The organism is Streptomyces sp. NPDC002580 (genome assembly GCF_042889485.1).
Taxonomy (GTDB): domain Bacteria; phylum Actinomycetota; class Actinomycetes; order Streptomycetales; family Streptomycetaceae; genus Streptomyces.
Genome location: NZ_JBIAQZ010000004.1, coordinates 351,006 through 407,727 on the forward strand (window position 1 = coordinate 351,006; position 56,722 = coordinate 407,727).

48 protein-coding genes and 2 pseudogenes (1 of these 50 running past the window's edge) are annotated in these 56,722 nt (G+C 71.9%); 21 read left to right on the plus strand and 29 right to left on the minus strand.

Translation table 11 applies throughout. From position 1 onward, the window contains the following. Positions 1-2,454: the 3' portion of an AAA family ATPase gene (locus ACFYW7_RS15635; protein WP_389502247.1), read on the plus strand. 393 nt of this gene lie to the left of the window's left edge; the window shows 2,454 of its 2,847 coding nt (coding positions 394-2,847); its start codon lies beyond the left edge, outside the window; it ends in the stop codon at positions 2,452-2,454. A gap of 399 nt (positions 2,455-2,853) precedes the next feature. Then, positions 2,854-3,645: a S1 family peptidase gene (locus ACFYW7_RS15640; protein WP_389502250.1), complete on the plus strand. Its 792-nt coding sequence runs from the start codon at positions 2,854-2,856 to the stop codon at positions 3,643-3,645. Between the two features lie 241 nt (positions 3,646-3,886). Here the strand turns inward: ACFYW7_RS15640 and ACFYW7_RS15645 are convergent, their stop codons facing one another. Further along, positions 3,887-4,993 carry a winged helix DNA-binding domain-containing protein gene (locus ACFYW7_RS15645; protein ID WP_389502253.1) on the minus strand — a complete coding sequence of 369 codons (1,107 nt, stop codon included), beginning with the start codon at positions 4,991-4,993 and terminating at the stop codon, positions 3,887-3,889. A 295-nt stretch (positions 4,994-5,288) separates the two neighbouring features. On the opposite strand from ACFYW7_RS15645, the gene ACFYW7_RS15650 reads away from it, so the two are divergent. Then, positions 5,289-6,407 carry a magnesium and cobalt transport protein CorA gene (locus ACFYW7_RS15650; protein WP_389502255.1) on the plus strand — a complete coding sequence of 373 codons (1,119 nt, stop codon included), beginning with the start codon at positions 5,289-5,291 and terminating at the stop codon, positions 6,405-6,407. A 159-nt stretch (positions 6,408-6,566) separates the two neighbouring features. Here the strand turns inward: ACFYW7_RS15650 and ACFYW7_RS15655 are convergent, their stop codons facing one another. The 3 genes from ACFYW7_RS15655 to ACFYW7_RS15665 form a co-directional block, all read right to left on the minus strand. Then, a complete protein-coding gene (locus tag ACFYW7_RS15655) occupies positions 6,567-8,021 on the minus strand; it encodes an RNB domain-containing ribonuclease (protein WP_389502257.1) in 1,455 nt (484 codons plus the stop codon). 123 nt (positions 8,022-8,144) lie between these two features. Beyond that, positions 8,145-8,984 (minus strand): RNA polymerase sigma factor SigF, encoded by an 840-nt coding sequence (locus ACFYW7_RS15660; RefSeq protein ID WP_389502259.1) that lies wholly within the window; start codon positions 8,982-8,984, stop codon positions 8,145-8,147. 128 nt (positions 8,985-9,112) lie between these two features. Continuing rightward, a complete protein-coding gene (locus tag ACFYW7_RS15665) occupies positions 9,113-9,589 on the minus strand; it encodes an ATP-binding protein (protein ID WP_389502261.1) in 477 nt (158 codons plus the stop codon). Between the two features lie 186 nt (positions 9,590-9,775). On the opposite strand from ACFYW7_RS15665, the gene ACFYW7_RS15670 reads away from it, so the two are divergent. The 4 genes from ACFYW7_RS15670 to ACFYW7_RS15685 all read left to right on the plus strand — a co-directional run bounded on the left by ACFYW7_RS15670 (position 9,776) and on the right by ACFYW7_RS15685 (position 12,698). Further along, entirely contained in the window at positions 9,776-9,937 is a 162-nt protein-coding gene (locus ACFYW7_RS15670) for a hydrophobic protein (protein WP_389502730.1), read from the plus strand. A 327-nt stretch (positions 9,938-10,264) separates the two neighbouring features. Then, on the plus strand, positions 10,265-11,074 hold the full coding sequence (locus tag ACFYW7_RS15675; protein WP_389502263.1) for an alpha/beta fold hydrolase: 810 nt from the start codon (positions 10,265-10,267) through the stop codon (positions 11,072-11,074). Continuing rightward, positions 11,071-12,345: a PP2C family protein-serine/threonine phosphatase gene (locus ACFYW7_RS15680; protein ID WP_389502265.1), complete on the plus strand. Its 1,275-nt coding sequence runs from the start codon at positions 11,071-11,073 to the stop codon at positions 12,343-12,345. The genes ACFYW7_RS15675 and ACFYW7_RS15680 overlap by 4 nt, the downstream gene beginning before the upstream one ends. After that, the gene (locus tag ACFYW7_RS15685; protein WP_389502267.1) at positions 12,342-12,698 is read left to right on the plus strand and encodes an STAS domain-containing protein; all 357 of its coding nucleotides are present in this window, start codon (positions 12,342-12,344) and stop codon (positions 12,696-12,698) included. Before ACFYW7_RS15680 ends, ACFYW7_RS15685 begins: the two co-directional genes overlap by 4 nt. 407 nt (positions 12,699-13,105) lie before the next feature. Here ACFYW7_RS15685 and ACFYW7_RS15690 read toward each other — a convergent pair whose 3' ends face one another. Next, positions 13,106-13,570 (minus strand): ArsI/CadI family heavy metal resistance metalloenzyme, encoded by a 465-nt coding sequence (locus ACFYW7_RS15690; protein ID WP_389502269.1) that lies wholly within the window; start codon positions 13,568-13,570, stop codon positions 13,106-13,108. Positions 13,571-13,620: 50 nt separating this feature from the next. Next, positions 13,621-14,994, minus strand: a complete 1,374-nt coding sequence (locus ACFYW7_RS15695) for an NAD(P)-binding domain-containing protein (RefSeq protein WP_389502271.1) — start codon at positions 14,992-14,994, stop codon at positions 13,621-13,623. Between the two features lie 172 nt (positions 14,995-15,166). On the opposite strand from ACFYW7_RS15695, the gene ACFYW7_RS15700 reads away from it, so the two are divergent. Continuing rightward, positions 15,167-15,541: an ArsR/SmtB family transcription factor gene (locus tag ACFYW7_RS15700; protein ID WP_389502273.1), complete on the plus strand. Its 375-nt coding sequence runs from the start codon at positions 15,167-15,169 to the stop codon at positions 15,539-15,541. Between the two features lie 240 nt (positions 15,542-15,781). Here the strand turns inward: ACFYW7_RS15700 and ACFYW7_RS15705 are convergent, their stop codons facing one another. Both ACFYW7_RS15705 and ACFYW7_RS15710 read right to left on the minus strand, forming a co-directional pair. Beyond that, positions 15,782-16,564 (minus strand): aquaporin, encoded by a 783-nt coding sequence (locus ACFYW7_RS15705; RefSeq protein ID WP_389502275.1) that lies wholly within the window; start codon positions 16,562-16,564, stop codon positions 15,782-15,784. Between the two features lie 37 nt (positions 16,565-16,601). Then, the gene (locus ACFYW7_RS15710; RefSeq protein ID WP_389502277.1) at positions 16,602-16,916 is read right to left on the minus strand and encodes an ArsR/SmtB family transcription factor; all 315 of its coding nucleotides are present in this window, start codon (positions 16,914-16,916) and stop codon (positions 16,602-16,604) included. Between the two features lie 126 nt (positions 16,917-17,042). Here ACFYW7_RS15710 and ACFYW7_RS15715 point away from each other — a divergent pair, with 126 nt between their 5' ends. Both ACFYW7_RS15715 and ACFYW7_RS15720 read left to right on the plus strand, forming a co-directional pair. Continuing rightward, positions 17,043-17,462, plus strand: coding sequence for an arsenate reductase ArsC (locus ACFYW7_RS15715; RefSeq protein ID WP_389502279.1), 420 nt, complete (start codon positions 17,043-17,045; stop codon positions 17,460-17,462). Positions 17,463-17,878: 416 nt separating this feature from the next. After that, a complete protein-coding gene (locus ACFYW7_RS15720) occupies positions 17,879-18,388 on the plus strand; it encodes a hypothetical protein (protein WP_389502281.1) in 510 nt (169 codons plus the stop codon). 199 nt (positions 18,389-18,587) lie between these two features. Here the strand turns inward: ACFYW7_RS15720 and ACFYW7_RS15725 are convergent, their stop codons facing one another. Next, entirely contained in the window at positions 18,588-18,728 is a 141-nt protein-coding gene (locus tag ACFYW7_RS15725) for a hypothetical protein (protein WP_389502283.1), read from the minus strand. A 410-nt stretch (positions 18,729-19,138) separates the two neighbouring features. On the opposite strand from ACFYW7_RS15725, the gene ACFYW7_RS15730 reads away from it, so the two are divergent. After that, a complete protein-coding gene (locus ACFYW7_RS15730) occupies positions 19,139-19,777 on the plus strand; it encodes a hypothetical protein (protein WP_389502285.1) in 639 nt (212 codons plus the stop codon). 252 nt (positions 19,778-20,029) lie between these two features. Here ACFYW7_RS15730 and ACFYW7_RS15735 read toward each other — a convergent pair whose 3' ends face one another. After that, entirely contained in the window at positions 20,030-23,533 is a 3,504-nt protein-coding gene (locus ACFYW7_RS15735; protein ID WP_389502287.1) for an NB-ARC domain-containing protein, read from the minus strand. A 138-nt stretch (positions 23,534-23,671) separates the two neighbouring features. Between ACFYW7_RS15735 and ACFYW7_RS15740 the strand changes: the two genes are divergently transcribed. Further along, positions 23,672-24,511, plus strand: a complete 840-nt coding sequence (locus ACFYW7_RS15740; protein WP_389502289.1) for a DUF429 domain-containing protein — start codon at positions 23,672-23,674, stop codon at positions 24,509-24,511. A gap of 198 nt (positions 24,512-24,709) precedes the next feature. Here the strand turns inward: ACFYW7_RS15740 and ACFYW7_RS15745 are convergent, their stop codons facing one another. The 8 genes and pseudogenes from ACFYW7_RS15745 to ACFYW7_RS15780 form a co-directional block, all read right to left on the minus strand. After that, positions 24,710-25,462: an alpha/beta hydrolase gene (locus tag ACFYW7_RS15745; RefSeq protein WP_389502291.1), complete on the minus strand. Its 753-nt coding sequence runs from the start codon at positions 25,460-25,462 to the stop codon at positions 24,710-24,712. Positions 25,463-25,721: 259 nt separating this feature from the next. Next, a pseudogene (locus tag ACFYW7_RS15750) lies at positions 25,722-26,467 on the minus strand (formate dehydrogenase); the annotation flags it as partial. 152 nt (positions 26,468-26,619) lie between these two features. Next, positions 26,620-26,697, minus strand: a complete 78-nt coding sequence (locus tag ACFYW7_RS15755; RefSeq protein ID WP_373296929.1) for a 50S ribosomal protein bL37 — start codon at positions 26,695-26,697, stop codon at positions 26,620-26,622. A gap of 306 nt (positions 26,698-27,003) precedes the next feature. Next, on the minus strand, positions 27,004-27,282 hold the full coding sequence (locus ACFYW7_RS15760) for a hypothetical protein (protein ID WP_389502293.1): 279 nt from the start codon (positions 27,280-27,282) through the stop codon (positions 27,004-27,006). Positions 27,283-27,554: 272 nt separating this feature from the next. After that, positions 27,555-27,722, minus strand: a pseudogene (locus tag ACFYW7_RS15765) (AAA family ATPase); the annotation flags it as partial. 563 nt (positions 27,723-28,285) lie between these two features. After that, positions 28,286-29,164: a family 1 encapsulin nanocompartment shell protein gene (locus ACFYW7_RS15770; protein WP_389502295.1), complete on the minus strand. Its 879-nt coding sequence runs from the start codon at positions 29,162-29,164 to the stop codon at positions 28,286-28,288. A gap of 2 nt (positions 29,165-29,166) precedes the next feature. Continuing rightward, positions 29,167-30,192, minus strand: a complete 1,026-nt coding sequence (locus ACFYW7_RS15775) for a Dyp-type peroxidase (protein WP_389502298.1) — start codon at positions 30,190-30,192, stop codon at positions 29,167-29,169. A 411-nt stretch (positions 30,193-30,603) separates the two neighbouring features. Further along, entirely contained in the window at positions 30,604-31,089 is a 486-nt protein-coding gene (locus ACFYW7_RS15780) for a PaaI family thioesterase (protein ID WP_389502300.1), read from the minus strand. Positions 31,090-31,184: 95 nt separating this feature from the next. Between ACFYW7_RS15780 and ACFYW7_RS15785 the strand changes: the two genes are divergently transcribed. The 4 genes from ACFYW7_RS15785 to ACFYW7_RS15800 all read left to right on the plus strand — a co-directional run bounded on the left by ACFYW7_RS15785 (position 31,185) and on the right by ACFYW7_RS15800 (position 36,479). Then, the gene (locus ACFYW7_RS15785; RefSeq protein WP_389502302.1) at positions 31,185-31,664 is read left to right on the plus strand and encodes a winged helix-turn-helix transcriptional regulator; all 480 of its coding nucleotides are present in this window, start codon (positions 31,185-31,187) and stop codon (positions 31,662-31,664) included. A gap of 319 nt (positions 31,665-31,983) precedes the next feature. Then, positions 31,984-33,357 (plus strand): diacylglycerol/lipid kinase family protein, encoded by a 1,374-nt coding sequence (locus ACFYW7_RS15790; protein ID WP_389502305.1) that lies wholly within the window; start codon positions 31,984-31,986, stop codon positions 33,355-33,357. Between the two features lie 190 nt (positions 33,358-33,547). Continuing rightward, complete coding sequence (locus ACFYW7_RS15795) at positions 33,548-35,014, plus strand: family 43 glycosylhydrolase (protein ID WP_389502307.1); 1,467 nt, start codon at positions 33,548-33,550, stop codon at positions 35,012-35,014. A gap of 19 nt (positions 35,015-35,033) precedes the next feature. Beyond that, positions 35,034-36,479 carry a family 43 glycosylhydrolase gene (locus ACFYW7_RS15800; protein ID WP_389502309.1) on the plus strand — a complete coding sequence of 482 codons (1,446 nt, stop codon included), beginning with the start codon at positions 35,034-35,036 and terminating at the stop codon, positions 36,477-36,479. Between the two features lie 102 nt (positions 36,480-36,581). Here the strand turns inward: ACFYW7_RS15800 and ACFYW7_RS15805 are convergent, their stop codons facing one another. Together ACFYW7_RS15805 and ACFYW7_RS15810 are read right to left on the minus strand one after the other, a co-directional pair. Further along, positions 36,582-37,826 (minus strand): cytochrome P450, encoded by a 1,245-nt coding sequence (locus ACFYW7_RS15805; protein ID WP_389502311.1) that lies wholly within the window; start codon positions 37,824-37,826, stop codon positions 36,582-36,584. Between the two features lie 262 nt (positions 37,827-38,088). Beyond that, complete coding sequence (locus tag ACFYW7_RS15810) at positions 38,089-39,117, minus strand: DUF2278 family protein (protein WP_389502313.1); 1,029 nt, start codon at positions 39,115-39,117, stop codon at positions 38,089-38,091. A gap of 135 nt (positions 39,118-39,252) precedes the next feature. On the opposite strand from ACFYW7_RS15810, the gene ACFYW7_RS15815 reads away from it, so the two are divergent. After that, positions 39,253-39,693, plus strand: coding sequence for an SRPBCC family protein (locus ACFYW7_RS15815; RefSeq protein ID WP_389502315.1), 441 nt, complete (start codon positions 39,253-39,255; stop codon positions 39,691-39,693). 232 nt (positions 39,694-39,925) lie between these two features. On the opposite strand, the gene ACFYW7_RS15820 is transcribed toward ACFYW7_RS15815, so the two are convergent. The 6 genes from ACFYW7_RS15820 to ACFYW7_RS15845 all read right to left on the minus strand — a co-directional run bounded on the left by ACFYW7_RS15820 (position 39,926) and on the right by ACFYW7_RS15845 (position 48,090). Continuing rightward, the gene (locus ACFYW7_RS15820) at positions 39,926-41,101 is read right to left on the minus strand and encodes a glycoside hydrolase family 6 protein (protein WP_389502316.1); all 1,176 of its coding nucleotides are present in this window, start codon (positions 41,099-41,101) and stop codon (positions 39,926-39,928) included. 112 nt (positions 41,102-41,213) lie between these two features. After that, positions 41,214-42,368: an XdhC family protein gene (locus ACFYW7_RS15825; protein WP_389502318.1), complete on the minus strand. Its 1,155-nt coding sequence runs from the start codon at positions 42,366-42,368 to the stop codon at positions 41,214-41,216. Between the two features lie 70 nt (positions 42,369-42,438). Next, positions 42,439-43,896, minus strand: coding sequence for an NCS2 family permease (locus ACFYW7_RS15830; protein WP_389502320.1), 1,458 nt, complete (start codon positions 43,894-43,896; stop codon positions 42,439-42,441). 302 nt (positions 43,897-44,198) lie between these two features. Beyond that, on the minus strand, positions 44,199-46,586 hold the full coding sequence (locus ACFYW7_RS15835) for a xanthine dehydrogenase family protein molybdopterin-binding subunit (RefSeq protein WP_389502322.1): 2,388 nt from the start codon (positions 46,584-46,586) through the stop codon (positions 44,199-44,201). Between the two features lie 2 nt (positions 46,587-46,588). Further along, positions 46,589-47,191, minus strand: coding sequence for a (2Fe-2S)-binding protein (locus ACFYW7_RS15840; protein WP_389502733.1), 603 nt, complete (start codon positions 47,189-47,191; stop codon positions 46,589-46,591). Beyond that, positions 47,191-48,090 (minus strand): FAD binding domain-containing protein, encoded by a 900-nt coding sequence (locus ACFYW7_RS15845; RefSeq protein WP_389502325.1) that lies wholly within the window; start codon positions 48,088-48,090, stop codon positions 47,191-47,193. Before ACFYW7_RS15845 ends, ACFYW7_RS15840 begins: the two co-directional genes overlap by 1 nt. Before the next feature lie 589 nt (positions 48,091-48,679). Between ACFYW7_RS15845 and ACFYW7_RS15850 the strand changes: the two genes are divergently transcribed. Both ACFYW7_RS15850 and ACFYW7_RS15855 read left to right on the plus strand, forming a co-directional pair. Next, the gene (locus ACFYW7_RS15850) at positions 48,680-50,353 is read left to right on the plus strand and encodes a PucR family transcriptional regulator (RefSeq protein WP_389502328.1); all 1,674 of its coding nucleotides are present in this window, start codon (positions 48,680-48,682) and stop codon (positions 50,351-50,353) included. Positions 50,354-50,488: 135 nt separating this feature from the next. Then, positions 50,489-51,262 (plus strand): hypothetical protein, encoded by a 774-nt coding sequence (locus tag ACFYW7_RS15855; RefSeq protein ID WP_389502330.1) that lies wholly within the window; start codon positions 50,489-50,491, stop codon positions 51,260-51,262. Positions 51,263-51,385: 123 nt separating this feature from the next. On the opposite strand, the gene ACFYW7_RS15860 is transcribed toward ACFYW7_RS15855, so the two are convergent. After that, entirely contained in the window at positions 51,386-52,483 is a 1,098-nt protein-coding gene (locus tag ACFYW7_RS15860) for a MerR family DNA-binding transcriptional regulator (protein WP_389502735.1), read from the minus strand. A 106-nt stretch (positions 52,484-52,589) separates the two neighbouring features. Further along, positions 52,590-53,642, minus strand: a complete 1,053-nt coding sequence (locus tag ACFYW7_RS15865) for an FCD domain-containing protein (protein WP_389502332.1) — start codon at positions 53,640-53,642, stop codon at positions 52,590-52,592. Positions 53,643-53,794: 152 nt separating this feature from the next. Between ACFYW7_RS15865 and ACFYW7_RS15870 the strand changes: the two genes are divergently transcribed. Together ACFYW7_RS15870 and ACFYW7_RS15875 are read left to right on the plus strand one after the other, a co-directional pair. Beyond that, on the plus strand, positions 53,795-54,691 hold the full coding sequence (locus ACFYW7_RS15870) for a (2Fe-2S)-binding protein (protein ID WP_389502334.1): 897 nt from the start codon (positions 53,795-53,797) through the stop codon (positions 54,689-54,691). 313 nt (positions 54,692-55,004) lie between these two features. Beyond that, positions 55,005-56,045, plus strand: coding sequence for a DUF2637 domain-containing protein (locus ACFYW7_RS15875; RefSeq protein ID WP_389502336.1), 1,041 nt, complete (start codon positions 55,005-55,007; stop codon positions 56,043-56,045). Between the two features lie 91 nt (positions 56,046-56,136). Here ACFYW7_RS15875 and ACFYW7_RS15880 read toward each other — a convergent pair whose 3' ends face one another. After that, positions 56,137-56,535 (minus strand): ATP-binding protein, encoded by a 399-nt coding sequence (locus ACFYW7_RS15880; RefSeq protein WP_389502737.1) that lies wholly within the window; start codon positions 56,533-56,535, stop codon positions 56,137-56,139. Positions 56,536-56,722 lie beyond the last annotated feature (187 nt).

Genomic DNA, 56,722 nt, shown 5'->3' on the forward strand with positions numbered 1-56,722 from the left:
GCCTTCCGCGCGCTGGCCGCCCGGGGGCCGGTGCTGATCGTCGCCGACGACCTCCAGTGGCTCGACCCCGCCAGCGCCGAACTGCTCGGCTTCGCCGCCCGCAGGCTGGGCGGGACACCGGTGCGCATGCTGTACGCCGTACGCACCGGACCCGAGCCGCAGGATCAGGACCAGGACCGCTATCTACGCGCGTCCCCGCCGGAGACCCTGGCCCTGCGGCTCACCCCGCTGGCCCGCGCCCAGGTCGCCGAGCTCCTCGGCCAGCGCGGCTACACCGGCCTGCCCCGCTCCACCGTGCGTGACATCCACCGCACCAGCGGCGGCAACCCGCTCTTCGCCCTGGAGCTGGGCCGCGCCCTCGCCGAGTCCCCGACCCCACCGAGCCCGGGCGAGCCGCTCCCCGTGCCGACGTCGCTGCGCGCGCTCGTCCTGAGCCGCCTGGACATGCTGTCCGCCGAGGCCCGCCGCACCCTGCTGGTGGTGAGCGCGGGCGCCCGTCCGACGCTGGCCCTGCTGCACGCCGCGGGCCGGGAGAACGCCGAGGCGGAGACGGCCTCGGCCGCCGCCCTGGGACTCCTCGCCACGGAACGCGAGACACCCGGGATCCGGTTCGCGCACCCCCTCGTCTCGGCCGCCCTCTACGCCGAGGCCGACGCCCAGGAGCGGCGCGCGGCGCACGCGGCCCTGTCCCGCGCGGCCTCCGATCCCATCGAGCGGGCCCGCCACCTCGCGCTGGCCACCACCGGCACGGACCCCGCGGTCGCCGCCCGGCTCGGCGAGGCCGCGACCGCCGCCCGCGACCGCGGCGCTCCGTCCGTCGCGGTGGGGCTCGGGCTGCTCGCCGCCCGGCACACCCCGGCCGACGCCCGGCCGGGCGCGGACGAACGGCGCCTCCAGGCCGCCGTGGACGCGCTCACCGCCGGGGAGACCGACCTCGCGCGGGACATAGCGCGCCAGGTGCTGTCCCGGGCCACCGCCCCCGACGACCGGGTCCGGGCCTGGATGGTCGTCATCGAGGCCGCCGGACAGGCCATGGCCGAGATCGACGCTGTCTTCCCGCAGGCGCTCGCGGACGCGGGCGACGACCCCGGCCTGCTCGCCCTCGTCCGCTACCAGCTCGCCTGGCGGGCCCTGCTCATGGACGGCGAGATGGCCAAGGCCCGCGAGGAGGCCGCCCGGGCCGCCCGGCTCGCCGCCCGCGCCGGGGACCGGCGCACCGAACTCCTCGCCCTGGGCTTCCAGGCGCAGATGGAGACCCTGATGGGGCACCCGGACGCGCCGTCGACCATCCAGCGGGCGATGCGCGAACCGCAGGACCCCCGGGTCGCCTGCGACCACAACGGCGCCGGTGCCGCCCGCTTCCGCTGGCTGATCATGGGCGACCGGCTCGCCGAGGCCCGTTCGGCCATCACCGCGCTGCTGCGCGAGGCCCAGCGGCGCGGCATGGTCGAGAGCGAGCTGCACTTCCTGCGCGGCCTCGCCGAGACCGAACTGCGTTCCGGGCACTGCGGGCGCGCCCTCGACCTGGCCCGGGAGAGCCTGCGGCTGGCCCGCGACACCGGCATCGGCGAGGCGGCCACCGCCATGTTCACCTCGCTCGCCGAGGCGGCGGGCGGCGACCTGGAGCGGGCGCTCGCCCTCGCCCACGAGGCCGTGGACCGTGCCGAGGAGGACGGCGACCTGGTCTACCTCTCGCGTGCCCTGGGCGCTCTCGGACACGCCCAGCTGGTCGCCGGTGACGCGTCGGCCGCGGTCCGTTCCCTGCGCCGGGTCAGGGAGTTGGAGGAGGGACTCGGTGTCGTCGACCCCGCCCGCGGCCGCTGGCACGGGGACCTCGCCGAGGCGCTGGTCCGGATCGGCGAGACGGCGGAGGCGCAGGACGTCATCGACGTGACGCGCCGACGCGCGCTGCGGCTGGAGCGCGAGAGCGTGCTCGCCGTACTCGACCGCGCCGAGGCCCTCGTCCGGGCCACCCGCGGCGAACAGGGCCCGGCAGAACGCCAGTTGGCGTCGGCGCAGGACCGCCTCGCCAAACTGGGCTACGGCCTGGAGGAGGCCCGCGCCGCGTACGCCCTCGCCGGTCTGCGCACCCTCCCGCACGCTCTCGGCCCCGCTCGCGGTGGGACCGCGTCGCCCGGCCCCACCTCCTACGACGAGGCGGCCCGCCTCTTCCGCCGGTGCCGTGCGCTGCCCTGGCTCCGTCAGGTCGAGGCGGCCGCCACGCTCCCGCCGGTCGCGCCGCGCGTGGCCTCCGCCGCCCTGGACACCCTCGCGGCGACCGAGCGTCAGGTCGCCGCCCTGGTCATGGAGGGCGCCACCAACCGCGAGATCGCCGCCCGCCTGTTCATCAGCGTCAAGACCGTGGAGGCGACCCTCACCCGGGTCTACCGGAAGCTGGGGATACGGTCGCGGGTGGACATCGTGCGGCTGGCTGCGGAGCGCCGGCCCGACTGAACGCGCTTTGCGCGCCGCCCTCCGGGACCCGCCAGGCCGGTACCGCGCGGGTCGGCTCCGGGTGCGTCCCCTCGGTTCCGCCCGGTTCCGCCCGGATCCATGCCGAGCCGGTGAGGCTCCTCAACTGGCCCTGTCCCGACTTGGGCTGAATGGGCGTCAGCCGAAGCGGTCGCCGAGCCGGGGTCGACCGGGCTGTTGCCCGCGTCAAACACGGATCGTCCCCGACAAGGGTTTTCCCTCCCCCACGCCCACTAGGGGGTTCCCTCATTGGTGAGAGCGGTCTCACGCCCTAGCGTGTGGGAGTGCCGCTCGCTCGGGCACACGGCGCCCCACCCGCGGACGTCGTGCCTCACCCCCCACACCCGCGCGTCCCCCCACCGGCAACCTCCAAGGAGACCCATGTTCGGGCTCAACCGCGCCAAGAAGACAGTCGCGGTCTGCGCGGCGACCGCTGCCGCCGCCGCCACCGCCCTGCTCGGCGCCCCCTCCGCCGCAGCCGCGCCCCAGCCCATCGTCGGCGGCACGACGACCACGACGACCGCGTACCCGTTCATGATGCAGATCACCGACGCCTCGCAGAACCAGTTCTGCGGCGGCACCCTGGTCGCCGCCAACAAGGTCGTGACCGCCGCCCACTGCATGGTCGGCGAAACCACCGGCAGCGTCCGCGTCGTGGGCGGCAGAACGTACCTCAACGGCACGAACGGCACCGTCAGCAAGGTCAGCAAGATCTGGATCAACCCCGGCTACACGGACGCCACCAACGGCGACGACGTGGCCGTACTGACCCTGTCGACCTCGATGGCGTACACCACGGCGAAGTACGTCGCGTCCTCGGACACCGCCGTGTACGCGACCGGCGCCACGGCCCGGATCATCGGCTGGGGCACCACCTCGGAGAGCGGCGGCTCCTCCAACCAGCTGCGGACCGCGACCGTCCCGCTCGTGTCCAACTCCAGCTGCGCCGGCTCGTACGGCTCCGACTTCGTGGCCACCGACATGGTCTGCGCCGGCTACACCTCCGGCGGAGTCGACACCTGCCAGGGCGACAGCGGCGGCCCGCTGCTCATCGGCGGCGTGCTGGCCGGCATCACGTCCTGGGGCGAGGGCTGCGCGGAGGCCGGCTACCCGGGCGTCTACACCCGCCTGACGACGTTCTCCAGCCTGGTGACCGCACAGGTCAACTCGTAGCAACCCATGATCTCCTGAGTACCCCTCAGGTAACAGCCGGGGGGCGTTGCGAGCCTCCACGAGCGGCCCGCAACGCCCCTCATCCACCTCCGGCCCTCACCACTTCCCCGACCTCCGCCCCGGCCCCCCACGCGCCGGCCTCTCACTTGCCGGCGGACGGCTGCTTCCCCGCAGCGCCCCAACCGTCCGCCGGCACCTCAGGCTCCTGGGGCCTCGCCGACACCCACGCCAGCGCGAGGCCTCAGGGCCGGGCCACGGGGCCGAACCGGAGCTCGTACCCCTCGCCCTCGTGCATCGCCGCGAGCATCCGCTCCCCCTCCGCCGTGACCTCGTCCCGCCGCGCCTTCGTGAGTCTCCCGAAGGGTTCGACGACGAGTGCGCCGTCCTCCAGTTTCCACAGGCCGGCCAGGAATCCGTCGACGAGCAGGGTGCGGTAGGCCTGATTGCCCTGCCAGGTACGCCCCTTGAGATCGGTGGGGACGACCCGGGAGCGGTCGGCGTGGGACAGGAGCAGATTGTCGAACTCGGGCAGGAAGCGGGGCGGGGCCGGGGTCTCCGCGTCCGGGCGGGGCGCGTCGGGGAGGTCGAAGAGTTCGGCCCCGTTCTCGTCGCGGAACACGACCAGCTCCTTCCGGAGCCGCTCGAAGACCTCGCGGAGCCGGGTCAGGCCCGCCCAGGTCTGCATGTCCTTGACCGAAGCGGGGCCGAAGGCCGCCAGATAGCGGGGCACGATCGCGTCGGGGGCCGGGGCCGGCTCGGCCGGACGCCCCAGCCAGTGCTCGGCGGTGGTCAGGGCGACCTGGCCGCTCCGGCCCCACAGGCCGCGCGGGGTGACCTGGACGAGTGGCAGGGTGCAGCGGGCCGCGATGGAGAGGGCGAACGGGTCGGCGTCCGGCCACTCGGCGAGCAGCGCCTCGCGCAACTCCTTCATGGTGCGCGGCTCGGCCTCCACCAGCTCACGGCTGATCGCGGCGAGCCGGTCCAGGTCGACGCCCACGAGCCCTTTGCGGAACTGGCCCAGCTCGCGGTCGCGGGCGGCCTGCACCAGCGGCCGGAGGACGAGGGCGTCGTCGGCCGTGTGGGTGTGGATGGTGGAGCGCATGGTGACGATCCGGACGGCCTCGCGCGCTCCCATGGCGGCGGACAGCAGCTCCGGCCGGAATCCGTCCAGCCGGGCGGCGAGGGCGTAGTACGGCGGCTTCACGTTCTGCGCCTGCAGACCCAGGAGGTGCTCGATCGCAGCCGTCGCGGACAGCGGGGAGCGGCGCAACAGGAGCTGACGGTCGAGGGTCGCGCGGTTGAGGGCACGGGTCCCGAGCACGGGCGCCGTCGCGGTCGTCTTCGTCATGCCCAGCACGCTAGCGCCGCTCGCGGACAGCTTCTGTCCGCGACTTCCGCCGGGTCCCGATGTCGGCGAACGCTCACGGCCGTTTGCCCCGTATATCCTGCTCCGGGATCACACAGACGTACGTTCGACCCTGGAGGCAGCCGCGATGTCCGAGCGACGCGCCCACTCAGCCTCGAACGACCCGGAGGGCAGCGGCGACAGGGGCGACTCCGGGGAAGCGGGACAGCCCACGGGGCCCGGAGATTCCGCGAGAGCGGGGAACTCCGGGAGCGCCAAGGGGACGAAGCCCACCCGGATGTCCGTCTGGCGACGCGCCCTGACTCCGCCGTCCGCGCCGCCCCCACAGCCTCCGGCGCCGGCCGGGGCCCCTCCCGCGCCCGTACCCGCCGAGGTCGCCAGCGTCGTCCAGGCGGCCCTGTACCGGGACGGGGTGCGGGTGTCGACCCCCGCGTCGCTCGCCGATACCTTCCGCGAGCTGCGCGAGCGGCCGACCGGCATGGCGTGGATCGGGCTCGCCCGCCCGACGGAGGCCGAACTCCTCTCACTGGCCGCCGAGTTCGATCTGCATCCGCTGGCCGTCGAGGACGCGATGGAGGCGCATCAGCGTCCGAAACTGGAGCGGTACGGCGAGACGCTCTTCGTCGTCCTGAGCGCAGCCCGCTATCTGGACGCGGTCGAGGAGGTCGACTTCGGCGAGCTGCACGTGTTCGTCGGACCCGACTTCGTGATCACGGTCCGACACGGCGCGGCCCCGGACCTCTCGGCGGTGCGCCGCCGCATGGAGGACAGTCCGGAACTGCTGGCACTCGGCCCGGAGGCGGTCCTGTACGCGATCCTCGACTCGGTCGTCGACGGTTATGTCCCGGTGGTCTCCGGCGTCCAGAACGACATCGACGAGATCGAGACCGAGGTCTTCCGCGGCGACCCCGCCGTCTCTCGCCGCATCTACGAACTCTCGCGCGAGATGGTCGAGTTCCAGCGCGCCACCCGCCCGCTGGTCGGCATGCTGCACAGCCTGATGGCCGGCTTCGCCAAGTACCGCACGGACGAGGAGCTCCAGCGCTACCTCCGCGACGTCGCCGACCACGTCACCCACACCAGCGAGCGGGTCGACGGCTTCCGCCAGGCCCTCACCGACATCCTCACCGTCAACGCGACCCTGGTCACCCAGCAGCAGAACGCCGAGATGCGCGCGTTGGCGGAGGCGGGCTTCGAGCAGAACGAGGAGATCAAGAAGATCTCGTCGTGGGCGGCGATCCTGTTCGCCCCGACCCTCGTCGGCACGATCTACGGCATGAACTTCGACCACATGCCGGAGTTGCACTGGGTGTTGGGGTATCCGTTCGCGGTGCTGCTGATGGCGGGGGTCTGCACCAGCCTGTATGTCATCTTCAAGCGGAAGCGGTGGCTATGAGCAGTTGCTGCGAGGGGCTCCATCGCTGGTGAACGTGGCGCTGTCGCCGCGTCCACTGCGCTTGGGCCCCGCGCGAACGCCTGCCGGAACCGGACCCGGTCCCTCACACCACGCGAAGCCCGGCCGACCCGCTGATCACCACGCCACAGGGCAATACGCCTAGGACACGGTGAAGAGGACCTTGTCGTCGTCCGCGGTGGGGTCCGCCCGCTTGAGCGTGGCCCTGACGCTGGATCCGAGCTGGAGGTCCAGGCCGTTGGTCGAGACGACCTTGGCCAGCACGGCGGGGTCGGCCAGGAAGACTTTGCCCTCGCGCGGCCTGCCCCGCTCCGCGTCGGTGTCGATGACCGCGGCGTCGAACACCTCACCCACGCGGTTCTTGAGCAGCGCGGCCTCGGCCAGGTCCACGGTCTGCCGGTCCGCCAGGCCGCCCTTCCCCCGTGCCATGTCGCACGGGATGCAGGACAGAGCGTCGAGCACCCAGTTGGGCGGGGCCTTGTCCGCGCACGCCATCACGCACAGCTCACCGGTGTACCGGTCGACCAGGCGCCGCAGCGGAGCCGTGCAATGGGCGTACGGGGCCGCGATCGCCGCGTGCATCGTGTACGCCGGCTTCTGGTTGTCGCGGAAGACGGTGTACTCCGCCTTGAGCATCGTGCTCGTGGCCTCGGTGAGGAAGGCCATGTGCTGCTGGTTCCGGGGATCGAGCTTGCGGACCAGCGTGGCGTACGAGATGCCGGGCCGCCAGACGATGCCCAGGGCCTTCGCGATGTCGTGCAGGCGCTTGATCACGTTCTGATCGGCCTGCTCCTTCTGGGTCCGCAGGATGCCGGTACCCGTGTCGAGCATGATCTGGGCCGCGGACATCCCGGTCATGAGGGAGATCTGCTCGTTCCAGCCCTCGACCGGCAGCGCCGCCACGTAACGCAGCCGGAACGATCCGTCCTCGAGGGTGACCTCCTGGTCCGGCAGATTCACCGAGATGCCGCCGCGCGCGATCTCGACGGCCTCCCGCAGCTCGCCGATCTCGCGCAGCAGGGCGAGGGACTCCTCCGCCGTGCCGTTCTCGATGGCCTGCTGGGCGCCGGCGTAGTCGAGCTGGGCCCGACTACGGATCATGGCCCTGCTCACGGACGAGTCGGTCAGATTGCCGTGGGCGTCGAGGTCGTGCTGCCACAACAGGGCGGGGCGGTCCTTGTTCGGCAGCAGGCTGGCCGCGCCCTCGGAGAGGACGGGCGGGTGCAGGGGCACCTTGAGGTCGGGGAAGTACAGCGTCTCGATCCTGTCGCGCGCCTCGATGTCCAGAGGGCCGCCCGCCCTGACGAAGGTCGCCACGTCCGCGATGGCGTAGTACACGCGGTAGCCGCCACCGGGCCGGCGTTCCAGGTGCATGGCCTGGTCGAGGTCCTTCGAGGTCGGCGGATCGATCGTGAAGAACGGCAGGTGGGTGGCGTCCTTGTCGGGCAGGCGCGCCTCACCCTCGGCCTTGTCGGCCGCTTTGCGTACGCGCTTGGGGAAGCTCAGGGGGACCTTCAGCTCCGCGCGGAGTTCCTCCAGCGCGGTGCGCAGAGCGTCCTGGGCCTCGGCGGACATGTGCATCGGGCGGCGTCGCATGCCCCGAGCGTAGGACGGCGGTCACGAACCGGCACGGCGAGCGGGGCCGGGCGGCGGGGACCGGGGCGACGGACGAACGCGGCGGCCTTCCTCAGGTGGGCTCACGAAATCTGTGGGCGGTGTTCACTGCGTGGTGAGCATGCCTGTCCGCAGCCGGGTGAGAGTCCGCTTGAGGAGGCGGGAGACGTGCATCTGGGAGACGCCGAGGTGTTCACCGATCTGGGCCTGGGTGAGTTCGTCGACGAAGCGCATGTGGATGATGCGGCGTTCGCGCTCGTCCAGGCCGGCGATGAGAGGGGCGAGGGCGTGGAAGTCCTCGACGAGTTCGAGGGCGGCGTCGTCGGTGCCGATGAAGTCGGCGAGCGCGGTCTCGCCGTCGTCACCGGTGCCGATGGCGGCGTCGAGGGAGGCGGAGGCGTAGCCGTTGGAGGCCAGTCGGGCCTCGTTGACTTCTTCCTCGGTCAGGCACATGAGCTGGCTGAGCTCGGTGACGGTGGGGGCGCGGCCGAGTCGGCTGCGCAGCTCCTCGGTGGCTTTGGCCAGGGCGATGCGGGCTTCCTGGAGGCGGCGCGGGACGTGGACGGCCCAGCTGGTGTCGCGGAAGAACCGCTTGATCTCGCCCACGATGTAGGGAACGGCGAAGGAGGTGAACTCGACTTCGCGGGTGAGGTCGAAGCGGTCGATGGCCTTGATGAGCCCGATCGTGCCGACCTGGACCACGTCGTCCATCTCACCTGAACCGCGGTTGCGGAAACGGGCCGCGGCGAACCGGACGAGAGAGACGTTCATCTCGATCAGGGTGTTGCGCGCGTACTGGTGCTCGGCTGTGCCCTCTTCCAGGACGGCCAGTCGGTCGAGGAACAGTCTTGTCAGATGCCGGGCATCCTTGGGGGCGATCTGTGCGGGGTCGGTGATCTCCGGCAGTACGGCTGTCCGTGCTTCGGTCTTCTCGGCCATGGTCATGGCGAGTTCTCCCCCACGTTGTCGGACCCCCGTCCGCTGTCGGCTGTCGGAGCCCGGCTACGGCCGTGTACCCCGTCCTTGCGACTGTATGCCCGCGCCGCCGGCACCACCCTTGCGGTGCCGGCAGATCATGCGGTGCACATGCTCGGGTTCGGGAGGTCGGCGAGGGCGATGTGCGCGGTGACGCGTTTACCGACAGGCTCTCGGCGTATGTCGACCTTCTGCGCGACGGCCGTCACGATCTCCAGGCCGTGCCGGCCGATCCGCGCAGGGTCGGCCGCCTCGGCCGCGGGGAGAGACGGGTCGCTGTCCCAGACGGCGATCTCCAGCGTCGCCGCGCTGATCTCCAGGCGCAGCGAAGCGGGGCCAGGGGCATGTACGCGGGCGTTGGTGACGAGTTCGCTGACGACCAGTTGCGCGATTTCCACCGTTCTCGTGGATACCGCGACCAGACTCTCGGTGCGCGCCTGATCGAGGAACGCGGCGGCGAACTGTCGGGCGTCGGCGATGCGGTGGCCGCCACCTCCCAGATCGATGGTGGCTACCATCGGCCCGGTCACCGGCCGTTCGGCGTCCGGCGGTTCGCCGTCGACTGTTGCGCTCATCGGCTTGCCTCGCGTCCCTCTGTCGTCCCTCTGCCCCGTGATCTCGCCACGGGTACCCCACCTACGGTACGCACAGCAGAAGCACACGGGCACTTCGGCCGGTAGCACGCGGTGCGACCTCGAACCTGACCTCAAAGGCGTGAGGGCACCTTTCGAGGGCACACGGTTGCCCGGAGGTCGATGACCATGGTTCCCCTGCTTCTTGTCCTTCTGCTTGCACTGATCCTTTTCGGCGCAGGCTTCGCGATCAAGATCCTCTGGTGGGTCGCGATCGTGGTGCTGGTGCTGTGGCTGATCGGGTTCGTCGCCCGCCCGAAGGGCGGCACCGGTCGCTGGTACCGCTGGTAGCGACTCCGCCGACACGCACACGGCGGTCGGGGCCCACTCCTTGTTCTGTACGGGGTGGGCCCCTGCCGCGTTTCCGCGAGCGACTGGAATACGCCCGACATCCCATTTGATCGATGTGTCCGGTGTTTTCTCTTTTCTTCCGGGTACGCGATCGGTCGGCCGGGGTGGTGCCGTGACGCAGTCGGGAACCGGTTGCCTCCACCGATCGGCGGCACCCCGGCCCGCAGGCGGAGGAGCGGCACGGCTGGACCTCCCCGGCCCTGTCCGCACGGAACCTCATCGTCCGGGACCCGAGCCCGTCGCCTCGTCTCTGCGAGGATGTACCGCATGAGTGTGCGGAACAGGAACCGGGTGAAGATCTCCGGCCGGTCGGGTGGCCCGGTGGTGATGCTGGCACACGGGTTCGGGTGCGACCAGAACATGTGGCGCCTGGTGGTTCCGGCCTTGGAGCGCGCCTTCACCGTGGTGGTCTTCGACCACGTGGGGGCGGGCCGTTCGGATCGCTCGGCGTGGAGCAAGGAGCGCTACTCCAGCCTGGAGGGCTACGTCGAGGACGTCCTGGAGATCTGCCGGGAGCTGGATCTTGGGCCGGTGACGTTCGTGGGGCATTCGGTGAGCGCCATGATGGGCGTCCTGGCCGCGTCCCGGCATCCCGAGTACTTCGCGGGCCTGGTCCTGCTCGCTCCCTCTCCCTGTTTCATCGACGATCCGGCCGCCGGGTACCGGGGTGGGTTCAGCGCCGAGGACATCGAAGAGCTCCTGGAGTCGCTGGACGCGAACTACCTCGGCTGGTCGGGTGCGATGGCGCCGGTCATCATGGGCAATCCCGACCGTCCTGAACTGGGCGAGGAGCTGACCACCAGCTTCTGCGCCACCGACCCGGAGATCGCCCGCGTCTTCGCCCGGGTGACGTTCCTGTCCGACAACCGCGATGACCTGCCGCGGGTGACCGTGCCCACCCTGGTCGCCCAGTGCTCCAGTGACGCCATCGCCCCGCCCGGGGTCGGCGCTTTCGTGCAGGGTCGGATCGCGGGCAGCCGGCTCGTCACCCTGAACGCCACCGGGCACTGCCCCCAGCTCAGCGCCCCCGAGGAGACCACCGCGGCGATCACCGCCTTCGTGGAGACACTGCGGTGACCTGCGACGGCGACGGCGACGGCGACGGCGACCCGGACACGGAAGAACACCCCGACAGCCCGCGGGCGGGCGACGAATCGGCGCTGTTCTCCGCCCTCTTGGAGGACAGCGCCGAGGACCTCTACGAGAACGCCCCCTGCGGCTATCTGTCCACGCGGCTGGACGGGCAGATCGCCAAGGTCAACACCACCCTTCTGGACTGGCTCGGCTACGAACGCACCGACCTGGTGGGCCGCAGGCACTTCTCCGACCTCCTCACCGTGGGAGGCCGCATCTACCACGAGACGCACTTCGCGCCGCTGCTGCGCATGCAGGGCGAAGTCAGCGGCATCGCGCTGGAGATGAAGGCGGCCGACGGCAGCCGAATGCCCGTACTGGTGACGTCGACGATCAAGACCAGCGCCGACGGCCGGCCCCTGCTCGTACGCACCACCGTCTTCGACGCCCGCGACCGTCGCGCCTACGAACAAGAACTGCTGCGCGCCCGCCAGGAGTCCGAACGCGAACGTGAACGCCTGCAGCAACTCGCCTCCACCCTCCAGGCGACACTCCTGCCCCCCACCCTGGTGAACGTCCCCGGCCTGGACGTGGCCGCGCACTATCACATCGCCTCCATCGACCAGGTCGGCGGCGACTTCTATGACCTTTTTCCCCTCACCGACGGCACCTGGGGACTGTTCCTGGGCGACGTGTGCGGCAAGGGCGCGGCAGCGGCGGCCGTCACCTCGCTGACCCGCTACACCCTGCGCGCCGCGGCCGTCTACGACCCGGACCCGGCGGCGGTCCTGGGCAACCTCAACACCGTCCTCACCCACGAATACAACGGCACCGACCCCCGCTTCTGCACCGTCCTCTTCGGCCTCCTCACACCCGACGCCGAACAGAACGGATTCCGCATCACCCTGGCCGGCGGCGGACACCCCCCGGCACTCCTGATACGGGCCGACGGCACCGCCGACTACCTGCCCACCCCCGGCGGACAACTCATCGGGGTACTGCCCGACGCCGTCATCGCCACCACCACCTTCCGCCTCGCTCCCGGAGACACTCTCCTGCTGTACACCGACGGACTCACCGAAGCCCACACCGCCGACCACGGCGACCGCTACGGCGACGAGACGCTTCTCGACTTCGGCCGCGTCCTGGCCCCCACCACGGCCGACCGAGCCGTCACAGCCGTCCGCGGCCTCCTCGACACCCTCCGAACGGACGACGACACCGCCGTCCTCGCCGTCAGCGTGCCCCGAACCGACCGTCAAGAGCGGCAGTGAACCGGCTCAGCGTGACCCTCCGCACCACCCCCGCCGGCCCCGTCGTCGAGTTGGCCGGAGAACTCGACCACAACAGCGCTCCCGGCATCCGCGACCTCGTCACCGACCTGCCCATCGAAGCGGGCCGACAACTCGTCGTCGACCTGAGCGGCCTCACCTTCTGCGACTCCAGCGGTATCACCTTCCTGATCGCCGCCCGCAACCACGCCCTCGCGGCAGGAGCCACCATCGCCCTCGCCGGCGTCCCCGACACGGTCACCAGAATCTTCGCCATCATCGGCCTGGACCAGGTCTTCCCCCTCCACCTCACCGCCCAAGCGGCCGAAGCCGCCTGGCTGCCCCGTGCCGACTGAGCCGGCATGACGAACGAGATACCGGGAGCGCGCTTCACGACTGGCGTAGCCGTCGTCGGGTCAGCGCACGCCGCGATCTCCGCGCAGGAGTCATCTGGAGGATCCAGGAACCCGGACGGCCGACCTGGAGCCCGAGTGGCCACGCCTCCTCGCAGTGACGACTGAACGGGGCCTGGAACAACGGCCTGCCCCGAACCTCTTCACCACTCTTGCCGCCGAGACCGGGCCCCCGACCTCGTGGAACAGATGATCTCTGGCCTCAGGGAGGCCCCGGCGGCAGTGCAGGGGGCAGACGATTCCCAGCCGGTCACCTGGGTGGCGCACCGGGCGGGCAGGGCTGCGCGGGGCCGCGACCGGTCCCCGGTTCCGGTCGCGGCCCCGACCCGTGAAGGTCGGTCATCGGCGCATCAGCAGCAGCCACCCGCGGCGACAGATTCGCCGGCGGCTGTGTCGGTGGTGACCGAGGTGTCGCAGCAGACGCTGCCCTGGTGTCTGGCCAGGGAGTCGGCGTCGGCCTTCACGACGTAGACCTCCCAGGGTTCCTGGCCGGGGCCGTGGACCCAGACCTTGTCCTGGAGGGCGTAGCAGCAGGTGGTGTCGTTCTCCTCGACGGTGGCCATCCCTGCTTCGGCAAGTCGGGCGGTGGCTGCGTGCACCGCCTCGGTCGTCTCGACCTCGACGCCGAGGTGGTCCAGGCTCGTTGCCTCACCTGCGGTGCCTTCGACGAGGACGAGCTTGAGCGGGGGCTCGGTGACGACGAAGTTGGCGTAGCCGTCGCGGAGTTTGGCGGGCTCGGTGCCGAACAGTTTGGCGTAGAAGGCGATGGACGCGGCGAGGTCGGGGACGCGGAGGGCGAGCTGTACACGGGACATGGCGAGCCTCCTGCTGGCGATGGATGAGGTGGAGGGACTGGAGCCGTGGGTCAGCAGCCGCCGGACCGGGCCGGGGAGCCGATGCCGATCCGGAGCGTGGTCGGGGCGGCGCAGCAGCCTCCGCCGTCACTGTCCTGCGCGGCGGAGGGGTCGTCGAAGAGGCCGGCGCCGCCGCAGACTCCGGTCTCCGGCAGGGTCAGCTCGACCCGCTCGGCGGCCTCCTGGTCGCCGGCGATGGCGGCGGTGACGGAGCGGACCTGCTCGTAGCCGGTCATGGCCAGGAAGGTGGGGGCGCGGCCGTAGGACTTCATGCCGACGAGGTAGACGTCCTTCTCCGGGTGGGACAGTTCGCCCACGCCGTGCGGGTAGACGGTGCCGCAGGAGTGCTGGTTGGGGTCGATGAGCGGGGCCAGCTCGATGGGGGCCTGAAGACGCTCGTCGAGGCCGAGACGCAGCTCGGAGAGGAAGGACAGGTCGGGGCGGAAACCGGTGAGGACGATGACCTCGTCGACCGGGTCGAGGCGGCGGCCGTCCTCGCCGACGAGAACCAGGCGGCCGTCGGGGTCGCGCTCGATGGCGTCGGTGCGGAAGCCGGTGACCGCGTCGGCGTGGCCGTCGTCGACGGCGGCCTTGGCGGCGAGGCCGAGGGCGCCGCGGGCGGGGAGCTGGTCGGCGTTGCCGCCGCCGAAGGTGGAGCCGGAGATGCCCCGGCGCAGGATCCACACGCCCTTGGTGCCGGTGCCGTCGTCGGACTTGGCGAGGTCGGCGAGGTGGGCGAGCGCGGTGAAGGCGGAGGCTCCGGAGCCGATGACCGCGGTGCGCCTGCCCTTGTACCGGGCACGGACGGCCGGGTCCTTGAGGTCGGGCACGCGGTAGGTGATGCGGTCGGAGGCCGCCTTCTCGCCGAGGGCGGGCAGGCCGCTGGCGCCGGCCGGGCTCGGGGTGGTCCAGGTGCCGGAGGCGTCGATCACCGCGCGGGCGAACAGGCGCTCCTCGCGGCCGTCCGCGTGGGTGACGTGGACGACGAACGGCTGGGCCTCGCGGTCGGCGTCGACGATCCGGTCCCGGCCGGCCCGGGAGACGCCGGTGACGGTGGCCCCGAAGCGGACCTTCTCGCCGAGGACGTCGGCCAGCGGCTGGAGGTACCGCTCGGCCCAGTCCCCGCCCGAGGGGTAGGTGGCCGCGTCCGGCTTGACCCATCCGGTCGGGGCGAGCAGCTTCTCCGCGGCCGGGTCGGTGACCTCGCCCCAGGTGGAGAACAGCCGGACGTGTGCCCACTCACGCACTGCCGCTCCGGCTGCGGGCCCGGCTTCCAGGACCAGCGGGGTGAGACCGCGGTCGACCAGGTGGGCGGCGGCAGCGAGTCCGGCAGGTCCGGCTCCGATCACGACGACGGGCAGATCGGTGGTGACAGGCGCGTTCACGGTCGACTCCTCGTTGTTTCGACATCCGTCGATGGCTTGCGGTGTCAGCATGGCACCTGATTCGACAAGCGTCAACATAGACATCCATCTAATTCACTGTGCGGATCGAGAGCGCCCTGGATGGCCGTTCCGGCCCTCGCCAGGCTGGTTCGACGTGTGTCAACATAGACGTATGTCGAATACTGAGCTGTTGCCGCTGCTGGAGCCCGCCGACCAGGCTGTGGAACCCTGCTGCCCTCCGCTCGCCGAGCGCCCCTTCACCGCCGAGGAGGCGGAGACGGCCGCGCGGATGTTCAAGGCACTCGGTGACCCGGTGCGGCTGCGGCTGTTCTCCGCGGTGGCCTCGCACGAGGGTGGCGAAGCCTGCGTGTGCGACATCTCCGACGTCGGCGTCTCCCAGCCGACGGTGTCCCACCACCTGAAGAAGCTCAAGGAGGCCGGCCTGCTCAGCTCGGAGCGACGCGGCACCTGGGTCTACTACCGGGTCGAGCCGTCGGTGCTGGCAGCGATGGGCAAGCTGCTGACTTTCGCCCCGACCGCAGCCTGAAGGCGCCTGGGCGATCGAGGGGAACAGCACCGCGACCGGTCCGGCGGGCACATCGAGGGTGACCGCCGCATCGGTGTCTGCCGAGGACACCGGGTGTCTTTCTTACGGGCGGTCAGCAGGTCCCTGCGGTGTCCGTGCCCGGCCGCGCAGGAATGCGCGCCTGCCGGGCCGCACAGCACCCCTCGGTCGGCGACGAGCCCTGGGGGCGCCGTCGACCGAGGGGTACCGGGCGGGCCGGTGTCACGCGGCGGCTTTCCGGCCGGGCATGAAGATGAGCGCCACCAGCGCCAGCCCCACCACGGCGCCGATCAGCTGCATGCCGAGGAACCCGGGGACCGAGCGCGGTGCGATGCCGGCGAAGGTGTCGGTGAAGGCGCGGCCGATCGTGACCGCCGGGTTGGCGAAGGACGTGGACGAGGTGAACCAGTAGGCGGCGCCGATGTACGAGGCGACCGCGGCGGGCGCGAAGCGCAGCCGGTCGGTGCGGGCCAGCCCGAAGATCAGCAGGATCAGTCCGGCCGTCGCGACGACCTCGCCCAGCAGCAGGTGGCCCGCCGAGCGGTTGTGTGTGGACCACTTCACCAGCGGCGCGCCGAACATCGCGTCGGCCAGGAAGGCGCCGGCGATCGCGCCGATGACCTGCGCGGGGATGTATACGGCGGTCTCGCGCAGGGTGACACCGGCACCACGGCGGCGGGTGGTCCACCACTCGGCCAGGGTGACGACCGGGTTGAAGTGCGCGCCGGAGACCGGGCCGAGCAGAAGGATCAGGACGCCGAGGCCGAAGACGGTGGCGGTGGAATTCGCGAGCAGTTGCAGGCCGACGTCCTCGGTCAGTTCGGTGGCCTGGATGCCGGAGCCGACCACGATGGCGACCAGGGCCGCGGTGCCGACCAGTTCGGCTGCCGCCCTGGCGATCAGCGGGGGCGGAGTGGCACCCGGCGTGGACTGCGGCACGAGCCTGTCAGGGGCTGCGACAGATCCCCCGGCGCGGTCGCGCCCGGTGGCCTCGGTGGCGGTCAACAGGACTCCTCATTACGGGTCGCCGCAGGGGCGGGGATCAGGGACAGGACCGCTTGACGTTGTTCTCCGCGGTGGCGCGCGCGGTCTCCGCCAGATCGGCGAACTGGCCCGCGAGGGAGGCGATGACGTCGGGCCTGAGGCGGTAGTAGGTGAACCGGCCGCACGGCTCCGTGTCGACGACACCGGCCTCGCGCAGCACCTTCAGATGGTTGGAGAGGTTGGTCTGCCTGGCCCCCGTCTCCTCGGCCAGGTGCGTGCTGCAGAGCGTCTCCCCGGCGAGCAGGGTGACGATCCGGAGCCGGAGCGGGTCGGCCAGAACCCGCATCAGATCAGTGTCGACTGACATCATCATGGACTGATACTTTCACATCACTCCAGGCTGATACCAGCCCGAGGTGATGCCTGGGCTGCGGTCCGCGACACCTGAGCCCCGTACGGCATGACACGGCTGCTCAACCACCACGTGAAGGAAGAACCGATGCCCTCCAGCCCGCTCGCCTCCGTGCTGTTCGTCTGCGTCCACAACGCCGGCCGCTCACAGATGGCCGCCGGATTCCTCAGCCACCTCGCGGGGGACCGCATCGAGGTCCGCTCCGCCGGCTCGGCCCCTGGTGACCAGGTCAACCCGTCCGCGGTCGAGGCCATGAGGGAAGTCGGCGTCGACATCGCCGACGCCGAGCCGAAGATCCTCACCACCGAGGCCGTCCAGGCGTCCGACTACGTCATCACCATGGGCTGCGGCGACGCCTGCCCGATCTTCCCCGGCAAGAAGTACCTCGACTGGGCCCTCGAAGACCCCGCCGGCAAGGGCGTCGAGTCCGTGCGCCCGATCCGCGACGAGATCAGGGCCCGCATCGAGGCGCTGATCGCCGAGATCGACACCAAGCAGGAGGCGTGACCCCGCGACCGATTTCGGCACAGGCGAGGTCGCCCCATCACCATGAAGCCACGAACCACTCGGCAAGCTCGATCTGCACGCCAGCGGCGACCCGACGTGGCTGCAAAAAAAGCGCCGCATGCGGGGCCGCTCACAACGCCTGCCGCCCACGGCAACGGCTGCCCCTGGGGAGAACGAGGCGCGCCGGGGAGCGCGTGGGGAGAACCGATCGGATCACGCGGCACACCCGCGAAAGACCCATGTGCTCAGGTCGGAGACGATTTCGACCGCGTCGGCGCAGGCCAGGGCACCTCGGTGGACAACTTCAGATCTGAGGCGGTCGCGGCGGACGGCGCCACCGCCGGGCGTGGCTGCCGAGCAGGCGTCGCAGGGAAACCTGCTCGCTCCGCCCCGTCCGGTCACGAGACCATGGACGGATGGCGTCGACCGAACCAGCAGGCCGTGAGCTTCAGGACCGTGCCGTTCTCTGGAGCATGGGCGAGATCAGCGCAACCGATCTCGTGACCGCCGCCTGTGAGGCACTCGTCGCCGGCCTCGACAGCCCGGCCCTGCGGATGCTGGCCGCGTGCACACGGGCGGAGGCGGACTACGACGTCCACGACCTTCTTCCCCCGGCACTCGACGAATTGGGCCTCACCTCCTACCCGGCGGGCAGCGTTGCCGGGCAGGAGGCCGCCCTACGAGCACTTGCCGCCCGAACCCTGGCCGGTGAACTGACGCCCCGCGAGCTGGCGTTCCGGATCCATCAGCGCTTCGGGCACGAACTGCCCCTGGCCGAACGGCTCGCCGATCTCGACGACGAGTACGACTTCCTCGAATACGGCGACAGGACACCGGCACAGGTCGACGCCGAAGTCCTGGACGAGGCTCTGCGACTCACCCAGCATCCGCCTGCCGCACCCGAACCCACGGAACCACCGGCCTGAGGCACATCAGTGGACCGGTGGGTCCGCGGTGAAGGACTTCGGTTTCGCGAACCCACGGGACTCACGGTCCAGCGCTTCCGGGGCTGCCGGGGCTGCCGGGGCTGCCGGGGCTGCCGGGGCTGCCGCGAAGTGACAGGCGACTCTGGGCAATCGGCCGGCTGCCGACCCGCTCGTTCGTGCCTCGCCACGTCATGGTTCGTCAGATGCGGTAGGCACCCGGCGGTACTCCGTCGGCGGTTCCGTACCCGGTGGGGGCCAGCACCCCTGTCCCGCGCACGGGGGTCTCGGAGCCGATGGCCAGGGGGCCGAGGCCGACGGCTCGGGCGAGGGCCGGAGCCACGTCGAACACCTCCCGCTTCCACTCGTCTTCCTCGTCCTCCGAAACGTCGGCCGCGTCCCGATCGGGAGTGGGTCCCCGTTCGACGCGGCGATCCTCCAGCAGCCCGACAGCGGCTCGGGGCGATCGCCGAGAAGGCGGCGGTCCGCCGACTCCTTGCGACTCGCCCCGCACCCCGGCCCCAGCCACCGCTTCGCGCCCACGCGCCGAACCGGTCATGAGCGCCTGGTGGACCGGTGCAGAGGGGTGCCCGGCGCGTGAGGATCGGGTCCGGCCGACCGCCCGCTCGGTCTTCGTCATGCGGGCATCCACGATCGGCAACCCGTCGTCAAAAACTTTGACCGAGCGTGCAACCATACGAGTTCTTCACGAGTCACACACGCGCAGTACACGTTCGATCCCCAGGGGAACTCATGACCCAGCAGTACCCGCAGCAGCCGTCCCAGCCCGGCTGGAACGGTCAGCAGCAGCCTGTTCAGACGCCTGCGGGATGGGCAGGGCCTGGTGCTCCGCAGCAGTGGGGACCGCCGCCGCAGCCCCCGAAGAAGTCCAACACGGGGAAGATCATCGGGTTCGGATGCCTCGGCGTCATCGCCCTGTTCGTCGTGATCGGCGTCATCGGGGCCGCCGCGAGCGGCACCGACTCCACCGACGACAGCAACAAGGACAAGGCCGTCTCCGCGGCCAGTGGCAAGCCGAAGGCCGACCAGTCCGAGAAGGCGCCCGCGAAGAAGAAGGCTCCCTCGAAGGAGAAGCCGGCCGAGGGGACCAAGTCGCAGGCCGAGCAGTTCCAGGCATGTGTGGCCAAGTCGGGCACGCCGACGGAGAAGGCCGCGGTCAAGCACGTCGTCAAGGTGACCGGCACCGACAAGCGCAATGACATCCTCGACTCGGCCGAGGTGTGGACCGACTACACGGGCGGCTTCATGAGCGACAACGCGGGCGAGGCGAAGCTGATCGCGTCCGCGTTCACGTCCTGCTACGAGTCGAAGAACGGACTCGTGACCATCTACGGCGAGGACGGCGATCTGATCGCCAACGCCAACTACTGAGGGGCGCCGCTCAGCGGCTGCACAGCCTGGTCCACGTGAACCAGGCTGTGCAGACCGGCCTCATCCTTGTGACGCCTCACGCGGAGCCGCTCACCGCTTCCACCGCCCCCGGCGAGGGCCGTCCGCGGAGAGTCCGGGATTCGGCACGCCGCCGACGAACTCCCTCCGGACGGACGCGGCTTGTGACGGTCGGTCCCCTCTCGCCCGAGCCGGGCCGAGCGGCCGGACCGGCCCGGCCGAGCTCGCGTCGCGTCAGGCAGGCATGTACGCGAAGGCGAACAACCCCGCCGTCGTCCCGGCGAACAGCGTTTGGCCGTCCGCGGACCAGGAGCACGACCACACGGCGCTGTCGGTGCGCATCATGGTCAGGACCTCGCCGGTCGACGGGGCGTGGATCCGTACGGTCTCGTCCGTGCCACCGGTGGCGAGACAGGAGCCGTCGGGGCTGAAGGCCACCGCCCGCACCGGACCGCGGTGACCGTTCACCCGGCGCACCAGCGTTCCGGTGGACGGGTCCCAGAGCCGCACCGTCGTATCGCCGCCGCCGGCGGCCAGGCGGGTGCCGTCCGGGCTGAACGCCACCGCGTGCACCTGACCGGTGTGGCCGGCCAGCGTGCGCACCAGGTCGCCGGTGGAGGGGTCCCAGAGCCGCACCGTCGCGTCGTGGCTGGCGGTGGCCAGGAAGGTGCCGTCGGGGCTGAAAGCCACCGAACCCACCGGGCCGCGGTGACCGTTCAGGGTGCGGAGCATGGCGCCGGTGGAGGGGTCCCAGAGCCGTACCGTCGCGTCTCTGCTGCCGGTGGCCAGCCGGGTGCCGTCCGGGCTGAACGCCAGCGCGTCGAGCTGGTCGGTGCGTCCCCGCAGGGTGCGTACGGTCCCCCCGGTGGCCATGTCCCACAACCGCAGCGTCCTGTCGCTGCTGCTGGTCGCCAGCCGGGTGCCGTCCGGGCTGAACGCCACCGCGAGCACGGCTCCCCGGTGTCCGCGCAGGGTGCGGGTGATCTCGCCGGTGACGGGGTCCCAGATCGGCACGACGGTGTCGCGGCTGCTGGTGGCGACGCAGGAGCCGTCCGGGCTGGGGACGACCGCGTACAACTGGTCGGTGCGGCCGGTCGGCGGTACCGGTGTGCCGCTGGACGTCGGGTCCCACGCCAGGGCGATGCGGTCGTTTCCGCCGGTGACGAGGCGAGCGCCGTCCGGGCCGAAGGCCACCGTGAGCACCGCCCCGCGATGTCCGGTCAGGGCGCTGACCGTCCGGCCGGTGACGGTGTCCCAGATCCGCACCTCCGCGACATGGCTGCCGGTGGCGAGGCGGGAGCCGTCGGGGCTGAAGCCCGCGGCCCGCACCACGCCGGACAGTTCGTGCACGACCTCCTCTCCACCGGGCCCCCAGATCCGCAGCGTGCGGTCATTGCTGCAGGTCAGCAGGCGGGACCCGTCAGGGGTGAACGCCAGAGCGCGCACCGGCCCGCGATGGCCGGTCAGCACGCGCGGCGCCCCGACAGGCGTGGCGGGCCCGTCTCCCGGCCCGCGGCCCTGGCCGAGAGGCGGGACGCTCCAGATCCGTGCGGTCGCGTCCGCACCGCCGCCGGCCAGCAGCGAGCCGTCGGGACTGAACGCCACCGCGGAGACGAGCCCCCCGTGACCGGGCGCCGTGTGCAGTGTCTCGCCGGTCGCCGGATCCCAGATCCGCACCGTCGTGTCGCTGCTGCCGGTGGCCAGGAGCGAGCCGTCCTGGCTGAACGTCACGGCGAGAACGGGCCCGTCGTGCCCCCGCGCGGTACGCATGGCCCGGCCGGTGGCCGCGTCCCAGATCCGTACGGTCGCGTCACGGCCGCCGGTGGCCAGCAGACGGCCGTCAGGACTGAAGGCCACAGCGCGTACGGGCCCCTGGTGACCGGTCAGCGTGTGCAGGGCTTCCCCGGTGGCGGAACTCCATATCCGTACCGTCGTGTCGCGGCTCCCCGTGGCCACGCGGGCGCCGTCCGGGCTGCACGCCACCGCGTGCACCGGCCCGCGGTGACCGGTCAGCGTGCGCATCAGCGCGGGGTCGGGCAGGTCCGGCGGAGGCCAGCGGTCGACGAGAGCGGGAGTGCCGGGGGGAAGCGGTAGGGCGGGCCAGTGCGGGGCGCCGGTGACGCGGCTGCGCAGGACCGCGTCGAGGGCGTGCGGCGGGGTGGTGGGGGTGAGCAGGTGGGCGGCTTGGGCCAGTTGGCGGGCGAGGGGTCGGGCCGGAGCTCCCAGGCGGTCGAGATCGCGCCAGGGGGCGGTGGGGCCGCGCTGGTGCAGGCGGATGCGGACCCACCGGAAGTCCTCCGCGAGGGTGAGCGCCTGCGCGGAACGGCGGGCGTCGAGGAAGTGCTCGATGAGATGGTCCAGCAGGTAGCCGGCCGTGACCCGCCACCAGGGCGCCGCTCCGTCCTCCGCCGCGGGCAGGGAGGCCTCGACGGCGTCGAGCAGAGCGGCGTTCGCGGTGCTCAGCCCCGCGGGACCCAGTTCCATGCGCAGGTAGTCGCGGACGACGTCGTGGACGGTGACGGCTCCGCCGGTCACCGTGGTCTCGATGCCGAGCAGCGACAGGTCGGCCATCTGCTTGCACAGGGCGCGGGTGGCGGTCTCGTCGAGGCCGCCGGTGGCCTGCCACAGCGTCACCACCAGGTGGATGGGCACGCTCTCGTCCTCGGCGAAGACCCCGAGTTCGTTGAAGCGCTGCTCGGCCTGGTCGTGCGCGAGGAGTGTCGAGGCGGCGCGGATGCTGGCCCGTACGGCGGTGTTGCGCCGGTCGGGGTTGTTCAGGTCGAGGGTGCCGCCGGGGTCCTGGACTGCGGGGCCGTCGGCGCGCAGTCGCAGCAGGAGCGTTCCGGCCGCTGTGGTGGGGTCGGCTCCCGTGGCCGTCTGATCGGCGAGGAACTTGTTCGCGATGCCCAGCAGCAACGCCCAGCGTCCCGTCGCCTCGACCAGTTCGTCCACCACCTCGCGCCGCGGCGGGGCGGGCAGACGGTGGGTGAGCAGGAGCCGGGCCTGTTCCACCGTCATACGGTCGACCTCGATCCGCACCGCCGCGGCCGGGAGCACATCGGCCCTGCGCGTGGTCACCAGCCGGACGCAGGACCGCTCGGCCCCCCTCAGGAACGGGGTGAGCTGCTCGCGCTCCCAGACGTCGTCGATGATCAGCAGGGTCCGGGGCCGCCCGGCCAGGAGCGTACCGAGACGCGCTCCGGCCCGCTCGGGGTCCGAACCGCTCCCGCTCGTGTCGCCGGTGATCAGGCGGGTCTCCTCCGCGACCTTCGCGGCGATGGCCGCCCGTCCGCGCACCTCCCGGCCCATGGTGATCAGGTGAACGCCGCCCGGGAACCGGCGCTGCACCGAACGCTGGGCGGCCACGTACCTCGCCAGACTGGTCTTGCCGAACCCCCCGGCGCCGTGCAACCCGGCGGTGAGCGCCACCGGAGCGCTGCTCCCCCAGCGCCCTGCGCGTCTGCGGACCGCCTTGACGACGGCGGCCGATTCGTCCCGGTCCACCCACCACTCCGGCACCTCGGGCCGCGCCGGACGCGTGGTCGCGGCCGACGGTGCGCCCGGGACCGCTCGTAAGGAGACGACCAGGGCGACCAGTCCCGCCGTCGAGCCGAGGACACTCGCCACCGGGTCGGCGACACCCCAGCCGTCACGCACCGCCGTAACCAGCAGCCACACGGCGGCCGCCACGCACAAGGCGATGACGGCGCGTGTCCCCCAGCGTCCCCGAGATCCCATGGGACCCGATCATCCCCTCAGGCACCGGATGAGTTCCAGTCCCCCGCCACCGGACGGTCGGCACCACGCCGCAGGACCTCCGGCTCGACCTGCTTCCCTATGGGGACACGAGCGGAGGCGCACATGCGGGTGAACCCCATGACGGAGCACGGCGGAGACGCGGTGGACGAGGGGGCGATGGTGACGGTGGGCGTCGACCTGGCCGGACGTACGGGAACCACGGGCGTCTGCCGCGTGACGTGGGGCCGACGGCCCGCGGTCGAACTTCTCCCGGCCAGGCACGACGACGATCTCCTGGCGGCGATGCGGAGCGCGGAGAAGACCGGACTGGACGCGCCCCTGGGCTGGCCCGTCGCCTTCACCGCCCTGCTCGCCGCGCACCGGAACGGCGTCGAACCGCCCGCGCTCGCCCACCATGCCGCGTGCGCCGACGGACGTCCCGGACTCGGCAACACCTTCACTCACCGGCTGACCGATGACGTGGCGTGGAAGCGCACGGGGGCGGGCAGGCAACGTCCCCTGTCGGTGTCGACCGACAAGCTCGGTGTCGTCGCCATCCGTGCGGTCGGGCTGCTGGCCCGGTTGGCCGAGGGTGGTCCGGCCGTGCCGCGCGACGGCTCCGGGTCGGTCGCCGAGGTGTACCCGGCGTTCGCCCTGACGCAGTGGGGACTCGCTCCTGAGGTCACCTACAAGGGCAAGGACGCCACGGCCGCGCGGTCCCGGATCCTCGACGGCCTCGAGGCCGGTCTGGGCCTCGACCTCTCCGACGGGGTCCGTGGGCGTTGCGTGGCCAGCGACCACGACCTGGACGCCCTGATCTCGGCGGTCGTCGCACGGGCCGTCGCGCGGGGTCTGACCGAGGTCCCGGTCACCGATCACGAGCGGGCGATGGCCGCGGTCGAGGGGTGGATGCACCTGCCCCGTCGTGGCGTCGACCTCTCCGAGGTCCGTGGCGGCTTGAACTGTCCGCCCCTGTAGGGGAGTTGGCGTCCAGTCGAACCGTCCACAACCTCGGACGTCACGGGTCCCCGCCCGGTCGGCGGGGGCCCGTGACGAGTCGGCCGGGGGCCGTGACGAGGTGGACCGAGGCGAGCCGGGACCTACGCTCGGCGGGCGGCGTCCCGGCCGCCACGGTTCACCGTCCGCCGCCGTCCTGACGGCGGCGGCGATCGGTGGCTAGCTCAGGTGCCGGGTGAGGAAGCGGGCCGCGTCGTCCCCCGCGAACTGCGGGACGCCGGTGTGCCCGCCCATGTTGGCCTGCAGCGTCTTCTCCTTGGAGCCGAAGGCGTCGAACAGGTCGAGGGCAGCCTGCCGGTCGTTCCCTTCGTCGTCCCACTGCAACAGGACGTGCAGGGGAATGGTGACCTGGCGGGCCTCCTCGAAGACGGCGCGCGGGACGAGACTGCCGGCGAACAGAACGGCGGCCGTGACACGCGGCTCGACCACCGCCAGCCGGGTCCCGATGGAGATCACTCCGCCCGAGTAGCCGACCGGGCCGCCGATCCCGGGCAGCGCGAGGAGGGCGTCCAGGGCGGCCCGCCACTCCGGAACCGCCTGTTCGACCAGCGGGAGGACGAGGGCGTCGACGATCTCGTCGCCGACCGGCTCACCGGCTTCCATGGCCCGGCGCAGGTCCGCGCGGGCCTGGTCGACGGCGGCCAGCCGGGGCCGGTCACCGCTCCCGGGGAGCTCGATGGTGGCCGCGGCGAAGCCGTCCGCCACGGCCTGCCGGGCCCGCCCCACGAGGCGGGGGTACATCTTGCGCAGTCCGAGCGGGGGGTGGCCGAGCAGGATGAGCGGCGTCGGCGCGGACGCGGACGCCGATCCGGGCGTCCACAGGATGCCGGGGATCTCATCGAGGGTCTCGCCGAGGATGAACTCGCGCTCGAGAATGGTGTCATCGAGGCGTTGTTCAGAAGTGAAACGCATGGTCGTGCCTTTCGGGAGTGCTGTTGAACGGCGCTCCCGGACGACCTATCGCCCGACCGTGACTCCGGAGGAGAGCACCCATGTGAATACGTTCACGGGTACCACCTCCTCGTTCTCTCGCACGGCCTCCGGAAGGTTAGCAATGCTCGCCGCGATGCGCCAACGGGTTCCGGACCGGCCCGTACGTCCTCTGCGGCATGTCTTCGACGAACGGCAGGCGCTCCCCGTCCGGGCACCGCCGACGGGGGTGCCGGTGGGTTCAACTCGCCGCTGTGATGGTGACCTTGAGGTGCTTCATCAGCGGCTGGTCGCCCTGGAGGCTGTGGTCGCCGATCGCGCACAGCACGTCCGTCTCCGGCATGCAGCCGGCCGCGCAGCCCGCGGGATGTTGTACGGGACGGCCAGGCAGCCGTCGAGGGCGCGGTGGCTGCCGTCCTCGGCGGTGCTGACGGTCTCGACGGGATCGAACTCGGAGATGCCGCGTTCGCGCACGCTCGTCCTCGTTCACGAAGACGAGGGTGCGCGGGTTCTTGACGCCCCGGTAGCGGTCGTTGTCCGAGTGGACCGTCGTGTTCCCCTGGTCGTGGGACCGCCTGGTGCCCAGTGCCAGGGTGCCGGAGCGGGAATCACGTCGGGCAGCGGCGCCGACGAGGACTCGGCCTGGCCCGTGGGGGTGCGGAAGACCGGTTCACGGGCGGGCTGCTCGATGCGGAAGCCGAGCGGCAGACGGACCCGGCGGTCGCCGCCCTCGAAACCGTCGAGGACCTGGGCCATCGCGTCCCGGATCCGGTCGTAGTCCTCGGTGTACCACTCCCACGGGGTGTCGCTGTCCGGAAGCACGGCGCGCGCCGTGCCCGCGATGACGGCGGGCTCGGACAGCGGGTGCTTCGAGGCGGGGCGCTTCATGCCGACGGACAGGTGGACCATGCTCATCGAGCCCTCGGCCGAGGTGCTCTGGAGGCCGCCGCACTGGTGGTCCTTATCGGTCCGGCCCAGGCACGGCAGGCCCGTTCCAGCGGCTCACACTCTTGGCCGCACCCCAGCCGGCGGCGGGGTGACGGTACGGCTTGAACTCCGGTTCGCCCCGGGAGGTCGGGCCCCACGTGGGTTCCCGCCCCTCCTGCCGTCCTGGGATGCGTTCAAGAGTGTCACCGGGCCTAGGACTGGGGTCGTTTCCCGTGGTTCGCGGCGTGCTTGCGGCGACCCTTCTTCTTCCGGCGTCGCTTCGAGGACATGGGACCTCCCTCACTCGCAGGACATCGAGAGGTGTCCTGGGCTCTGACGGCCCACGATTCCATACATCACATTTCATCGCTATTTGACCGGATGGTGCATCGATTTGCGTGGATGTCGCGGGCGGCTCCGCCGTGAACGCGCCGCCCGGCACTACGGGTTCAGCCCTCCGGCCGGAAGGCTGAACCCGACTCCTGTACCTGGACTCCTGTACCTCGGCCCGCCTCGGCTCCTGTCCCTCGACTCCTGTACGGGGAGGTCCCGTTCGGAAGACCCCTTACAGGGAACTCGCGCGCTTCGAGGGGAACTCAGCCCTCGTAGCGGGAGGGGGGAAAGGGGTCCCGGGACCGGCGGGTGACATTGCCTGTGGGGATCCGCCCGGCGCGAACGTCCAGATCGATCTCGTCGCGCGCGCTCCTGTACTGAGATTCGGGGTCCTCCATCGAGCCGGGCACCAGACCGGCTTCCCTCCGCTCGCGCTCCGTACGCACCTGGAGCGCGTCGTCGTCGGCCCGCAGGGGCATGCCCCTGCCGTGGCCGGTCTCCGGGTCGCCTTCGACCGCCCGATTGGACTTGTGGTGCGTCATGCGCCGCCTCCTCAACTGACTCCCCGGCGTTCACGCGCCCGGGTACGCCTTCACTGTCAGGAGTCCTCCGTCCCGTCCTTCGCCCTACGTCCCTCGGTCGTTCGCGTTCACCGTCCCGCCGGCGCCGGTCTCCCGCCCGTTCCCCTGGCCCGTTTCGGGGCTCTCGCCCCGGGCGCCCTTCCGCACCGTGCGGTGGACGGAGCCGTCCCGCGCGTCGGCGACGATCGTGTCGCCGGGTTCGGCCTCGCCGCCGAGCAGGAGCTCCGCGATGCCGTGAGCCGCCCGTCGTCGAGGATCTGGAGCAGCGTGCTGAAGACGTCGGGATGCCCCTTCTCCGCCTCGTCGGACAGGACCACGCCGTACGGCTGTCTGCGGACCTTCTCGGTGAGCCGGCCGGCTTCGCCGTAGCCGACGTGTCCCGGAAGGGGTCGGACGCGCCGAAACCGTAGGACGACATCGACATGGGCAGCTCCCGGTGCGGCGATGAGTCCTCTCCACCATTTCGCGGTGCCTATTGCTCCGCAACCGGAGCGGGCCCCCACGGTTCGACGGCGCTGACCTGCGAGATTTCCCCGAGGGCAGGAGAACTCGCCCAGGCGAAGGGCGCGTTGACGGGCGCGTTGACGGACACCGAGAACGAGGGTGGAACGGGGACGGAACACGGGCGCGGACGGGCCGCGCTCCGACCCGTGGCCGTACCGGCGGCTCACGGGCCGCGGACCACGGACCACGGCGACACGGCGACACGGCGGCCAGGATCTGCCGGGCACGGCGCGGGTCGTTCGACGCGAACGTACGACGGGCCGGGGTCGTGGGCGGGACCTGGCGGGATCTGCCAATACGGGTGCCTCCCGCGACCTGCCGGTACGAGCGCGCGCCCCACGTCACCGGGGCCGACGCCACTGGGCGAGGGGCGACGCCCGTCCCGCCGGTGTCGCGACGCCCGCCCCGTCGGCGGGGAACCGCTGCGGCAGGCCCCGTACGGCCCGCGCGCCTCGTGCGGTCAGGCGGGGCTCTGGCCCCCGCCGGTGCCGGTGCCCGTGTTCGCGTCGGTCCACGGGTCGAGTGCCACCACGGCCTCGCCGGTGTGGACCAGGAACGTCAGGGTCTGGCGGAAGTACAGGTCGATGCCGATCGAGTCGTGGGCCGTGTAGCCGATGGCGAGATCCTCACCGAGCCGCAGTTCGTAGTCGCCGCCCCGGGTGGTGAGCAGGAAGGCCCCCTCGACGGCGGGCGCCCAGATCAGCCGGCCGTCGAGCATCCGGCCGAGATGGGCGGCGACGGGGTAGCCGTGGTCGGAGGTCTCGCTGACCGCCGTGTACGCCTCCGCGCCCAGCAGCAGCGCGTACGGACCCTGCACGCCTGCCAGCCGCAGCGTGCTCAGGGCGTGGCTGACGGCGTCCGGGAAGTCGCGCGGCTCGGCGGGAAGCCGGAGCACGGGGTTGGAGGTGCGGGCCCGAAGGCCGTCGACGCCCGCCGCCGTGTACCCGTTGAAGACGGTCTGGTCCTCGGCGAAGGCCATGGTGCGGGCGGCGTCCTTGACCGGTTGCCAGTCGGAGTCCTTCGCGCCCCGGTCGACGTCGTCGACGGCGGTGCGGCTCACCCGGAACGGCACCGTCAGCTCGACCAGGGGCTGTACCTGGCGCAGCCTGGCCGCGACACCGGGCGACGGCCCGTCGATGCCGGACAGGTGCCCCGTCCCCACGGCCGCGAGTTCGGGGCCGTCGGGACCCGAGACGTCCACGGCACGCCGCCCGGCGAGGTTGCGCCGGAAGGTACGGCGCGCCTCGTCCTCGATCTCGGTCCAGGCCGCCGGCGTGACGGGGGCGAGTTCGCGGTGCAGGTTGCCGGTACCGGCGCCGGTGCCGTCGAGCGTGGTCATGTTCAGGCTCCTTTGAGGCTGCCGATCCCCAGCGACCCGTCCCGTGCCGCCGGCTCGCCGGAGGCGGCGGGCGGATCCGCCGGCGGCCCGCCCGGAGCGGCGGGAGCGGCGGGAAGCTCGTCGAGGAAGTCGACGGTCGGCACGTGGAAGAGGCATCCGGTGACGGCGGTCGAGAAGTCGAGGATGCGGTCGTGCGGGGCCGGGCCGTCGCCGAGGAACATGTTCCGCAGCATCCGCTCGGTCACCTCGGGGGTGCGGGCGTAACCGATGAAGAAGGTGCCGAACTCGCCCTCCCCCAGGGCGCCGAACGGCATATTCTCGCGCACGATCTTGAGCTCGTCGCCGTTCTCGTCGGTGATGGTGTTGAGCGCTACGTGGGAGTCGGACGGTTTGACGTCGTCGGGGAGTTCGACGTTGGCCAGTTTCGTCCGTCCGATGACCCTCTCCTGCTCGTGCGACGGCAGCGCGTTCCACGCCCGCAGATCGTGCAGGTACTTCTGGACGATCACGTAACTGCCGCCCGCGAAGGCGGGGTCCTCGTCTCCGACGACGACGGCCTCGGAGGCGGGCCGCCCCTCGGGGTTCTCGCTGCCGTCGACGAACCCGAGCAGGTCACGCTCGTCGAAGTACTTGAACCCGTGGACCTCGTCGACCACCGTGACCGCGCCGTCCAGCCGTTCGACGATCAGCCGGGCCAGTTCGAAACACAGGTCCATCCGGTGGGCCCTGACGTGGAAGAGGAGGTCTCCCGGCGTGGCCGGGGCCCGGTGGCGCTCGCCCGTCAGCTCCACGAACGGATGCAGCTCTTGGGGACGGGGTCCGTCGAACAACCGGTCCCAGACCGCCGATCCGACGCCGACGACGCAGCCGAGGTCGGCGGCGGGCGCCCGGAAGGCGACGGAGCGGCGCAGTCCCGAGACGTCCTCCAGCAGCCCACGGACCGTTTCCTCGTGCCCCGGCGTGACCGTGACCACGAGGAACACGGTGGCGCCGGCCGGTCGGGAGATCACGGCCTGTGGCTCGGCCAAGGGCCGGCCTCCTCACGGAACGGAAGGGAACGGAACGCGGAGGTGTCCGTCGGCGGCGGACCGGACGGGTGCCCCTCCCATCCTGCTGCGTCCCGGGGGAAAGCGCGCGGGGGCCGAGTGGAACGCGGGCTCCGTCAGCCGCTCACGAGGCCCACGACGACGTTGACGGCCGTGACGAGAACGCTGGTGCCGAAGACGTACGACAGAAGGCGGCGATCCCGGTCAGCAGTCCCAGGAGGACGTCGGTCGGCAGCCCGACGGCCGCGCCGACGACGGCGCCGGGGACCCACCGCGCCCGTCAGGCAGGGAACGGCGTCCAGGGGCAGTCTCACGCTCCCGCACGGCCGCGCCGGCCCGGTGCCCGCCGGTCGGCCCGGTGGGCGCCCGGCACCCACCACCCCTGAGCGGCTCTCAGACGGGGAAGATCAGGCAGCTGCTGGTCGTGTGGGCGAGCAGCCGGTCCGCCGCGTCGAAGAGCTCGGCCTGGGCGAGAGCCGTCCGGCGGCCGCTGCTCACGACCGTGCCGATCGCCCGGACCTTGCCGGTGTCCACGGTGATCGGCCGCAGGAACTTCACGCTCAGGTCGAGCGAGGTGTAGCCGCTGCCCCGGGGCAGCACGGACTGCACCGCGCAGCCCGCCGCGGAGTCGAGCAGGGTGGCGTAGACGCCCCCGTGGACGCTCCCGATCGGGTTGTAGTGCTCCTCCCCCGGCACCAAAGCGAAGACCACGCGTCCGTGCTCCACCTCTTCGAGGGTCATGCCGAGGGTCGCCGAGACCGGCGGAGCGGGAAGGCGTCCTGCCTGCATCTCCCGGAGGAAGTCGAGGCCGCTGTACCCGCCGACCGCGGCCGCGGAGACGGCCGGGTCCTCCCAGTCGTACGTGCGAGACCTGCCCATGACGCTCCCCGTCCCTCGTGATCAGACTTTTCTTTTCGAAGCTAGCCAGTCCGACGCCTGGCTGTCAATGTCACAGCCAGCCTACGATGGGGCACATGACGTGGCTCGACACAAGCACCGAGAACTGCACGGTCCGGCGGACCCTCGACCTGGTCGGCGAGAAGTGGTCGATGCTGGTCCTGCGGGACGCCATGAACGGCGTCCGGCGCTTCGACGACTTCCGGCGGCACGTCGGACTGTCCGAGAGCGTGCTGGCCGACCGGCTGCGGAAGCTGGTCGCGGCGGGGATCCTCGGGACCGTCCCGTACAGCGAGCCCGGCAGCCGCACCCGGTACGAGTACCGGCTCACCCGCAAGGGCTGGGACCTGTGGCCCGCCATGATCGCCCTCAAGCAGTGGGGCGACCGCTACACGGCGGACCCCGAGGGCCCGCCCCTCGACGTCGTCCACGCGGACTGCGGCGAGCCGGTGCACGCGGCCGTCGTCTGCGCCGCCGGGCACGGCCCGCTGATCCCGCCGGAGGCACGCACCCGCCCCGGCCCGTCGGCACGACGCGCGGACGCCGCCGACCGCTGACCGGAACCACGAGGGCGGGACGGACCGCCGGACGGCGGGCATGGAACAGGCCGGGCGGGGAAGGCGGGACGGACCGCCGGGCGGCCGACCAGCGAGGGAGGGCGACGCCCCGCCGCGCACCAGCAGCCAGGAAACGGGCCGGGATGCGAGTCGCCTCGTGGTGATGGCGCCCGGCTCGTGACAGCGTGGCCCGTACACGCCGTCCTCGGCACGTCGGCCATGAGCGTCCGCCCCACGGACGCCGGGTTCGCGTGACCGGTGGAGCGGTGCCCGTCGTACGGCGACCGCGGCGCGCCAGGGACCGACCGGTGGAGGAACGATGGCTACGGACACAGGGCCGCCGGCCCGCGAACGATGGGCGGCGCGGGTGTCACTGCTCGCGGCGGCACTCGCCGTGGCGGTTCCGCTCGTCTTCGGAGGCGTACGCGGGTTCCTGCTGCTCCTGGCCGCGCTCGCCGGCATGGCGGTCTCGGCGGCGGCCATGTGGTGGACGCTGACCCGGCGCGGCCCGGTGCGCTGGATCGCGGGGCTGCTGGCGGTCGTGGTGCCCCTCGCCGTCATCGTGGTCCTGGCGGTCACCCTGCTGTGGACCCTGCTGCTGTCCCCCGTGCTGTGGATCATCGCGGTGTGGAGCGGACGCTACGCACTGCGGAGCGCCCGTGGCCGGGCCCGGCCCATGAAGGAGTTCCGCACCCCACCGCCGCGGCGGCCGTTCCTCCTGATGAACCCCCGGTCCGGCGGCGGCAAGGTGGAGCGCTTCGGCCTCGTGGAGAAGGCCGAACGGCTCGGCGCGCGCGTCGTGCTGCTCGACCCGGAGCACCAGCAGGACGTCACCGAGCTGGCCCGGGAGGCGGTCGCGGACGGAGCCGATCTGCTCGGCGTCGCCGGCGGCGACGGGACCCAGGCGCTCGTCGCGGCCGTGGCCGCCGAACACGGCCTGCCGTTCCTGGTGATCTCGGCCGGCACCCGCAACCACTTCGCCCTGGACCTCGGCCTCGACCGCGACGACCCCGCCGCCTGCCTCGACGCCCTGACGAACGGCGTCGAACTCCGGGTGGACCTCGGCTTCGCCGGGGGACACCCCTTCGTCAACAACGCCTCCTTCGGCGCGTACGCGGCGGTCGTCCAGGACCCCGCCTACCGGGACGACAAGATCGGCACCATCCTGGAACTCCTCCCCGATCTGCTCACCCGGCAGCGCGGACCGCGGCTGACCGCCCGGGCCGCCGACACGACCCTCGACGCCCCGCAGGCGCTCCTCGTGAGCAACAACCCCTACCGCACGAACGATCCGGCCGGTCTGGGGCGCCGCGAGCGGCTCGACTCGGGAATCCTCGGTGTCCTCGGCGTCAAGGTGGACAGCGCGGTCGAGGCCGCCGCCCTCCTGCTCTCCCCGGACCCGCACGGCCTCTCCGTCCTCACGGCGCTCGAGGTGGTCGTCGACTCCGACAGCGACGAGCTGGAGGTCGGCATCGACGGCGAGGCCATGATCCTGCCCACGCCGGTGCGCTGCCTCGTCGAACCGGGCGCGCTGCGCGTCCGCGTCCCGAAGAAGCGGCCGGGCGTGCCCGCGGTCCAGCCCACGCTGGAATGGCGCCGGCTGCTCGCGCTGGCGCTGCTCGTGGGCCGCACGGCCGGCGTACGCCGTCACGGCCACCGCGCGACACCGGAGTCGGCCACCGACAAGCACTGACGCCCACCGATCACCCGCGCCCACCGACAGTCGCGTACGGCGAGGCGTCCGGTACGAAAACCGCTCCAAGCGTTGACGTGTCCCTGCCGGAATCCTATCTTCTGGTCGAAGCTCCGCACGGCGTCCGATATCTCGAACTTCGATCCGCCAAAGGGGATCCCCCGTGTTCCGCACCCGCCACCTGTTAGCCGTGGGAGCAGTGCTGTCGGCGCTGCTCGCCACGTTCCTCTCCCCGCCGGTGGCCGCACCGGCGGCCGCGGCCGCTGGCCGGCCGTACACCAATCCGGTCAAGTCCCAGAAGGGCGCGGATCCCTGGCTGGAGTACTACAACGGCAGCTACTACCTGGTGACGACGTCGTTCACCAACGAACTGACGATGCGCAGGTCGCCGACGCTGGCCGGGCTCGCCACCGCGCCCAGCGTGCGGATCTGGTCGGACACCGCCTCGGGCCGCGACGCCAACTTCTGGGCGCCGGAGATCCACTTCGTCGACGGCAGGTGGTACCTGTACTACTCGGGAGCGCGGAGCGGGGCCGCCTGCTGCGACACCCAGCGCACCCACGTCCTTCAGAGCGCGGGCTCCGACCCGATGGGCCCCTACACGTACAAGAACACCCTCACCGGCTCCAACCTCGACCCCGGCGGCTGGCTGATCGACGCCAGTGTTCTCCGGTACGGCGGCAAGCTGTACCTGGTGGGCAGCGGCTCGGTCGGCGGCAGCAAGCAGAGCCTGGTCATCGCGCCGATGAGCAATCCGTACACGCTGAGCAGTTCGGCCTTCACCGTCATCTCCAGCCCCACACTGAGCTGGGAGACCTCCGGCGCCCCCGTCAACGAGGGGCCCGAGCCCCTGTACCACGGCGGCCGGACCTTCCTCACGTACTCCGCCAGCTACTGCCAGACCGCCGACTACAAACTGGGCCGGCTCGAACTGACCGGCACCGATCCGCTCAAGCCGGCCTCCTGGACCAAGAAGCAGACCCCGGTCTTCGAGCGCGATGACGCGGCCGGTGTCTACGGCCCCGGCCACAACGGGTTCTTCACCTCGCCCGACGGCACCGAGAACTGGATCGTCTACCACGCCAACGGTTCCGCGAGCGGCGGCTGCGGCAACGGGCGTACGACCCGGGCGCAGAAGTTCACCTGGAACGCCGACGGCACGCCCGAGTTCGGCACACCGGTCGCCACCGGCACGACGCTGGCGGGCCCCTCCGGGGAGACGGCCACGACTCCGACGGCGTACACCGTGGTGAACCGCAACAGCGGCAAGTGCCTCGACGTGGAGGGCTCGAACTCCGCGGACGGCACGAACGTCTTCCAGTGGACCTGCACCGGCGGCGCCAACCAGAAGTGGCGTGTCGAGGACCAGGGCGACGACACCAGCCGCCTGGTGAACGCCGCCACCGGCAAGGTCCTGGACACCGCCGACTGCTCCGCCGCCGACGGCGCCGACCTGCGCCAGTGGAGCTGGCTCAACAACAACTGCCAGCGTTTCAGGCTCATCTACACCGGAAGCGACTTCGTGCGGATCACCAACGCCGCCAGCGGCAAAGTGGCCGACGCGGCCGGCTGCGGTACCGGCGACGGCGTCGACGTGCGCCAGTGGACCTGGCTCGACAACGCCTGCCAGCAGTGGCAGTTCAAGCCCACCGTCTGACACCGGGAGACCCACGACCATGCGACGCCTCATCGGCCGCCTGCTGACCGCGGTCCTCGCCACGCTGGCCCTGCTGGCCGGCTCCACCCCCGCCCACGCCGCCGCCCCCGCCTCCCCCGCGGTGACCTTCACCAACCCGGTGGCCGCGCAGCGCGCCGACCCGCACATCTTCCGGCACACCGACGGCTACTACTACTTCACCGCGACCGTCCCGACGTACGACAGGATCGTGCTGCGCCGGGCCACGACCCTCCAGGGACTCTCCACCGCGCCGGAGACCACCATCTGGACCCAGCACGCGAGCGGTGCGATGGGCGCGCACATCTGGGCGCCGGAGATCCACTTCATCGACGGCAAGTGGTACGTCTACTTCGCGGCCGGGTCCACCAGTGACGTCTGGGCGATCCGGATGTACGTGCTGGAGAGCTCCGCCGCGAACCCGCTGACCGGAAGCTGGACGGAGAAGGGGCAGATCGCCACCCCGGTCTCCTCCTTCTCCCTGGACGCGACGACCTTCGTCGTCAACGGGGTCCGCTATCTCGCCTGGGCGCAGCGCAATCCGGCCGAGGACAACAACACCAGCCTGTACCTCGCCAAGTTGGCCAACCCCTGGACCATCAGCGGGACTCCGGTGGAGATCTCCCAGCCCACGCTGTCCTGGGAGACGGTCGGTTACAAGGTCAACGAAGGTCCCGCGGTCGTCCAGCACGGCGGAAAGGTGTTCCTGACGTACTCGGCCAGCGCCACCGACGCCAACTACTGCCTGGGCATGCTCACCGCGTCCGCCTCCGCCGATCTGCTCGACACCGGTTCCTGGACCAAGGGTTCGCAGCCCGTGTTCCGGAGCAGTGCCGCGACCTCGCAGTACGGGCCCGGCCACAACTCGTTCACCGTCTCCGAGGACGGCAGGTCGGACATCCTCGTCTACCACGACCGGAGCTACAAGGACATCGTCGGTGACCCGCTCGACGACCCCAACCGCCGCACCCGTCTGCAGAAGGTCTACTGGAACGCCGACGGCACCCCCGCGTTCGGCATCCCGGTCGCGGACGGCGTCTCCCCGGTCCGGCTCTCCTCGTACAACTTCCCCGACCGGTACGTCCGTCACCGGGAGTTCCGCGCCAGGATCGACACGAACGTCACGGCTCTCGCCGACTCGCAGTTCCGCGTCGTGACCGGGCTGGCGGGCACCGGCACCGTCTCGCTGGAATCGGCGAACCACCCCGGCTACTACCTGCGTCACAAGAACTTCGAGATGTGGGTGGAGAAGAACGACGGCACCGCCGCCTTCAGGAACGACGCCGCCTTCTACCGAAGGTCCGGTCTGGCCGACACCGCGTCCGGCGTGTCCTTCGAGTCGTACAACTACCCGGGCAGATACGTCCGTCACTACGACTACCTGCTCTACGCGCAGCCCGCCGACACGACGGCCGCCAGGGCGGACGCGACCTTCTACACGGAGTAGGAGCCGGACGTCGAGGTCGCGTGGTGCGGGCCCGGGCCCGGTCACCGGCGAGTGACCGTCCCGGGCCCGGTCCGCTCCCCGGCGGATGACTGGCCCCGGTGATCAGTTCCAGCGCACGGGCAGCGTCCGATAGCCGTGGCCGATGAACGACTCCGCGAGGCGCGCCGGGCCGTCCGACGCGTCGACGCTCAGCGTGGGGAAGCGTTCGAAGAGGGCCGGGAGCGCGATGGAGGCCTCCAGCCGGGCCAACGGGGCGCCGACGCAGTAGTGGACACCGTGTCCGAAAGCGAGATGTTCCTTGTCGGCGCGGGTGATGTCGAAGCGGGACGCGTCCTCGCCGTGGCGCAGCGGATCCCGGCCGGCCGCCGCGTAGGTCGCCAGGATGGCGTCGCCGCGCGGGATCAGCGTGCCGTCCGGGAGCTTGATGTCCTCGACCGCGTACCGCAGCGGGAGGTTGGCGATCGAGGGGGCCCAGCGCAGGGTCTCCTCGATGACCTCGCTCCAGGGGATCTCACCGGCCGTCACGCGGGCGAGTTGGTCCGGGTGGGCGAGCAGGGCGTGGACGGCGTTGCCGATGAGGTTCACCGTCGTCTCGTGGCCCGCGCCGATGACGAGGAGGAGTGTGTCGATCAACTCGGTCTCGGTGAGCCGGGATCCTTCCTCGTCGCGGGCGGCGATGAGCGCGGTCGTCATGTCGTCGCCCGGCCGCTCCCGTTTCGACTCGACCAGCCGGGCGAGCAGTTCGTGTATCTCCCGGTAGGTGGCCATGGCCTGTTCGGGGCCGAGGGTGGTGTCCATGTTCGTCTCGATGAGACGGGCGATGTCGGCCCGCTCGTCCTCCGGGAGACCGAACAGCTCGCAGATCACCCGCATCGGGAGCGGGTGCGCGTAGGCGGACCTGAGGTCGGCCCGGCCGTCGGGGGCTTCGGCCATACGGTCGAGCAGTTCGGCGGCGATCTCCTCGATCCGGGGTCCGAGCGCGTCCGTGCGCCGCTTCGTGAAGGCGGGGGCCACCAGCTTGCGCAGTCTGCGGTGGTTGGTTCCGTACGCGGTGAACATGTTGGTGACGCCGACCCAGAGACTGACCCAGGTCTCGCGGTGGGCGCCGTCGATCCAGGCGGGCCAGTGCTGGTTGGGATCCTTGGAGACCCGGTCGTCGGCGAGGAGCCGCCTGAGCGTCTCGTACCGGGTCGGGAACCAGGCCGCTATCCCGCCCGGGAGTTCGACGAGGGCGGCGGCGGGCCCGGGTGCCGTGTCCCGCGGGGTGCGGCTCTGGCCGCGTAACCGCTCGGCCTCCCCGTGGATGTCGGCGCCGGTGGGATCGATGACGAAGGGCTGTTCCGGCACGTGGGCTCCTGTCGCGGGTGGGTCACCAGTCGAGGTGCGGCATCTCGTGCGATCGGTGGATCACGATCGGCCGCAGCGTAACCTGCCGGCCCGGGACGGCGCCGACACGGGACTCGCCATCAACGCCCTTATTTCACAAAGGAGTTGTGCGACAGCCGAGCGGACAGCGGATCTCGGCGGGAAGGGCTGCCGGGAGTCGCGATCCCCCGGCCGGTGGTGGGCGGGACGGCGCGGGACGGCGACGGCGTCCCGCGTACCCGCGTCAGAACACGACGGTCCAGCCTTCGCGTCGGGCCTGATCGGCGGTGTAGGAGACGCCGTGGACCTTCAGACCGTCGGCGTTCAGCAGGGTGATCCGGCCACCGCCGTTGCCCAGCTGGACGCCACCGGTCAGCGGCACCGACAGGCTCCCTCCCGCGGCCAGTGGCCCGTCCGGCACCGGGCACCTGTGGTCCAGTCGGTCGGCGAGGTGCCAGCCGGTGAGGTCGGGCGAGGCGTTGATGAGCGTCACGTTCTCGGATTCGGGGGCCGGCCCCCTGGGGTTGACCAGCGCCGCGACGATCCGCACCGGCTGCCCGCCGGGCTCGGGACGACCGCCTCCCCCTCCCCCTCCGTCGCCGTCGCCGTCGCCGGGGACGACGGAGTGTCCCGTGACGTCGTCCGTGTGCCAGGACTGGCTCTGGAAGGCGAGGAAGACGCCGACCCAGCGCGCCTGTGCCGGGAAGTGGATCAGCAGCCCGCCGTCCTGCCAGATCCCGTCGTCGCGCTGGAAGCGGGCGCTGTTGCCCTGGTTCATGTGGATGTCGTGCACACCGTTTCCGGGCAGGAAGCCGAAGACCTTGTCCCGGACGGCGGGTTCCGGGCCCCAGCGCTCGCCGAAGACGTACAGCGTGGCCCCCTGGCCGGCGACGGCACGGCGTACGTAGTGGTCGAGCAGGTCGGACAGGTCGTTGTCGGGGCCCTCCACGTCCGGCGGCAGCGTGCGCAGCCGCGCCGGATCGAAGAGGTTGCCGCGCACGAAGTCGAGGTTCGGGCCGCCGGGCCCCCCAGGCAGCTCGTTCCAGCCGGGGGCCAGGCCCTCCAGGCGCGCGGTGACCGGGTGCCGGAAGTCGTCGTCGAGCAGATAGAGCAGTTCGGACGGCCGCTCCTGCGACTTCACGTTGACGGCCACGCGGTAGTCCGTCCCCCGGTCGTCCGTCAGACGGATCTGGTGGTGCGGGGTGTCGAGGGAACCCTCCCGGCGGGTGTCGACGGCCCGTGCGACCAGTACTCCGTACGCCTTCAGCGGCATGGCGACCAACTCCCCCTGAGGGCGGCGACGTTGCTCGCCCCTTGAAACGAGGGTAGGACGGCGGCGCCCGAATTCATCCGGTTGCGGAAGAGTTCACGTTCCGTTCCACGGCCTCGGCGCGCCTACGATCCTGCCGTGGTCCTCTTCGTTCTGGAACGCGTGTCCCGGCACTCCGTCGCCGAGAGCTGGCGACGCATGACCGACTGGCCCCGGCACGCGGACGTCGTCCCGCTGACCCGGGTCACCGTGCGCACCCCGCCGCCGACGCGGGAGGGCACGGTCTTCGTGGCGCGGTCGGGGTTCGGCCCCCTCGCGTTCGACGACCCGATGGAGGTCGTCGTGTGGCGCCCGCCGCACGACGGGGGCCCGGGAACGTGCCGACTGGTCAAGCGCGGCACCTTCGTCACGGGCTGGGCCGAGATCGAGGTGCGCCCGGCGGACGGCGGCGGTTCGCGCGTGAGCTGGCGGGAGGACCTGAGCGTACGCGGGCTGCCCCGCCGGGCCGACCGGCCGCTGGGACGGTCGGCCCGGTGGATGTTCGGGCGGGCGATGGACGGGTTGCTGCGACGGGGGTGAGAGCCCGTCGTCCTGGGCGCGCGGACACGGGGCACGGGGCACGGGAACCCTGGGCACGGGAGTCCGGACGCGGGAGCCCGGCTCGCTGAACCCCCGCGCCCGATCACGGGTTTCCGCGTCGGGCGGGACGATGCCCGGGCGCCGGATCGACTCGCGCATGTCGCGCGCACGACACCCGGACACCCGGGCTCCCCTTTTCCGGACTCCCGGACTCCCGGACTTCCCGTCCGCGTCAATCCCCGGGCAGGACGGGGGGATTGGCGAACCGGACCAGTTCCACGGCCTGTTCCGGGAACCAGTCCCCCGCCTTCGGGTCGGCCGTGCCGCGCTCCGGGTCCTCGGGGCCCGCCGTCCCTCGCAGGCAGAGCCCGTCGGACTCACCGGGGGTCTTGATCCAGAGCCGGGCGTCCTGGAGCGGGTCACCCGTGCGCAGGGTGGGGCGGGCGCCGAGACCCCGGTCCGGCGGGTTGCACCAGTCCTGCGCGTCGGTGTACTTGCCCGCGGGCGGTGTCCAGGGCCCCTGACCGTTACGGCTGGAGTCCGTGATGAAGTGCTTCATCCGGGACGGAGGAGTCCGCACATGCGTGTCGAGCCAGGCCTGGGCGTCGGCCCGCGGCCACCACTGGTTCGGGCACTCGGCGACGGCACCGCCGCCGTCGACGTAGGCCAGGCAGGACGAAATCAGCTTCCCGTACCAGGAGTTGGCGTCGTCGGTGTGGTAGTTCGAGGCGTTGATGTAGAAGCCGGAGGCCCGTGCCACCCCGCCTTCGACCAGGCGCGGCACGATCGAGCCGACGGCGTGCCAGCCGGGATGCCCGGTGTCGAGGTAGACGCGGGTCCCGGACAGCGGCTCCAGGGTGTCGACCGCGTAGTTGACCTCGGCGTACCGCGCGGCTGTCTTCGTACCCTGCGCGTCGTCCTGGCCGCAGTCGGACGGCAGCAGGGCGAGGGCGTCGGGTTCGAGGGTCACGATCGCCTCGCCGCGCCCGATCCCCCGCGCCACCGCGTCGATCCACGCCTTGTACTGCGCGGTGTCCGCCGCCCCGCCCGCCGAGTAGTTGGAGCAGTCCCGGCCGGGGATGTCGTACAGGGCCAGCGCGGGCACGGCGTCCTCACGGCCCGCGTCGCGCACCACGTCGCGGACCAGTCGCTCCACCTGCGCGGGCGTCTGGTCGCCGAACCACACGGCCTGCGGGGTGTTCACCATCGTCAGGATCCCGGCCGCGTCACGGAACCTGCCGTCCCGGGCGAGCGAGAGGACCTGTCGGTACGCCGCCGGGTTGGGCTCCGGCACGTACAGGGACCGTCCGCGGCCCGCGGGCTCCGCGGCGTGCGCCGGAGGTACGGCGAAGAGGGCGGCCAGCCCGAGGGACAGAGCGGCCGACCAGATGGAGGTGCGTCGTCGCATACGGGTTCCACTCCTGGTTCGCCACGGTCACGGAGGACTTGCGGGAGCGCTCCCACAGGAGGGTCGCGGAGGGACATGCTCGCGTCAATACACCGCGCGGAAGAAGGAGCCCTCAGGCCACCGACCCGATCCGTCGCGGCGGAGCCGAGGACGGGTCGTGGTGGATCGGCGTGTGGGCCCCCGTCAGGGAGACCCCGCTTCCTCCGCGCCGGTGGGCCACGATCTCCGAGGCGATCGACAGGGCCGTCTCCTCGGGGGTGCGGGCGCCCAGGTCGAGGCCGATCGGGGACCTGAGGCGGGCCAGCTCCAGGTCGGTCACGCCCACTTCGCGCAACCGCGCCTGGCGGTCCAGGTGGGTGCGCCGGGAGCCCATGGCGCCGACGTACGCGACCGGGAGGCGCAGCGCGAGCCGGAGCAGCGGCACGTCGAACTTGGCGTCGTGGGTGAGGACGCACAGGACGGTGCGGGAGTCGACCTCCGTGCGCTCCAGGTAGCGGTGCGGCCATTCCACGACGATCTCGTCCGCTTCGGGGAAGCGGGCCGCCGTGGCGAAGACCGGGCGGGCGTCGCACACCGTGACGCGGTGGCCGAGGAACTTGCCCATGCGGACCAGTGCCGAGGCGAAGTCGATGGCCCCGAAGACGATCATGCGCGGCGGCGGGACCGACGACTCGACCAGGACCGTGAGCGGTACTCCGCAACGAGAGCCCTGCTCCCCGATCTCCAGGGTTCCGGTGCGGCCTGCGTCCAGTTGGGCCGCCGCCTCGCCGGCCACCGTCCGGTCCAGTTCGGGATGGGCGCCGAAGCCTCCCTCGTACGAGCCGTCGGGGCGCACGACGAGGGCGCGGCCCATCAGGTCGGCGGGCCCGCCCACGATCCGCGCGAGCGCCGCCGCCTCGCCGCGCGCGGCGCCGGTCAGCGCGGTCGCGAGCACCGCCCGGCGCGCGGTGTCCCGCGCGCGGACCGGGGTGACCAGGATGTCGATGACGCCGCCGCAGGTCAGTCCGACCGCGAAGGCGTCGTCGTCGTTGTATCCGAAGTGTTCGAGGACGGTCCCGCCGTCCTCCAGCGCCTGTACGCACAGTTCGTAGACCGCGCCTTCCACGCAACCGCCGGAGACCGAGCCGATCACCGTGCCGTCGGTGTCGACGGCGAGTGCGGCCCCGGGCTGGCGGGGCGCGCTCCCGCCGACCGCCACCACGGTGGCGACGGCGAAGTCGCGGCCCTGCTCGACCCACCGGTGCAGTTCTTCGGCGATGTCCAGCATCTCTCGGTCTCCTTGACGGCGGTTGCGTGGCGGAACGGCGGAACAGCGGTCGTGCGGAAGGAACCCGGCGTCAGTGGACGCCCATCCAGCTCTCGATCGGATGGAGCGCGAAGTAGACGAGGAAGACCACCGTCAGGCCCCACATGAAGGCCCCGATCTCCCGCGCCTTGCCCCGGGCGACCGTGATGGCGACATGACCGATCACGCCGGCCGCCACACCGGCGGTGATCGAGTAGGTGAACGGCATGATCACCACGGTCAGGAAGACCGGGATCGCCGTGGCGCGGTCGGCCCAGTCGACGTGGCGCGCGTTCGTCATCATCATGGCGCCGATGACCACCAGCGCCGCCGCCGCGACCTCGCCGGGGACGACGGCCGTGAGCGGGGTGAGGAAGAGGCAGGCCGCGAAGAGGAGTCCGGTGACGACGGCGGAGAGACCCGTGCGGGCGCCCTCGCCGACGCCGGTCGCCGACTCGACGAAGACCGTCTGCCCGGAGGCGCCGGCCACCCCGCCGACCGCACCGCCCGCGCCGTCGACGAACAGCGCCTTCGACAGTCCCGGCATCCGGCCCTGGGCGTCGGCCAGTCCGGCCTCGGTGCCGACGCCGATGACGGTGGCCATCGCGTCGAAGAACCCGGCGAGCACGAGGGTGAAGACGATCATGCCGACCGTCATCGCGCCGACCTGGCCCCAGCCGCCGAACTCGACCTTCCCGAAGAGCGAGAAGTCCGGCATCGACACCACGCCGCCGTGCAGTTCGGGAGCGCCGCCGGCCCATTGGCCGGGGGCGATGACGCCGGCGGCGCTCAGGACCACCGAGACGACCGTGCCGGAGACGATGCCGACGAGGATCGCGCCGGGCACGCCGCGCGCCTGGAGCATGAAGATCAGCAACAGGGTGGCGGCGAAGAGCAGGACCGGCCAGCCGGCGAGTTCACCGGCCGGGCCGAGGGTGACCGGGGTCGCCTTGCCCTGGTGCACGAAACCGGCTTTGACCAGGCCGATCAGCGCGATGAACAGGCCGATGCCCATCGTGATGGCGTGTTTGAGCGCCGGCGGGATCGCGTTCATGACCATCTCTCGTAGCCCGGTGACGACCAGGAGCATGATGACCACGCCGTAGATCACGCACATGCCCATGGCCTGCGGCCAGGTCATCCGCGGGACGACCTGCGAGGAGAGCACGCCGGACACCGAGAGTCCGGCGGCGAGGGCGAGCGGCACCTTGCCGACGAACCCCATGAGCAGGGTGGTGAGGGCCGCCGCGAACGCGGTCGCGGTGATCAGCGCCTGCCGGCCGAGCACGTCCCCCACCACGTCCTTGCCGGACAGGACGAGGGGATTGAGGAGCAGGATGTACGCCATCGCCATGAAGGTGGTGACGCCGCCGCGCACCTCGCGCGCGATCGAACTCTCCCGCCGGGATATGTGGAAGTACCGGTCGAGCCAGGACCGTCCCGCCGGAACGCGGCTGCCCGCGTCCGCGTCCGCCGCGGTGGTCTTCGGCTCCAGTGACTGCTGGGTCATGTGGGCCTGCTCCCAAGGTTCAAAGGGGCACCCGCTCAGCCGTCTCGACGGCTGGTGGACCGCGCTCGCGGTTGCGGGATTTGGGAAGGGTGCTTCGGCCGTCCGGCCCGGGGGACGGCCCGGGACGGACGTGAAGGACTCTGGTGCTGTACGTGCGTGCCGGTCGCCGGCCGTCTTCCGCCGGTTCCGGAGGCCGTGAGCGGTACGGCGACCGGGTGTTCGGCGCTGCGGCGACCGGGTGTTCCGGGCCGCGCGGCGAAGGGTGACGTTCCCCGCGCCGCCCGGAGCGATCCGGCCGGCGCCTACGCGGTGCCCGTGAGGTGTTCGGGGCGTACCGGCGTCCGGTCGAGCTCCAGTCCCGTCGCGTTCCGGATCGCCGCGAGGACGGCCGGGGTGGACGACAGGGTCGGGGCCTCGCCGACGCCGCGGAGCCCGTACGGGGCGTGGTCGTCGGCGAGTTCGAGCACGTCGACGGGGATGGTCGGCGTGTCGAGGATGGTGGGGATCAGGTAGTCCGTGAAGGAGGGGTTGCGCACCTTCGCGGTCTTCGGGTCGACGATGATCTCCTCCATGACCGCGATGCCCAGTCCCTGGGTGGTACCACCCTGGATCTGGCCGATGACGGACAGCGGGTTGAGCGCCTTGCCGACGTCCTGGGCGCAGGCCAGTTCGATGACCTTGACCAGGCCGAGTTCGGTGTCCACCTCGACGACGGCGCGGTGCGCGGCGAAGGAGTACTGGACGTGGCCGTTGCCCTGCCCCGTGCGCAGGTCGAAGGCCTCGGTGGGGCGGTGGCGCCACTCGGCCTCGATCTCGACGGCCTCTCCTTCGAGCACGTCGGCGAGATCGGCGAGGACCTCGCCCGCGTCGGTGACGACCTTGCCGCCCTCCAGGAGGAGCTCCGCGGTGGCCCAAGCGGGGTGGTAGGTACCGAACTTGCGCCGGCCGAGTTCCAGGACCTTCTCCCGGACCAGCTCGCAGGAGTTCCTGACGGCGCCACCGGTGACGTACGTCTGACGCGAGGCGGACGTCGAACCGGCGCTGCCCACCCGGGTGTCGGCCGGCTGGATGGTCACCTGCGCGACGCCCAGCTCGGTGCGGGCGATCTGCGCGTGGACGGTGACCCCGCCCTGGCCGACCTCGGCCATCGCGGTGTGCACGGTGGCGACCGGTTCGCCGCCGACCACTTCCACGCGGACCCTGGCGGTCGAGTAGTCGTCGAAGCCTTCGGAGAAGCCGACGTTCTTGATGCCGACGGCGTACCCGACGCCGCGGACCACGCCTTCTCCGTGGGTGGTGTTGGAGAGGCCGCCGGGCAACTGCCGCACGTCGGCCTCCTCGCCGGCGGTGAGCCACTGCTGCTCGGGCGGGAGCGGCATCGCCTTGACGCGGCGCAGGAGTTCGGCGACCGGGGCGGGTGAGTCGACGCGCTGCCCGGTCGGCAGGAGCGAGCCCTGCTCCATCGCGTTGAGCTGACGGAACGCGACCCGGTCCATGCCCACCTCGTCGGCGAGCTTGTCCATCTGGGCCTCGTAGGCGAAGCACGCCTGGACCGCGCCGAAGCCGCGCATGGCGCCGCAGGGCGGGTTGTTGGTGTAGAGCGCGATCGCCTCGATGTCGACGTCGTCGACCACGTACGGGCCGACGCCGAGCGAGGAGGCGTTGCCGACGACCGCCGGGGAGGCCGACGCGTAGGCGCCGCCGTCGAGGACGATGCGCGCCCTCACGTGGGTCAACCTGCCGTCCTTGGTGGCCCCGTGCTCGTAGGAGAGCTTGGCGGGGTGGCGGTGGACGTGTCCGAAGAAGGACTCGAAACGGTTGTAGACGATCTTGACGGGCTTTCCGGTGCGCAGTGCGAGCAGACAGGCGTGGATCTGCATCGACAGGTCCTCGCGGCCGCCGAACGCGCCGCCCACGCCGGAGAGCGTCATCCGGACCTTGTCCTCGGGCAGTCCGAGCACCGGGGCGATCTGGCGCAGGTCGGAGTGCAGCCACTGGGTGGCGATGTAGAGCTCGACGCCGCCGTCCTCCGAGGGCACGGCGAGGCCGGACTCGGGGCCGAGGAAGGCCTGGTCCTGCATCCCGAAGGTGTACTCGCCCCGGACGACGAAGTCGGCCTTCCTCGCGGCCTCTTCGGCGTCGCCGCGGACGATCGGCTGGCGGTGCACGATGTTCGGGTGCGGGACGTGCCCGATGTGGTGGTCGTCGCGGTTCTCGTGGACCAGGACCGCGCCCGGCGCGGTCGCGGACGCCTCGTCCGTGATGACGGGCAGCTCCCGGTACTCGACCTTGATCTTGGCCGCGGCGCGGCGCGCGGTCTCCGGGTGGTCGGCGGCGACGATGGCGACCGGCTCGCCGTGGTGGCGCACCTTGCCGTGCGCGAGGACCGGGGTGTCCTGGATCTCCAGGCCGTAGTTGCGTACGTCGGTGGGCAGGTCGTCGTAGGTCATGACGGCGTACACCCCGGGCTGCGCGAGGGCCTCGGAGGTGTCGATGGACACGATCTCGGCGTGCGCGACCGGGGAACGCAAGATCTGGCCCCACAGCATGTCCTCGTGCCACATGTCGGAGGAGTACGCGAACTCTCCGGTGACCTTGAGGGTGCCGTCGGGGCGGAGCGTCGACTCCCCGACGCCGCCCTTCGTCCGGGAGCCCTGGGTGATGTTCGTGGGTGTGCCGGTCGTTCCCATGGTCAGACCGCCTCGGACTGCCGTGCGGCCGCCAGGCGGACCGCGTCCATGATCTTCTCGTAGCCGGTGCAGCGGCACAGGTTGCCCGACAGCGCCTCACGGATGTCCGCGTCGGTCGGGTTCGGGGTGCGTTCCAGCATCTCGTCCGCGGCGACCAGCAGACCCGGGGTGCAGAATCCGCACTGGACGGCTCCGGCGTCGATGAACGCCTGCTGGATCGGGGAGAGTTCGGTGCCCTCACCGGTCTGCGAGTCGTGCCCCTCCGCCGCCCAGTGCTGGGCCTGGTCGAGCGAAGTGCCCTCATCCCGCGGGCTGTCGCAGGAGCCGGTGGCGCAACCGCCGCGCTCCGCACGCTGCTTGGCGAAGTCGGCGAGCCCCTCGACGGTGACGACCTCGCGGCCCTCGACCTGCCCCGCGGCCACCAGGCACGAACAGACCGGCACGCCGTCCAGACGGACGGTGCAGGAGCCGCATTCGCCCTGCTCGCAGGCGTTCTTGGAGCCGGGCAGGCCCATGCGCTCGCGCAGGACGTACAGCAGGCTCTCGCCCTCCCAGACGTCGTCGGCCTCCTGCCTGCGGCCGTTGACCGTGAAATTGACGCGCATCACGCGACACTCCCCTTCTGCTGCGTCCGGCCGTCGGTGCCGCGGTAGGACTCCCAGGTCCAGGTGAGGGTGCGGCGGGCCATGATGCCGACCGCGTGGCGGCGGTAGCTCGCCGTGCCCCGGACGTCGTCGATCGGGTTGCAGGCCGCGGCGCACAGGTCCGCGAACTGCTTGGCGACGGACGGGGTGATGATCTTTCCGTTGTCCCAGAAGCCGCCCTCGTCGAGCGCCGCGTTCAGGAACTCCTCGGCGGTCCTGGCGCGGACCGGGGTGGGCGCGGCCGAGCCGATGCCGGTGCGGACGGTACGGGTCTCGGGGTGCAGGGCCAGGCCGAAGGCGCAGACCGCGATGACCATCGCGTTGCGGGTGCCGACCTTCGAGTACTGCTGGGGTCCGTCCGCCTTCTTGATGTGGACGGCGCGGATCAGCTCGTCGGGCGCGAGCGCGTTGCGCTTCACGCCGGTGTAGAAGTCGTCGATCGGGATCAGCCGTGAGCCGCGCACCGACTCGGCCTCGACCTCGGCGCCCGCCGCCAGGAGGGCGGGGTGGGCGTCGCCGGCCGGGGAGGCGGTACCGAGGTTGCCGCCGACGCCGCCGCGGTTGCGGATCTGCGGGGAGGCCACCGTGTGGGAGGCGAGGGCCAGGCCGGGGAGCTCGGCGCGCAGGTCCTCCATGATCCGGGTGTACGGGACGGAGGCGCCCAGTCGCACGCTGTCCTCGCCCACCTCCCACTCGTTCAGCTCATCGACACGGTTCAGGTCGAGCAGGAACTCGGGCCGGCGGTGGTCGAAGTTGATCTCGACCATCACGTCGGTACCACCCGCGATCGGCACTGCGGTGGGGTGCTCGGCCTTGGCGGCGAGCGCCTCCTCCCAGGTGGCGGGGCGAAGGAAGTCCATGAGTGGCTCTCTTCATTCGTTTCGTGGGTCGTTCTGATCAAGCCAGATCGAGTGCGGCGAGCCCGGCTGATTCATGAGGTGTCTGCACGGAATGAGGTCAGTACACAGCCGCGTCCTGCACCGGGGTCAGTCACCGAAACCATGAACGAGTTGGCTGGCCAGCGCGCGCATCTTGTAGATTCGTATGAACAGAGGCCATCGGCAACCTCTTCGTTTTCCTCTGGAAACAGACGGGACAGCCCTCTGGAAACAGACGGGACAGTCCTCCGGAAACAGACGGACGCCCCACTGGGAACAGTCGGGCGGCCCTCCGTGAAAGCGAGGGCACGATCCGTCGCGAAACAGAGGTGCCGGCCGCTGTTCGCGAAAGCACGGTCCCTGGAATCAGGGAGCACAGCCGCTGAGAACAGCCGGCGGTGCTCTCGAACGCCCGGGGCACGGGCCCAAGGGGCCGGGAGCGCCGGCCCCCGGAACCCCGGGGCAGGCTCCTCGGAGCCCACGGACCCGGTCTCCGGAGCCGGGGGCCCGCTCTCGGGCCCCCACCACTGAACCATCGTAGATTTCGAGACAACGAACGGCGGCGACGAGAATGCGGCTGCGCGCACTGCTGGACACCGACGCGCTGGGCCTGCGGCTGCTCGGCGGTGAGGACGAGCTCACCCGCACCGTACGCGGTGTGATGACCACCGACCTCAAGGACCCGAGCCGCTACCTGTCGGGCGGCGAGCTGGTGCTCACCGGCCTCGCCTGGCGGCACGACGCCGAGGACTCCGAGCCGTTCGTCCGCATCCTCGCGAGCGCCGGGGTCGCCGCCCTGGCCGCGGGTGAGGCGGAGCTCGGCGACATCCCCGACGACCTGATCCTGGCCTGCGCCCGGCACCGGCTGCCGCTGTTCGCCGTGAACGAGTCGGTGGCCTTCGCCACGATCACCGAGCACGTGGTGCGCCAGGTGTCGGGCGAGCGCGCCGGGGATCTGGCCGCCGTGGTGGACCGGCACCGGCGGATGATGACCTCGGGCCCGGCGGGCGGCGGGCCCGACGTGGTCCTCGACCTGCTCGGCACCGACCTCGACCTGCGCGCCTGGGTCCTCTCGCCCGCCGGACGGGCCATCGCGGGCTCGAAGGTCGCGGGCGACGCGCTGCCCGCCGACACCCGCGCCACGCTGGCCGCCGAGCATCTGGCGGCGGCCCGCACCGGGCGCCGGGGACCGCACCGGGTGACGGTGGGCCCGGCGACGTACTCGCTCTTCCCGATCGGCTCGTCCGCGCGGGCCGCGGGCTCCTCCCGGGACGTGCGGCAGACCGTGCTCTCCGACTGGCTGCTCGCGGTCGAGGCGGACGCCGGGGAATGGCCCGAGGAGCGGCTCGACCTGCTCCAGGGCGTCACCCAGCTGATCGCGGTGGAGCGGGACCGGCGGGACGCGGCGCGCACGGTGCGGCGACGGCTCGCGCAGGAGGTGCTGGAGCTCGTCCAGGCCGGCGCGGCACCCGCCGAGATCGCGGCGCGGCTGCGGGTCGCGGCCCCGGTGCTGCTGCCCGGCCTGGGCTCGGCCCCGCACTGGCAGGTCGTGGTGGCGAGCGTCGAGTGGGACGGCGCCGGCATCGACGGCGGTCCCGTCGCCCAGGCGCTGCTGGAGGAGATCCTCGTGGACCCGCTGTCGCCGGGGCCGGAGCACTCCGACCGGATCGCGGTAGCTCACACGGGTGACGAAGCGGTCGCGCTCGTCCCCCTTCCGGCTGTACCGGCGGACGAGGGCGGCCCCGAGCCGGGCCTGGTCGCCGACACCCTGCTGGCGGCCGTACGGGATCCGCTGTCGGCCGGCCTGAACGACGACGGGCGGCTCACCTTCGGCGTCAGCGCCGCCGTGCACTCGGCGGAGGGGCTGCGCGGCGCCCTGGAGGAGGCCCGGCACGCCCGCCGGGTCGCCGCGGCACGCCCCGGGCGGGTCTGCGCGGCCGGACACCAGGAGCTGGCCTCGCACGTCCTGCTGCTGCCCTTCGTCCCGGACGACGTCCGCCGGGCCTTCACCGCCCGCCTCCTCGACCCCCTGCGGGAGTACGACCGCCGCCACCGCGCGGAGCTGATCCCGACCCTGGAGGCGTTCCTGGACTGCGACGGCTCCTGGACGCGCTGCGCCGCCCGGCTGCACCTCCACGTCAACACACTGCGCTACCGCGTCGGCCGCATCGAACAGTTGACGAGTCGTGATCTGTCACGCCTTGAGGACAAGTTGGACTTCTTCCTGGCACTGCGGATGAGTTGACCTCAGGGGCCCCGCGCGGGCCGCGCGCATCCTATGACTTTGTGAAATCCTTCACCCACCCTCTTGGCCGGGCCCGGTGATCCGTGCTGAGATGCCACCACTCAACAGCTCAATGGTGTGCTCGGGGAGGGCAACGTGGCGCATACCGCCATGTCTGGTTCCGGAACGACTGCAGGGGACGATCCACTCCAGACCGCGGTATGGCGGCTGCGCTCGCGCGCCTGCTGGGCCGACGCGGCGGCGCTGCTCAAACCGCACACCGCGGCCCCGGCGCTCCAGAGAGCGTCACTGCTCGTCGAACGCTGCCTCTACACCGAGCAGGGCTGGGCCGAGGCCGAGGACGCGCTGCGCACCGCGGAGGCACTCGCGCAGACCGACGAGGAGCGGGGTGCGGCGGCCTGCGAGCGAGGACAACTCGCCTATGCCGCCACCCTGTTGAGAGTCCGCGACCGGGCCGACGAGGCGCGTGCGGCACTCGGCCGGGCCGCGGCGCTGCTCGCGCCGGGCGCGCCCGGACGGGCCCTGCTGGACTTCCGGCGCGGTCTGCTCGCCGAGAACCTCGCCCACGCCCCGCAGGCCGCCCGCGCCGCGTACCGGCGGGCGCACGCCGGGGCGACGGCCCAGAACGATCCCCTGCTGCTGTCCTTCACCTGGCGCCACCTCGCCGGACTCGCCCTGCGCGAAGGGGAGTTGGCCGAGGCCAGGCACGGTTTCGCCGAGTCCCTCAGGATCCGCGAGGAGTTGGGATATCTGGTCGGTACGGCCCCCGCGCTGGCCTCACTGGCCGACGCCGAGGCGGAGCCGGAGGCGTCGCGGCTGCGCGCGGAGGCGGGACGGCTGTTCCGGCTGCTCGGCGGCGTCCCCATCTGGCTCGCCGACCAACTGGCCCCACCCGCCGCGACGGCCTGACCGCGTACGGGCGGGCCCGCACCCCGCCCGCCCGTACGGCCAGCCGTAGACCCGTCCACGCGTCCGGCGTCCGGCGTCCGGCGTCCGGCGCCCGGCGTCCGGCGCCCGGCGCCCGGCGCCCGTTCAAGATACGAGCAGACGGAGGCCGAGATCCGCCGCGTCGAGGTCTGCGAGGTCGCTGTTGCGTTCGGCCCACCGGCCGGAGTCGAGGTCGTCGCCGAGGCTTCGCACCGCCCGCCGCTCGGCCTCCGGCCCGACCCTCGTCCACACCGACATCGCACGGCGCACGTGATCCTCCAGATACGCCCCCGGTCGGCGCCAGTACGCCTCGAACAGGCCGTCGGCGCAGTCCCACGGGACGGGTACCGGCTCAGCGCGGGCGCCGATCGCGCCGGCCATCCCGGCAAGCGAGGGAAATCCCGCGAGGACGGCGGCGAACTCGGGCAGGTAGTCGCGGGTGAGCCAGAACCGGTCCTGCCATCCGGGCTCGTCGGTGTCGAACGTGAGCACCACCACGCGGCGGGCCACACGCCGCATCTCGCGCAGCCCCGCTATCGGGTCCCCCCAGTGGTGAACGGTGGAGACGGCCATCGCGGCGTCGAAGGAGCGGTCCCCGAACGGCAGGCTCTCCGCGGCGGCGGCCACGCACGGCGCCGCGCCGGCGGGCCGCTGCCCCCGCATGACCGCGGACGGCTCCACCGCGGTCACGTCACGATCAGCGGGTTCGTAGGAACCGGTGCCGGCCCCGACGTTCAGCACCGTCCGCGCGTCCCCGAGCGCGTCCAGGATCTGCGCGGCGATCCGCGGCTCGGTACGCCGTGTCGCGGTGTAAGCACCGCCGATCGCGTCGTACAGCCGTGCGCCGAGCATCTCCAGTTGCTCCTCCGGCGTCACCTTCAGTCCCTTCGCCCGTGCCTCGAGTTCCCTGTCGATGGCCGCCACCATGGCGTCAGCACGATCACGCCGCTCCAGCAGCAGGCCGCGCAGCCGCCGCAGGTGCGCGACCGCGTCGGTGGACGGGTCACCGACCAGTTCCGCGACCTCCCGCAGACCGAAGCCCAGACGCCGGTAGGCCAGTGCCTCCCTGAGCCGCTCCACGTCGCCCGCCGAGTAGGCCCGGTACCCGGCCGCGGTCCGCGCCGACGGACGCACGAGCCCGATCTCGTCGTAGTGATGCAGCGTGCGGACGCTCACGTCGGCCAGTTCGGCCACGCGTCCCACGGTCCAGTGATCCTCCACGGCACCGACTGTGCGGCCTGACGTCACGTGAGGGTCAAGAGCCGCGCCCACGGCAGCCGGAGCATCCCGGCCCGGACGGCACGGAGCGTCAGGACGCGCCCGTGAAGTGCTCCCGCACCAGGGACTGGACGACCGTCAGGTCCTCGGCGATCAACGCGTCCAGCAGCGCGGTGTGTTCGGCGGCGTCGGCGATCAGGTCGGCGCGGCCCCGGGAGACGGGACCGCCGACGAGGGGCAGCTGGGCGCGGCGGTGCAGGTCGTCGGCGATGCGCACCAACTGCGCGTTGCCCGCGAGGGCGAGGACCGCGCGGTGGAAGGACCGGTCGGACTCCGCGTAGGTCGCGCGGCAGCCCGAGGAGGCCGCCCGCACGGTGGCCTCGGCGAGCGGTCGCAGTTCGGCCCAACGCGCGGCGGGCACGGTGCGTGCGAGCCGGAGCATCACCGGGACCTCGATCAGGCCCCGTATCTCGGCGAGTTCGGCCAGTTCCCGGGTGCCGCGCTCGATGACGCGGAAACCACGGTTGGGGACGACCTCGACGGCGCCTTCGAGGGCGAGCTGCTGCATCGCCTCGCGGACCGGTGTCGCGGACACTCCGAAGCGGTCCCCCAGCGCGGGCGCCGAGTACACCTCGCCGGGCGCGAGTTCACCGGTGACGAGCGCGGTGCGCAGCGCGTCGAGGATCTGCCCGCGCACGGAGGCGCGCTGCACGACGGGCCGGGCGACCTCGGTCCGTACCGCGGGACGGGGCGTGTCGACGGGCCGCGAGGGACGAACGTTCTCGGGGTGTGCCGGTCGAGCGTTCTCCACGCCCGCGGGGCGGACACTCTCGGCGCGCCCGACGGCGCGGGCGTCGTCCGTGCGCGCGGCCGGGCGGGCGCCCTCGGGGTGAGGGCCGGGGATCGGCACCTCGCTGTGCGTGTGCTCCCCGCGCGCCGAGGCCATGACGGGGCCGCCGCTCCGTCCGGCACCCGGCTCGGCGTCCGGCCCGGCGCCCTCTCCCGGGATGCCCTGAGGAGCCTTCCTGGGCCGCCCCGCGTCCTCGGCACCCGGCTGCGGCGGAACCCGGAAGGCTCCCGTGCGGGTCTCCGGATGCCACGCCTCGGCGGAGGGGTGCGCACTGCGCGGACCGGCCTGCTCCACGGGGTCCTCCTCCGGCTGGTGGTACTGGGGTCATGGCGTCGGTTGTTACTCGTCCGTCAAGCACGATAGGCGCACACGGGCCGAGTTCAAACACCCACAACGAAGGGTAAGGTAAGGCTTACCTGCCAACGATCGTGAAGCGATGGTTCCGCATGTCCGCTCCCGCCCCGTCCGCCGGTACCGTCACGGACGCCCCGGCCGCCCCCGGCGCGCCGACCGCCGTGTCGCCCGTGGCGGAGGCGTACGCGCGGCTGAGCGAGGCCTTCCCGGACCTGACCGTCACGGAACTGGGCACGACGGAAGAGGCCCCGCGCGGCCAGGGTTGGGCCTCCGCCGCCGGGCTCGCCGCGGCCGGGCCCGAGCTCGACGCGTTCCTCGCCTGGGACGAGGCGCAGGTGCTCCGGGACTACGGACAGCCGGGGCGGCCGGACGTCGTCGCCGGGTTCGGACTGCACCGGTACGCCTGGCCGGCCTGCCTGCTGATCACCGTGCCGTGGTTCCTGTCACGCCGGGTCCCCCGCCTGCCTGTGGAGCACGTCACATACGAGCGCGAGCTCGGCCGGATGGCCGTCCGCGTGACCACGTTCGCCTGCCTGCCGGACGACCCGGCCGCGGCCCTGCCGGGCGCCAGGGTCGTACCGGACGAGGAGGCCCTGCGCACGGAGGTGCGGGCCGCGGTGGCCGAGCACCTGGAGCCGCTCCTCGGCGGCTTCGGGCCGCGGATGCGGCGGCGCGGCCGGGCCCTGTGGGGCATGGCCACCGACGAGGTGGTCGAGGGCCTCTGGTACGTCGCCGGGCTGTTCGGCGAGGAGCCGCGCGCGCGGCGCGAGCTCGACCTGCTGCTGCCCGGTTCCGCCTCGGCCCGGCCCTACGTCGGTTCGCCGGCCTTCCGCGAGCTGACCGGTCCCGACGGGGAGGCGCTGCCCACCCGCGACCGGGTGAGCTGCTGCCTCTTCTACACACTGGACCCCGCCGGCACCTGCGCCACCTGCCCGCGCACCTGTGACGCGGACCGGATCGCCCGGCTGACGGCCGCCGCCGCGAGGTGAGACTCCCCGGGCGAGCGCCGGTCCGTACGCGCCCCGGGAACGAAACGATCGAACACCGCCAGAGATCGTTCGGCGGGCGACAGGCGATTCACAATTTCCTCACTTGTCCCGGGAACTTTCCGCGGAACCATCCGTATGGGTACTCTTATTCGTACTCAACTCCCGTCCCTCGCGCGGCAGTTCGAGCAGAAAGTCGCCCTGCGCACCCCCTGGCACTCCCTTGGCGGCCTCTTGCCCCGAAACCCCCTGAGGGCCGACGTGATTGGGCCACTATGGCGGGCGTTACGCCCTATCCCAATGCAAGGGACCCCAGATGAGACTTACCGACATATCGCTGAACTGGCTGCTCCCGGGCGCCGTTCTGCTCCTGGGCCTGCTGGCGGCGGTGGCGGTGCTCGCGCGCGGCAAGCGGTCCGGGGACAGCACGAGCAGCGACGACTCGTGGGAACGCACCGAGGAGCGCCGCAGGCGTAAGGAAGCCATATACGGCACGGCCTCCTATGTTCTGTTGTTCTGCTGCGCAGCGGTCGCGGCGGCACTCTCCTTCCACGGCCTGGTCGGCTTCGGCGAGGAGAACCTCGGCCTCTCCGGCGGCTGGGAGTACCTCGTTCCGTTCGGCCTGGACGGCGCGGCCATGTTCTGTTCCGTCCTCGCCGTGCGCGAGGCCAGCCACGGTGACGCGGCACTCGGCTCCCGCATACTCGTGTGGACCTTCGCCGGTGCCGCCGCCTGGTTCAACTGGGTGCACGCGCCCCGGGGTATGGCCCACGCCGGTGCTCCGCAGTTCTTCGCGGGCATGTCCCTGTCGGCCGCCGTGCTGTTCGACCGGGCGCTGAAGCAGACCCGTCGTGCCGCGCTGCGCGAGCAGGGCCTGGTGCCGCGTCCGCTGCCGCAGATCCGTATGGTCCGCTGGCTGCGCGCGCCCCGTGAGACGTACAGCGCATGGTCGCTGATGCTCCTGGAGAACGTCCGCTCCCTGGACGAGGCCGTGGACGAGGTGCGCGAGGACCGGCGCCAGAAGGAGCAGAACCGGCTGCGCCGCCGGAACGAGCAGCGGGTCGAGCGCGCGCACCTGAAGGCGCTCAGCCGTGGTCACCGCGGCTTCGCCGGGCGCGGCGGAGCCCGGGAGCTGGAGACCGCGACCGTGGAGCGGGCGCCCGCTCCGGCCTCCGCGGAGCCTGCCATATCCACCGCGGAGCAGCTGCCCGTACGCTCGCGGCCCTCCCTCACCCCCGTCCGCAAGAGCACTGAGCCGATCACCGTCGACCTCACCACGGAGGACGACACGATGGCCCTGCCGCGGCTCGACTCCCTCGAGCGCAAGCTCAAGGATCTCGAGCAGCAGTTCGGCTGAGACCCGGATGCGCGCCCGGGTCACGGCCCGGGCGGCCCGGCCGGGGTTTCCGGCCGGGCCCGGACAGCACGAAATCGGCGGCGCGGTGTTCCTACACCGCGCCGCCGTTCAGTTCGAACCACACCGCCTTGCCCACGCCGTGGGCCCGTACCCCCCACGCGTCCGCCAGGGACTGGACGAGGACGAGACCTCTGCCGTGCGTACCGTCGTCGGCGTTCGGTACGCACAGTCTGGGCCTGCGGGCCACGAAGTCCCGGACCTCCACGCGCAGTCCGCGCGGTCCGACGGTCGCCGTCAGGACGGCGTCGTCGTCGGTGTGGATCAGTGCGTTGGTGACGAGCTCGCTGGTCAGCAGCTCGGCTGTCTCGGATGTTCCCGGCTTCCCCCACTGGCGTAAGAGCTCCCTCAGCGCCTTGCGCGCCTCGGGCACCCCCCGCAGATCCGCTTTGCCCAGCCGGCGCCGGAGTTGCGCGCCGCCCGGCCCGTCCATCGCCCCGTCGGACGCTTCCTCCACTGGATCGGTGGAGTAGGCCCCTCTGGTCATGGGACCACCTCCTGGTGCCTGCCTCGTCATGACCCCCGCCTGCGTGCCGATGTCGGATCCCCTCCATCTCGAACACGTTCACGGGAAGACATGCCCCATCGGGAACGTGACAGTCATGTCGAATCGTCAAGCA

Excerpts from the sequence above, each read along its gene's own strand:
- ACFYW7_RS15785 (WP_389502302.1), top strand. The coding sequence starts at position 31,185 with ATGACGTGGCTCGACACAAGCACCGAGAACTGCACGGTCCGGCGGACC.
- ACFYW7_RS15850 (WP_389502328.1), top strand. The coding sequence starts at position 48,680 with ATGCGGCTGCGCGCACTGCTGGACACCGACGCGCTGGGCCTGCGGCTG.
- ACFYW7_RS15780 (WP_389502300.1), bottom strand. The coding sequence starts at position 31,089 with ATGGGCAGGTCTCGCACGTACGACTGGGAGGACCCGGCCGTCTCCGCG.
- ACFYW7_RS15640 (WP_389502250.1), top strand. The coding sequence starts at position 2,854 with ATGTTCGGGCTCAACCGCGCCAAGAAGACAGTCGCGGTCTGCGCGGCG.
- ACFYW7_RS15660 (WP_389502259.1), bottom strand. The coding sequence starts at position 8,984 with ATGACCATGGCCGAGAAGACCGAAGCACGGACAGCCGTACTGCCGGAG.
- ACFYW7_RS15745 (WP_389502291.1), bottom strand. The coding sequence starts at position 25,462 with ATGCGTTTCACTTCTGAACAACGCCTCGATGACACCATTCTCGAGCGC.
- ACFYW7_RS15675 (WP_389502263.1), top strand. The coding sequence starts at position 10,265 with ATGAGTGTGCGGAACAGGAACCGGGTGAAGATCTCCGGCCGGTCGGGT.
- ACFYW7_RS15735 (WP_389502287.1), bottom strand. The coding sequence starts at position 23,533 with ATGGGATCTCGGGGACGCTGGGGGACACGCGCCGTCATCGCCTTGTGC.
- ACFYW7_RS15770 (WP_389502295.1), bottom strand. The coding sequence starts at position 29,164 with ATGACCACGCTCGACGGCACCGGCGCCGGTACCGGCAACCTGCACCGC.
- ACFYW7_RS15715 (WP_389502279.1), top strand. The coding sequence starts at position 17,043 with ATGCCCTCCAGCCCGCTCGCCTCCGTGCTGTTCGTCTGCGTCCACAAC.
- ACFYW7_RS15710 (WP_389502277.1), bottom strand. The coding sequence starts at position 16,916 with ATGATGATGTCAGTCGACACTGATCTGATGCGGGTTCTGGCCGACCCG.
- ACFYW7_RS15790 (WP_389502305.1), top strand. The coding sequence starts at position 31,984 with ATGGCTACGGACACAGGGCCGCCGGCCCGCGAACGATGGGCGGCGCGG.
- ACFYW7_RS15720 (WP_389502281.1), top strand. The coding sequence starts at position 17,879 with ATGGCGTCGACCGAACCAGCAGGCCGTGAGCTTCAGGACCGTGCCGTT.
- ACFYW7_RS15880 (WP_389502737.1), bottom strand. The coding sequence starts at position 56,535 with ATGGACGGGCCGGGCGGCGCGCAACTCCGGCGCCGGCTGGGCAAAGCG.
- ACFYW7_RS15655 (WP_389502257.1), bottom strand. The coding sequence starts at position 8,021 with ATGCGACGCCGCCCGATGCACATGTCCGCCGAGGCCCAGGACGCTCTG.
- ACFYW7_RS15645 (WP_389502253.1), bottom strand. The coding sequence starts at position 4,993 with ATGACGAAGACGACCGCGACGGCGCCCGTGCTCGGGACCCGTGCCCTC.
- ACFYW7_RS15830 (WP_389502320.1), bottom strand. The coding sequence starts at position 43,896 with ATGACCCAGCAGTCACTGGAGCCGAAGACCACCGCGGCGGACGCGGAC.
- ACFYW7_RS15670 (WP_389502730.1), top strand. The coding sequence starts at position 9,776 with ATGGTTCCCCTGCTTCTTGTCCTTCTGCTTGCACTGATCCTTTTCGGC.
- ACFYW7_RS15810 (WP_389502313.1), bottom strand. The coding sequence starts at position 39,117 with ATGCCGCTGAAGGCGTACGGAGTACTGGTCGCACGGGCCGTCGACACC.
- ACFYW7_RS15835 (WP_389502322.1), bottom strand. The coding sequence starts at position 46,586 with ATGGGAACGACCGGCACACCCACGAACATCACCCAGGGCTCCCGGACG.
- ACFYW7_RS15820 (WP_389502316.1), bottom strand. The coding sequence starts at position 41,101 with ATGCGACGACGCACCTCCATCTGGTCGGCCGCTCTGTCCCTCGGGCTG.
- ACFYW7_RS15825 (WP_389502318.1), bottom strand. The coding sequence starts at position 42,368 with ATGCTGGACATCGCCGAAGAACTGCACCGGTGGGTCGAGCAGGGCCGC.
- ACFYW7_RS15845 (WP_389502325.1), bottom strand. The coding sequence starts at position 48,090 with ATGGACTTCCTTCGCCCCGCCACCTGGGAGGAGGCGCTCGCCGCCAAG.
- ACFYW7_RS15870 (WP_389502334.1), top strand. The coding sequence starts at position 53,795 with ATGTCCGCTCCCGCCCCGTCCGCCGGTACCGTCACGGACGCCCCGGCC.
- ACFYW7_RS15755 (WP_373296929.1), bottom strand. The coding sequence starts at position 26,697 with ATGTCCTCGAAGCGACGCCGGAAGAAGAAGGGTCGCCGCAAGCACGCC.
- ACFYW7_RS15840 (WP_389502733.1), bottom strand. The coding sequence starts at position 47,191 with ATGCGCGTCAATTTCACGGTCAACGGCCGCAGGCAGGAGGCCGACGAC.
- ACFYW7_RS15800 (WP_389502309.1), top strand. The coding sequence starts at position 35,034 with ATGCGACGCCTCATCGGCCGCCTGCTGACCGCGGTCCTCGCCACGCTG.
- ACFYW7_RS15650 (WP_389502255.1), top strand. The coding sequence starts at position 5,289 with ATGTCCGTCTGGCGACGCGCCCTGACTCCGCCGTCCGCGCCGCCCCCA.
- ACFYW7_RS15700 (WP_389502273.1), top strand. The coding sequence starts at position 15,167 with ATGTCGAATACTGAGCTGTTGCCGCTGCTGGAGCCCGCCGACCAGGCT.
- ACFYW7_RS15690 (WP_389502269.1), bottom strand. The coding sequence starts at position 13,570 with ATGTCCCGTGTACAGCTCGCCCTCCGCGTCCCCGACCTCGCCGCGTCC.
- ACFYW7_RS15730 (WP_389502285.1), top strand. The coding sequence starts at position 19,139 with ATGACCCAGCAGTACCCGCAGCAGCCGTCCCAGCCCGGCTGGAACGGT.
- ACFYW7_RS15665 (WP_389502261.1), bottom strand. The coding sequence starts at position 9,589 with ATGAGCGCAACAGTCGACGGCGAACCGCCGGACGCCGAACGGCCGGTG.
- ACFYW7_RS15875 (WP_389502336.1), top strand. The coding sequence starts at position 55,005 with ATGAGACTTACCGACATATCGCTGAACTGGCTGCTCCCGGGCGCCGTT.
- ACFYW7_RS15760 (WP_389502293.1), bottom strand. The coding sequence starts at position 27,282 with ATGACGCACCACAAGTCCAATCGGGCGGTCGAAGGCGACCCGGAGACC.
- ACFYW7_RS15740 (WP_389502289.1), top strand. The coding sequence starts at position 23,672 with ATGACGGAGCACGGCGGAGACGCGGTGGACGAGGGGGCGATGGTGACG.